40 protein-coding genes and 2 tRNA genes are annotated in these 45,684 nt (G+C 37.4%); 23 read left to right on the top strand and 19 right to left on the bottom strand.

All coding sequences use genetic code 11. The features are described from left to right. Window positions 1–421 precede the first annotated feature (421 nt). The 17 genes from V7D82_RS07535 (at window position 422) to V7D82_RS07455 (ending at window position 20,137) form a co-directional block, all read left to right on the top strand. Complete coding sequence (locus V7D82_RS07535; RefSeq protein ID WP_333600369.1) at window positions 422–991, top strand: hypothetical protein; 570 nt, start codon at window positions 422–424, stop codon at window positions 989–991. Window positions 992–1,147: 156 nt separating this feature from the next. Further along, complete coding sequence (locus tag V7D82_RS07530) at window positions 1,148–1,708, top strand: hypothetical protein (RefSeq protein ID WP_333600368.1); 561 nt, start codon at window positions 1,148–1,150, stop codon at window positions 1,706–1,708. A gap of 95 nt (window positions 1,709–1,803) precedes the next feature. After that, on the top strand, window positions 1,804–2,439 hold the full coding sequence (locus V7D82_RS07525; RefSeq protein WP_333600367.1) for a hypothetical protein: 636 nt from the start codon (window positions 1,804–1,806) through the stop codon (window positions 2,437–2,439). Window positions 2,440–2,452: 13 nt separating this feature from the next. Further along, window positions 2,453–2,908 carry a YciI family protein gene (locus tag V7D82_RS07520; RefSeq protein ID WP_333600366.1) on the top strand — a complete coding sequence of 152 codons (456 nt, stop codon included), beginning with the start codon at window positions 2,453–2,455 and terminating at the stop codon, window positions 2,906–2,908. Between the two features lies 1 nt (window position 2,909). Beyond that, on the top strand, window positions 2,910–3,428 hold the full coding sequence (locus tag V7D82_RS07515) for a molybdopterin-binding protein (RefSeq protein ID WP_333600365.1): 519 nt from the start codon (window positions 2,910–2,912) through the stop codon (window positions 3,426–3,428). A gap of 78 nt (window positions 3,429–3,506) precedes the next feature. Further along, window positions 3,507–4,784: a chloride channel protein gene (locus tag V7D82_RS07510; RefSeq protein ID WP_333600364.1), complete on the top strand. Its 1,278-nt coding sequence runs from the start codon at window positions 3,507–3,509 to the stop codon at window positions 4,782–4,784. A 9-nt stretch (window positions 4,785–4,793) separates the two neighbouring features. After that, complete coding sequence (locus tag V7D82_RS07505; RefSeq protein WP_333600363.1) at window positions 4,794–5,402, top strand: HPP family protein; 609 nt, start codon at window positions 4,794–4,796, stop codon at window positions 5,400–5,402. Between the two features lie 78 nt (window positions 5,403–5,480). Then, on the top strand, window positions 5,481–5,876 hold the full coding sequence (locus V7D82_RS07500; protein WP_333600362.1) for a hypothetical protein: 396 nt from the start codon (window positions 5,481–5,483) through the stop codon (window positions 5,874–5,876). Window positions 5,877–5,993: 117 nt separating this feature from the next. Beyond that, window positions 5,994–6,530: an IS1096 element passenger TnpR family protein gene (locus V7D82_RS07495; RefSeq protein WP_333600361.1), complete on the top strand. Its 537-nt coding sequence runs from the start codon at window positions 5,994–5,996 to the stop codon at window positions 6,528–6,530. 32 nt (window positions 6,531–6,562) lie between these two features. Next, window positions 6,563–7,621 (top strand): nucleoid-associated protein, encoded by a 1,059-nt coding sequence (locus tag V7D82_RS07490; protein WP_333600360.1) that lies wholly within the window; start codon window positions 6,563–6,565, stop codon window positions 7,619–7,621. Window positions 7,622–7,769: 148 nt separating this feature from the next. After that, the gene (locus V7D82_RS07485; protein ID WP_333600359.1) at window positions 7,770–9,608 is read left to right on the top strand and encodes a hypothetical protein; all 1,839 of its coding nucleotides are present in this window, start codon (window positions 7,770–7,772) and stop codon (window positions 9,606–9,608) included. Between the two features lie 124 nt (window positions 9,609–9,732). After that, window positions 9,733–9,996: a hypothetical protein gene (locus V7D82_RS07480; RefSeq protein WP_333600358.1), complete on the top strand. Its 264-nt coding sequence runs from the start codon at window positions 9,733–9,735 to the stop codon at window positions 9,994–9,996. A gap of 51 nt (window positions 9,997–10,047) precedes the next feature. Continuing rightward, a complete protein-coding gene (locus V7D82_RS07475) occupies window positions 10,048–10,941 on the top strand; it encodes an ABC transporter ATP-binding protein (RefSeq protein WP_333600357.1) in 894 nt (297 codons plus the stop codon). 14 nt (window positions 10,942–10,955) lie between these two features. Further along, window positions 10,956–11,792, top strand: a complete 837-nt coding sequence (locus tag V7D82_RS07470) for an ABC transporter permease (protein WP_333600356.1) — start codon at window positions 10,956–10,958, stop codon at window positions 11,790–11,792. Window positions 11,793–11,868: 76 nt separating this feature from the next. Then, window positions 11,869–14,109 carry a choice-of-anchor L domain-containing protein gene (locus V7D82_RS07465; protein ID WP_333600355.1) on the top strand — a complete coding sequence of 747 codons (2,241 nt, stop codon included), beginning with the start codon at window positions 11,869–11,871 and terminating at the stop codon, window positions 14,107–14,109. 31 nt (window positions 14,110–14,140) lie between these two features. Next, on the top strand, window positions 14,141–19,219 hold the full coding sequence (locus V7D82_RS07460; protein WP_333600354.1) for a T9SS type B sorting domain-containing protein: 5,079 nt from the start codon (window positions 14,141–14,143) through the stop codon (window positions 19,217–19,219). Window positions 19,220–19,222: 3 nt separating this feature from the next. After that, window positions 19,223–20,137 carry an alpha/beta hydrolase gene (locus tag V7D82_RS07455; protein WP_333600353.1) on the top strand — a complete coding sequence of 305 codons (915 nt, stop codon included), beginning with the start codon at window positions 19,223–19,225 and terminating at the stop codon, window positions 20,135–20,137. Between the two features lie 135 nt (window positions 20,138–20,272). Here the strand turns inward: V7D82_RS07455 and typA are convergent, their stop codons facing one another. Next, window positions 20,273–22,069, bottom strand: coding sequence for a translational GTPase TypA (gene typA / locus V7D82_RS07450; protein ID WP_333600352.1), 1,797 nt, complete (start codon window positions 22,067–22,069; stop codon window positions 20,273–20,275). 162 nt (window positions 22,070–22,231) lie between these two features. Here typA and V7D82_RS07445 point away from each other — a divergent pair, with 162 nt between their 5' ends. Together V7D82_RS07445 and V7D82_RS07440 are read left to right on the top strand one after the other, a co-directional pair. After that, window positions 22,232–23,953, top strand: a complete 1,722-nt coding sequence (locus V7D82_RS07445; protein ID WP_333600351.1) for a PAS domain-containing sensor histidine kinase — start codon at window positions 22,232–22,234, stop codon at window positions 23,951–23,953. A 4-nt stretch (window positions 23,954–23,957) separates the two neighbouring features. Beyond that, window positions 23,958–24,371, top strand: coding sequence for a response regulator (locus tag V7D82_RS07440; protein ID WP_333600350.1), 414 nt, complete (start codon window positions 23,958–23,960; stop codon window positions 24,369–24,371). Window positions 24,372–24,434: 63 nt separating this feature from the next. Here V7D82_RS07440 and rpsT read toward each other — a convergent pair whose 3' ends face one another. The 4 genes from rpsT to proS all read right to left on the bottom strand — a co-directional run bounded on the left by rpsT (window position 24,435) and on the right by proS (window position 26,565). Next, window positions 24,435–24,686: a 30S ribosomal protein S20 gene (rpsT, locus tag V7D82_RS07435; protein ID WP_333600349.1), complete on the bottom strand. Its 252-nt coding sequence runs from the start codon at window positions 24,684–24,686 to the stop codon at window positions 24,435–24,437. Between the two features lie 152 nt (window positions 24,687–24,838). Continuing rightward, window positions 24,839–24,910, bottom strand: a tRNA-Glu gene (locus tag V7D82_RS07430). A gap of 22 nt (window positions 24,911–24,932) precedes the next feature. Then, window positions 24,933–25,004, bottom strand: a tRNA-Glu gene (locus tag V7D82_RS07425). An 82-nt stretch (window positions 25,005–25,086) separates the two neighbouring features. Then, window positions 25,087–26,565: a proline--tRNA ligase gene (gene proS, locus V7D82_RS07420; protein WP_333600348.1), complete on the bottom strand. Its 1,479-nt coding sequence runs from the start codon at window positions 26,563–26,565 to the stop codon at window positions 25,087–25,089. A 100-nt stretch (window positions 26,566–26,665) separates the two neighbouring features. Between proS and V7D82_RS07415 the strand changes: the two genes are divergently transcribed. From V7D82_RS07415 to rimO, 3 genes are all read left to right on the top strand, one after another. Next, window positions 26,666–27,619 (top strand): hypothetical protein, encoded by a 954-nt coding sequence (locus V7D82_RS07415; protein WP_333600347.1) that lies wholly within the window; start codon window positions 26,666–26,668, stop codon window positions 27,617–27,619. 37 nt (window positions 27,620–27,656) lie between these two features. Then, window positions 27,657–29,144, top strand: coding sequence for an OmpP1/FadL family transporter (locus V7D82_RS07410; protein ID WP_333600346.1), 1,488 nt, complete (start codon window positions 27,657–27,659; stop codon window positions 29,142–29,144). Between the two features lie 120 nt (window positions 29,145–29,264). Continuing rightward, a complete protein-coding gene (gene rimO / locus V7D82_RS07405; protein WP_333600345.1) occupies window positions 29,265–30,566 on the top strand; it encodes a 30S ribosomal protein S12 methylthiotransferase RimO in 1,302 nt (433 codons plus the stop codon). A gap of 38 nt (window positions 30,567–30,604) precedes the next feature. Here rimO and V7D82_RS07400 read toward each other — a convergent pair whose 3' ends face one another. Further along, on the bottom strand, window positions 30,605–31,477 hold the full coding sequence (locus V7D82_RS07400; RefSeq protein ID WP_333600344.1) for a hypothetical protein: 873 nt from the start codon (window positions 31,475–31,477) through the stop codon (window positions 30,605–30,607). Then, complete coding sequence (locus tag V7D82_RS07395; protein ID WP_333600343.1) at window positions 31,467–33,575, bottom strand: ATP-binding protein; 2,109 nt, start codon at window positions 33,573–33,575, stop codon at window positions 31,467–31,469. The genes V7D82_RS07400 and V7D82_RS07395 overlap by 11 nt, the downstream gene beginning before the upstream one ends. A 221-nt stretch (window positions 33,576–33,796) precedes the next feature. Between V7D82_RS07395 and V7D82_RS07390 the strand changes: the two genes are divergently transcribed. Then, a complete protein-coding gene (locus tag V7D82_RS07390) occupies window positions 33,797–34,792 on the top strand; it encodes an FAD:protein FMN transferase (RefSeq protein WP_333600342.1) in 996 nt (331 codons plus the stop codon). A 53-nt stretch (window positions 34,793–34,845) separates the two neighbouring features. Here the strand turns inward: V7D82_RS07390 and V7D82_RS07385 are convergent, their stop codons facing one another. The 12 genes from V7D82_RS07385 to aqpZ form a co-directional block, all read right to left on the bottom strand. Continuing rightward, window positions 34,846–35,706, bottom strand: coding sequence for a T9SS type A sorting domain-containing protein (locus V7D82_RS07385; RefSeq protein ID WP_333600341.1), 861 nt, complete (start codon window positions 35,704–35,706; stop codon window positions 34,846–34,848). Window positions 35,707–35,747: 41 nt separating this feature from the next. Beyond that, the gene (locus V7D82_RS07380; RefSeq protein ID WP_333600340.1) at window positions 35,748–36,281 is read right to left on the bottom strand and encodes a YceI family protein; all 534 of its coding nucleotides are present in this window, start codon (window positions 36,279–36,281) and stop codon (window positions 35,748–35,750) included. 11 nt (window positions 36,282–36,292) lie between these two features. Further along, entirely contained in the window at window positions 36,293–36,634 is a 342-nt protein-coding gene (locus V7D82_RS07375) for a hypothetical protein (RefSeq protein WP_333600339.1), read from the bottom strand. Window positions 36,635–36,638: 4 nt separating this feature from the next. After that, window positions 36,639–37,505 (bottom strand): DUF5777 family beta-barrel protein, encoded by an 867-nt coding sequence (locus V7D82_RS07370; protein ID WP_333600338.1) that lies wholly within the window; start codon window positions 37,503–37,505, stop codon window positions 36,639–36,641. Window positions 37,506–37,512: 7 nt separating this feature from the next. Then, window positions 37,513–37,923: an OB-fold protein gene (locus tag V7D82_RS07365; RefSeq protein WP_333600337.1), complete on the bottom strand. Its 411-nt coding sequence runs from the start codon at window positions 37,921–37,923 to the stop codon at window positions 37,513–37,515. A 155-nt stretch (window positions 37,924–38,078) separates the two neighbouring features. Continuing rightward, a complete protein-coding gene (locus V7D82_RS07360) occupies window positions 38,079–40,259 on the bottom strand; it encodes a B12-binding domain-containing radical SAM protein (RefSeq protein ID WP_333600336.1) in 2,181 nt (726 codons plus the stop codon). Between the two features lie 28 nt (window positions 40,260–40,287). Further along, entirely contained in the window at window positions 40,288–41,001 is a 714-nt protein-coding gene (locus V7D82_RS07355; RefSeq protein WP_333600335.1) for a DUF4369 domain-containing protein, read from the bottom strand. Window positions 41,002–41,083: 82 nt separating this feature from the next. After that, entirely contained in the window at window positions 41,084–42,943 is a 1,860-nt protein-coding gene (locus V7D82_RS07350) for a M61 family metallopeptidase (protein WP_333600334.1), read from the bottom strand. Between the two features lie 152 nt (window positions 42,944–43,095). Next, window positions 43,096–43,371 carry a TIGR03643 family protein gene (locus V7D82_RS07345; protein ID WP_333600333.1) on the bottom strand — a complete coding sequence of 92 codons (276 nt, stop codon included), beginning with the start codon at window positions 43,369–43,371 and terminating at the stop codon, window positions 43,096–43,098. Between the two features lie 104 nt (window positions 43,372–43,475). Next, the gene (locus tag V7D82_RS07340) at window positions 43,476–44,300 is read right to left on the bottom strand and encodes a sterol desaturase family protein (protein ID WP_333600332.1); all 825 of its coding nucleotides are present in this window, start codon (window positions 44,298–44,300) and stop codon (window positions 43,476–43,478) included. Window positions 44,301–44,334: 34 nt separating this feature from the next. Then, window positions 44,335–44,937 carry an alpha-ketoglutarate-dependent dioxygenase AlkB family protein gene (locus tag V7D82_RS07335; protein WP_333600331.1) on the bottom strand — a complete coding sequence of 201 codons (603 nt, stop codon included), beginning with the start codon at window positions 44,935–44,937 and terminating at the stop codon, window positions 44,335–44,337. Window positions 44,938–45,009: 72 nt separating this feature from the next. Then, window positions 45,010–45,684: aquaporin Z (gene aqpZ, locus V7D82_RS07330; protein WP_333600330.1), on the bottom strand; the 675-nt coding region annotated here is incomplete at its 5' end.

Below are 45,684 nucleotides of genomic sequence, written 5' to 3'. Positions count from 1 at the left end.
AAACCGCTGTATAATCGCTTGAAAAAACACTACCCTGAATTTATTTTTTCTTACAAAAATGAATTGTTTTTAAAAATTAGAAAAATCAAATTTTTTATAAGATTATACATCAAAAATTACTTCAAATTTGATAGGGGTTTTGTTCGGGTTTCGTTCGGTATTTCTTCGGTACAATTTCGGCAAAATTTTTTCCTGCCGAACAAGACCCAAACAAAGGACGAAACTAGCCCAAAAAAAATTATTTTTTCTTACAAAAATAACCGCTGAAATTAAGTCTAAAAAACAGTATGTTGATAAGTAAACACCAACAGAAAAAGGTTTTGTAAGTAAAGTTTTTTATTTTAGTAATCCAGAACCACAAAAGAGGATATAACTTGTGGGATTTGATAGTTATGGCTAAGCTTTCGACAACACTAATCATTTGAAAAAATTACTTCTCATATTATTTCTTTCCTCTTTCGTTAGTTGTTATAAAACAACTATACTCAAAAATGGACACACCAAAGCGCCTTTAAACCAAAAAGTATTTAATAATAGAATTTACTTTGACCCATCAATTTTGGAACAAATCGACACAACAGCAATTTATGAACAATACGACACAAATTTTTATATAGGTTACGAAAAACAACCAAATATATTGGCGAGAAAAAATTCTCAAAACAACAATCATTGGTATGATGTATATCGATTTTATAAAAATGGTAACTTTAGTTTGTTTCATTTAGATAGACTTGAGCCAGAATTAAGCCAAAACATGTTTAATCCAAATTATACTGGATGGAGAGGCGTACTTTACAAACGAAAAAACAAAGTTTTAGGTGATATGTTTACGCAAGTCGGACAAATGAGTTGGGAACTCGGAATTCGAACAACGGAGTTTAAATTCAGTGGAGACACACTTTTTTTGGAGAAAAAAAATGAGTTTAGATATATATACATAAAGCGAAAAATTGATCCAAAGTTACTGAAACATAACGCGGAATGGTAAAAAAGCCTAGCCATAACAGCAGTTTTGCACAATAACTAGGTTGCTTAGTTCCCTTGACATTTTCTTCACGAAAAAACTTTATCTTTAACAGAGATTAATTCTTCCGGTGGCGGTAATTTTAAAAGAACAAACCATACTAAAACTAAAATTTAGGATATGAAACATATACAAAAAACCATCTATGGGCTACTCTTAACGCTGGTTGTGGTGAGCGGACTAGTATTGGCTAATCGTGAAATTAAAAATGAAACTGAGCCATCCCCAAAGCCATTGTCCATTGCTGACAGGAAAGCCCGCCTGATAGATGGCCGGAAAAAATGGGAGGCTTCTCCCGACGGTATAAAGTACAAAGAATGGACGGTTTCTCCTGAGGGTAAAAAGGTGCATGCCAATCATGATAAAATAAGAAAGTACATAAAGGATTTCACCAATATGGAGGCCGTGGTAACCTCTGTTACTTTTCAGCGTCCCAACGCCAAAACATCAGGACCAAAATGGCTTATAGTCAGGATTAATGGCGAAGCCTACATGATGCAATTTATTCCTAAGGATTTTGAGTCGTTAAAAAACCTGAAAGTAAACGACAAAATAATTATAAGAAGCCGCAGCGCAGGGTATTCGCCTAATCATCCCTATTTGATTCTATCGGGCGACTATATTGCGCAAAATAATAAGATCCTTTTTAAACGTGACTTTAGCCAAAACAAGGGCTGCTGAGGATTAGTAGCCACGCGATTAAAACCGGCTCTGACATCTCAAATTGCTGCGATAGAAATTAGCAAGGAAAATTTAGAACACGATGAATGCCCCAAATGAAAAACAATATTGGAAGTTATTCAATTGAAAAACTTAAAAACGGAGACTTAAAGATTGATTATAAAAGAAGCCCAAAAGATATCTTTTATATCATCGTTTACTTTATGATAGCGATACCCATTCTTTTCTTTGATTATAAGCTAATCTATTACCTGATACATGAAAAAGTAGATACAAATGTAATTATTGGTTGTTTCTTTTCAGCCTGCCTCCTACTTTTTGGATTATATTTTTTAGTTGTTTCTATTGAAACTTTTAGTAAGCCAACCGAAAATGTATTTTATGTAAGTAGTTCCAAAAAGCAGTTAAGAATAAAGCTAAATCTATTCAAAAAAGTACATCTTACTTTTTGCGAAATCAAACAATTTGATTTAGGAGCTAAAGACATCACGGTTACTGACTATCATAGAGGAAGAACATATAAAAGACCATTATTCTTACTTTACATGCATGTTGAATTATGGAATAACAAAACTGTAAAAATTCATCAATTTGAAGGTACGAGCTTGTTTATTTCTAACGCTGAAAAAAAGAAAAACAAAACATTAAAAGAAGTTAGCAGACAAATAACGGAGCTTGTTTCAAAAGAATGTGGTAAAGAATTTTATTGGAAAGGAACTCAAAAAGAATAAAAATATAGTTATCATGACAAAAAACATACTACTCCTGCTACTTCTTATCACAGCAATGGGTTACGCACAACAGCCCAATCCTGACTACGATGAAGCGAAAGCCAAAGCCCTAAATGCCGATGAACACGGCATGAAAACCTATGTGTTTTGCTTACTGAAAACCGGAAGCTTTACTACGTCCACTCAGGAAGAAAGAGTCAAACTTTTTGAAGGCCACATGGCCAATATCAACAAATTATCCAAAGAAGGAAAACTAGTCGTTGCCGGGCCATTTATGAAAAATGACAGAAACTATCGCGGTATCTTTATCTTCAATGTTAGTACGATTGAAGAAGCACAAGCCATAGTAGACAGTGATCCGGCCGTAAAAGCCAAATTATTTGAAGCCGAATTAACATTATGGTACAGCACCGCAGCTTTGCAGGAAATTACTAAATTGCACGACAAAATTGCCAAATCCAAATTCTAATATGAAACTAAGAATCCTACTGCTTGCTACTATCCTACTTACCAGCCTATCAATAACCGCCCAACGCACCGTAACACCAACCGAATTGGTAACTGTGCAAGGAAAAGTAACCAAAGAAAAAACATTCACTTTGACAGCACTGGACACTTTTCCTAAGGTTGCCATAAAAGACCAAACGCTTTACAACCACAAAGGCGAAGAAAAAGGGACCGTCAAAAACATGAAAGGCATACCGCTGAAAAAATTACTGGCCTCTATTGAGTTTACCTATGAAAAACCGAAAGAATTAAACGAATTCTATTTTGTATTTACAGCGTCCGACGGTTACAAAGTTGTTTTTTCGTGGAATGAAATCTACAATACCGAAGCCGGAAACAATTTTTACATCGTGACCGAAATGGATGGCAAACCACTCAAAGACATGGAACAACGTATCTTATTCATCTCTACCTCCGACCTAAAAGCCGGACGCCGCTATATCAAAGGGCTGCAAAGAATTGAAGTGAAACGCGTTGAATAATTTGCGTAAACTTTAACTTTTTTACAACCGCATTTTCTTTTTTCAAAGGTTAACTTTGTAAAAACTTAGTTCTTCCGGATGAATACCACCGCACAGCTTAAAAAAAACTACCACTTTATCAAATATCAAAAACTGATTATTGTGGCGATAGTAATTGGTTTCCTTAGTGCCTTGCTTGCCATTATTTTAAAACGAATGACAGAGCATTATGAAACGATACTTTTAGACAAAGCTAGCAATCATTGGTACTTCTTTATCCTCTTTCCTATTTTTGGCTTATCGGTCATTTCTATTTTGCGTTACTATTTGTTTCAGAAAAAAGAAAACAAAGGCATCCGCGAAATTTTTGAAACCACCGCACAACGGCGCAACAGCCTGCCGCTTTATAAAATCCCGTCGCATTTTATTAATGGTTTTATTACGGTCATCTTTGGCGGCTCTACCGGAATTGAAGTTTCTACTGTGGTGGCTACCGCTACCATCGGCTCGATTGCACAGGAAAAAGAAAACCTGTTCAACCGCCACAAAACCGAACTCATCTGTGCCGGTGTAGCAGCTGGCATAACGGCCTTATTTTTCAGTCCGTTGGCCGGAATACTGTTTGCCTGGGAAGTCATTTCCAAGAAAATCAATGCTGTTTTTCTACTCACTTGCAGCATTGCCTCAGCAGTTGCTTATTTGATGATACAACTCTTAAATGAAAAACCATTGTTTCCCGTGCAGCTTCAAGGTTGGCATTGGCACGCCTTGCCTTATTTTGTTTTGTTGGGTTTACTGGCCGGTATGAATTCGGTGTATTTGACCAAGAGTGTGCTGTTCTTTAAAAAACACTTTTCCAAAATTAAGCAACACAGCAACAGAATTATAATGGGTGCAGCCATTCTAAGTGCTTCATTACTGTTACTCCCGCAGCTTTATGGCGAAGGCTATCACGCTATCAAAGAAAACATACTGCTGGCCAATCATACCCTATTGACGCTTTCAGTAGCCCTAACTTTTCTGGGAATCATTCTTCTAAAACCAATTGTAACTTCAGTAACATTAGCATCAGGTGGTGATGGTGGTGTATTTGCGCCAAGCATTTTCATTGGTGGTTTCATTGGATTGTTGCTGGCTATTTGTTTGAATACTTTTTTCAATGCCAATGTGATTCCGCTCAACTTTATGATTCTCGGCATGGGTGCTATGCTAAGTGCCAGTATTAATGCGCCGCTTACCGCTATCTTTTTGACTTGTGGAATTATCAATGATTATACTTTGTTTTTCCCGATAGTGTTAACTTGTTGGGTTGCCAAATATACTGCGCAAGCCATTTACCCGTTCACGGTGTATACTTATAACGCTGTCGCTAAATAAATCACAGCAATGCCTACCGAAAAAATAAAACGCAACTACCGCAAAGCCCGCTATGTACTCTACAAAGAAACTTTAGTAGATTTCAAAGAACATTTTTGGGCCTTTCTGGGTTCCTTTGTCGGAATGGGTATTATTGCTTACTTGCAATATGACAAATTTGCACAGCAGGATTATATCTTTTTGATTGGTTCATTTGGAGCGTCTTGTGTTTTGGTCTATGGTGTTATCCAAAGTCCGTTGGCACAACCTCGAAATTTAGTGGGTGGTCATTTAATTTCGGCTTTAGTTGGCGTTACCGCTTATAAATTAATTCCCGATGTTTTGTGGATTGCAGCACCTTTAGCCGTTTCATTTTCCATTGTGATGATGCAAATCACCAAAACCTTACATCCTCCGGGTGGTGCCACAGCATTAATTGCCGTGACCGGTTCTCCGGCTATTATAAAATTGGGGTATTGGTATGTCATCACTCCAGTGTTAGTGGGATCGCTCACTCTCTTGGCAGTAGCTTTGATTTTCAACAACATGACTTCCAACCGACAATACCCAACGGGTAAAAAGTTCACAAAACTTAAAAACAAAATCAATCTGGCAACTCGTTTTGGCGTCAAACAATAGTTAAAATATTTTATTTCATTAACACAAATAATGGATAAAAATAGTTAGACTTGCATAACCAAAAAACCCAAACAAACCATGAAAATCATTAAATCGCTCTTTGCTTTTGCTGCTTTCTTTGCATTGAATTCAGTATCAGCACAAACCATCTCCGAGAGGTGGCCACAGATTAAGGCTTACCACGAAATCATGTCGAAGACCTTTCATCCGGCCGAAGAAGGAAACCTCGAACCCATAAAATCCCAATCCGAATTATTGGTAAAAAGTGCCGAAGCTTTATCGGTAGAAAGCATGCCGGAGGAATTTAGAAATCCGAAAACCATCGAAACTTTAATATCGCTAAAAAAACAAACCAAATTGGTAGATGAATTGGTACAGCAAAAAGCAGCCAATGATGAAATAATCAAAGCCATGACAGCATTGCACGATACTTTCCACAAGATTGTAGGCATGTGCCAACCGGAAAAAAAATAAACTTTAACCTAGCCAACCGCTAGGTTTTTTTATGCAAATTCTTATCAACAAATCACCAATCCAACTTCTATTTCTAAAATTAAATTTTACCTTTGCACGCTTACTAAAACATAGAGTATGATTTATAAATTCAGAGCAATTCTCGACGCTGAAGATGATGTTTTCAGAGATATTGCCATTCAGGAGGAAGACACTTTAGAAGATTTGCACAATGCCATTGTCAATGCTTTTGGTTTTGACGGTATGGAAGTCGCTTCGTTTTACACTTGTGACGACCAATGGAATCAGGAAGAGGAAATTCCGATGTTTGATACCGGTGATGTAGCCGGCGAACAAAAAATCATGAGTGATTATACCTTGAATCAATTGCTCAGCGAAGACCAAACCAAGATTATCTATGTGTATGATTTTATCAACATGTGGACGTTCTTAGTCGAATTGGCTGCCGTAGAAGAAGCAGAAACCGGTCTTACTTACCCTAATTTATTATTCTCCCACGGTGTACTTCCGGCTATAGCGCCAGAAAAAGAATTTGAAGCCGAAAAAGAAGATTTCTATGCTGAGTTTGAAGACGATTTAGACGAAGACGATTTAGATATGTTTGGCGGTGATGACAGCTTTGAAGATTACGGATTTGAAGAGAATTGGAATTAAAAAATAGCTGAGTAACTCAGTAACTAAAAAAAATGATAAACCTATTTAACGCTCATATTGAGAGCTTATCAATACACCGGGTTGGAAACAAAAGTCGTAACGAAGCGATATTTCTTTCGGATCAATCTTATGCCCTGAATGACGAAATTGTTCCTTTGTTAAAGGAGTATTTCTTCAAACCGTTCCGGGATAAAGAAGAAAACTATTTCCAGTTTGCCCACGATGTGGATTTGGAATACAACGATATGTTCAATTTGGCGACTGAGATTTTTACCAATCCAAATGACACTCACGAGGTTTCTAAAAAAATTACCAAACACCTTTTTGAGCAATCAAATCATCCGCACATCAAGAATGGTGAAGTATATGTGGCGCACATTACCAATCTGAATATTGATAACAATGTGGTCGATGCCATTGGCGTTTTCAAAAGCGAAATCAAAACCGATTTCATGCAGTTTGAAGAAAAAGGCGCTACGCTTGAAATGATTTTGCAACAAGGAATCAACCTCAACAAACTGGACAAAGGCTGCCTGATTTTTAACCATAAAAAAGAAGAAGGTTACAAGATATTAACCATTGACAGCAACCGTTATGACGCGCGTTACTGGTTGGAGCATTTCCTTTCGGTGGATGCGTTTCAGGATGAAAATTTCTTTACCAAAAAATATTTAAAATTCTGTCAGGGCTTTGCCAAAGATGTAGTATTGCCAGCCGAAGACAAGAAAGAGGAAGTGATGTTCATGAACCGTTCGGTAAACTTTTTTGCCAAAAACGACGAATTCGAAGAAAGCAAATTCCTAAACGAAGTGTTAGATAATCCTGATTTAATTCCGGAATTCAAGAACTATAAAGTTGACAAAGGCGAAAAATACAGCATTGAAGACATTACCAATTTCCCGATTGCCAACGCCGCGGTAACGGATGCCCGTAAGTCGATTAAAAATGTGATTAATTTGGATACCAATATTCAAATCAAATTGGATTTCATCAACCCGGAAAGTGCCGAAAAATATGTAGAAAAAGGCTGGGACGAAGAAAAACAAATGTATTACTACTTAGTATATTTCAACAAAGAACAGAAAAGCTAGTCTTCGCAGAAGTTGCAACATTATTCATAAAACAATCCTCAGTTATTCAATAATTGGGGATTTTTGCTTTTGAAAAACAACACGCAATGTTAAAATCAACAAAACAGGCTCTAAATTTCTATATATTTGTGAAAATGGCTTAACCTGCATGATCAAGAAAATACTTTTCGGATTTCTGATACTTCTCTTTGCTTTGCAAACTACACGGGCACAAGAGAAAAACAGCGGCAACGATTCGGTCAAAGTATATAAGAAAATCGAAACCTATTCTAAAAAAGGAAAAGTAAACCGGTTTATATACAAGTTGCTATTTCGGTCCAATCGAAAATCAGCTGTCTCATCAAACACGAAAAGAAAGCGTTATTTCATCAAAAAATCATTTGACCGCAGCGAAGGCAAAATCATCCGAAACATTACCATAGAAACACTGGATCCGTTTGGCTATGCTGTCGATAATTATAAGGATGCACCCGAAAAAGGGGTAGAAAAATTCGGGAATAAACTCCATGTAAAATCCAAAAACTGGACCATCCGCAACTTGCTTTTATTTAAAAAGAATGAACCGTTGGATTCCTTAGTGGCTAAAGAATCGGAGCGTTTGATTAGAAAACAACGCTATGTTCGCAGTGTCATTATCAAACCCATGGAAATTCCGAACAGTAAAGATTCCGTAGATATTTCAGTGCGTGTTTTAGATTCCTGGAGTTTGATTCCTACGGGCGCCATTTCCAACTCCAATGCCAATTTTGAACTTACCGAGCGCAATTTTTTTGGTTTGGGACACGAATTTGAAAACGATATAAACAAGCGATTTGAAACCGGACAAACGGCCTACAAAGCCCGGTATTCGATAAGTAATATTAAAAACACGTTTATCAATACGACATTCATTTATGAAAATTCGTTGGATAATTATACTACCAAAAGTGCGCGGGTTGAACGAACCTTTTTCTCTCCTTTCACCCGATTGGCCGGTGGTGTGTATTTTGAAAACCGATTTTACATTGACTCCTTGCCCGACAACAATGCTGTTTTTGCCAAGCAACGATTCAAATTGGAAACACAGGAATATTGGGCAGGACATTCTTTCAGAGTCTTTAGCGGAAAAAGTGAAGATTACAGAACCACCAATCTGATTACCACCGTGGGGTATAAAAATGTTACTTATTTAGAAAATCCAACGCTACAGTATGACTCCACTAAGTTTTTTTCTTCCGAAAAATTATATTTAGCCACTATCGGTTTGAATACCCGAAAGTTTGCCGAGGACAAATACTTATTCAACTTTGGCATCATAGAAGACGTTCCGTATGGGCAGGTTTATGCGATAACAGCAGGAGTACAGGATAAAAATAATTTGAGGCGCGGGTACTTCAGTGGGCGGTTTGCTTATGGAAGGTATTTCGATTTTGGCTATTTGGGAACCAATATCGAATGGGGCAGTTTTTACAACAATGGCTGTACCGAAGAGACAACTTTCAGAATTGAAACCAATTATTTTACCAACCTGCTTTCTCTCGGTAACTGGAAAATTCGACAATTTATTAAACCCACTGTAGTCATTGGAAATCACAGAGCTCCTATTATCAAGGATCGCGTGACACTTTCTGATCAAAACATCATCAGTGGTTTCAGCAACCCGTTGATTAATGGCAATAAAAAATTAACCGTTGCCTTTCAAACGCAAACCTATGTTCCCGGCAATTGGCATGGCTTTCACTTTAGCCCGTTTTACAACATGACTTTCGGGTTATTGGGCAACGAAACGGACAAAGTTTTTGATGACCGTCTCTACTCAAAATTCAGCTTAGGGGTTTTAATCAATAACGATTACTTGGTCTTTAACAGTTTCCAAATCTCCTTTTCTTTTTATCCTTCGATTCCTTTTGAAGGCACTAATGTTTTCAAAACCAACTCGTTCAAAAACGATGATTTGGCGTTACCTGATTTTCAGATTGGACAACCGGTTATTGTTCCTTTCAAATAACAGTATTTATTTTTGTAAGTATTTTTTATTATAAATGCTTAAAAATGTGTATTTTAACGATTATTTTTTGCCGTTTGTCGTTATATAAGTATGTTTACCTACCCGAAACCAACACCTCATTTGTATGAAAACAAACTACTTAGCCGAAGGAATGGTGAAAAAAAATTATCTCTGTTCCTTACTTGGACATCGCTATGTGGAGACTAAAAAAGTAAACGAGCACTTTAGCGAATTTGAATGCGCCAACTGCAAAATGCAGGCCACCGTTGACAGTAGAGGTCAAAAAATTACGTTGACTTCCAAGCTGAAAGACATCAATGAAACCCTTTTCTATCTGAACCTGAAAAAACAATTCCTCGCAAAATTTTACTTTCAAAAAAAAGAATAGTAACAAAATAAGGCTTAAATCGTCATACCTTTAAACCTTAAAAACTAACCCTTGGAATCAACTATTCTTTCTATACATAAGCTGAACAAGCGTTACGGCAAAATTCATGCTGTAAAAGACGTTTCTCTCGAAATCCATAAAGGCAATGTCTACGGAATTCTGGGCCCTAACGGAAGCGGAAAATCAACTACTCTTGGTATCGTATTAAATGTAGTCAACAAAACTTCGGGTGAATACAGTTGGTTTGGCGGCACCATGAAAACGCATGATGCACTAAAAAAAGTGGGCGCCATTATTGAAAGACCCAATTTCTATCCTTATATGTCGGCCAAAGAAAACCTGGAATTGGTTTGCAAAATCAAAGGCATCGACTATTCTAAAGTAACTGAAAAACTTGAGATTGTTGGACTAATGGATCGCAAAGACAGCAAGTTCAAAACTTTTTCCCTGGGAATGAAACAACGGTTAGCCATTGCTTCTGCCCTGCTGAACGATCCTGAAATTTTAATTCTCGATGAACCTACCAACGGACTGGATCCGCAAGGGATTCATCAAATTCGTGACATTATCCGATTGATTGCCTCACAAGGCACGACGATTCTTTTGGCTTCGCATTTATTGGATGAAGTGGAGAAAGTGTGCAGCCATGTTTTGGTATTGCGTTTCGGCGAAATTCTATACAGCGGTACGGTAGATGGCATGACCAATCAGGGTGCTTTTTTTGAACTGCAGGCTGAAAGCAATTCCAATCTTATCACCCTTCTGAAAAACCATCCGGATGTGGATAAAATTTCGGAAACGGAAGGAAAAGTAATCGTCCATTTCAACAAGGATATGGATGCCGGACAATTGAACAAATATATTTTTGACAAAGGCATTTGCCTGAATCATTTGGTTCAGAAAAAAGTGAGTTTAGAACAACAATTTTTAGCCTTAACCAAATAAACAAAAGCCTCATCATGAAAAGATTACTCGCCATAGAATTGCAAAAAATCTGGAAAAACCGCGCCAGTAGAATTCTGACTATTAGTTATTTTGTCATTCTTTCTTTTATTGCTTTGATAGCTTCTGTCAAACTTGAGATTGGCTACTTTAAACTCCATTTTGCCGAAATGGGAATTTTTAATTTCCCTTTCATTTGGCACTTTAACACCTACATTGCTGCGCTGCTTAAATTCTTTTTAGCCATAGTCATCGTTTCTATGATGGCCAATGAATACAGCTACGGAACTTTAAAACAAAATCTGATTGACGGAATGAGCAAACAGGAATTTGTGCTGTCTAAATTCTTAACCGTAATTCTCTTTGCTTTTACATCTACGCTGTTTGTTTTTGCCATGTCATTGGTCTTGGGCTATAGCTTTTCTTCTTATACTGAATTGGGAATTGTTTTCTCAGATTTAGAATATTTGTTGGCTTACTTTGTGAAATTAGTCGGTTTCTTCTCGTTCTGTTTGTTCTTAGGCGTATTGATTAAACGCTCTGCCTTTGCCATTGGTTTTTTATTTGTTTGGTTTCTGATTGAAAAAATATCCTTTGGGTATTTAAAATATGAAGTGTTTAACAAAAGCCCAAAAGTTGATGATTTCTATGCCTACATGCCGTTGGAATCGATTAGCAATCTTATAGTGGAGCCTTTTACGCGACTGAATGTTATCAAAAATATTCAAACCGCTGTGGGTGAAAGTAATGTAAAAGATTACAGCATTCATTTCTCCTCAATTCTAATTGTTTTAGCATGGACAGCCATCTTCATTTTCCTATCGTATAAAATAATCAAAAAACGAGATTTATAGTATCTTTGCTGATGCTATGAAGGTATTGAGCTTTTTATTTTTTATTGGCTGTTGCTGTTTTTCCTCCGAAACTATTTTGGCACAAAACATTATAGTTACTGATACCTATACCGCACAGCAGTTAGTCCAAAATGTTTTAATCAATAGTCCCTGCGCCAATGTAACTAATTTCACTGTCAGCGGTGGAAACTTTCTATCGGGCAGCAAAAGTTATGGTTATTTTTCAGCCGGAACCAGTAGCTTCCCTTTTTCAGATGGCGTTGTTCTTAGTACCAGTGCCGCTATTTCTACGCAAGGTCCAAATGATTCTTTACTAAGCGATGATGCTCCGGGTTGGGTAGGCGATTCCGATTTGGAACAAGCTTTATCCATTTCAAATACTTCCAACGCTACTGTTTTAGAATTTGATTTCACGCCTTTAACGAGCTTCATTAGTTTTGATTATATTTTTGCTTCCGAAGAATACCATGACACAGCGCCTTGCCATTATTCTGATGGCTTTGCGTTTTTATTGAAACAAGCCGGGAGTTCGAATCCTTATCAAAATTTAGCCTTGGTTCCCAATACTACTACACCCGTAAAAGTAACTACGGTTCACCCGGTGATTCCCGGTGGTTGTGCCGCACAAAATGATACTTACTTTGGAAGTTACAATTCCAGTACTGCTCCTATCAATTTCAATGGTCAAACGGTCGTGATGACGGCCAAAGCAACCGTAATCCCGGGGACAACCTACCATATTAAATTAGTTATAGCCGATGAAACCAATCCTCAATACGATTCTGCTATTTTCTTAGGTGGTGGAAGTTTTAGCGTAGGAACGGATTTAGGTCCGGATAGATTAGTGACTAATGGCAACCCGATTTGTTATGGTGATACTTATGTGTTAGATGCAACAGAACCTGGTACCAATACATACCAATGGTTCAAAAACGGCAATCCTATTTTAGGCGAAACCAATGCCACTTATACAGTCGCAAATCCGGGAATTTACAAAGTAGAAATCACATTAAACAGTACCAGTTGTGTGGCAGTTGGAGAAGTTACGGTTGAATACACCAATCCTATTGCAGCCAATCCGGTAACTTTAGTGCAATGTGATGACAATAACGATGGCATCGCCACTTTTGATTTGACGAAGCTAAACCCGATAATCACACAAGGGAACACCCAAATTGCCGCTATATCCTATTATCTGAATCAATCGGATGCCACAAACGGAACTAATGCAATCCCCAACCCAACAGCATTTCAAAATAATACCACTAACCAACTGGTCGCTAAGGTTATCAATAGTTTTGGCTGTATCGGATACGTTCCGGTAACACTTCAAATGGCTCATAATTCTTTACCCACAGTTAATCCAATTATCATTTGTGATGAAGATGGGACACTGGATGGTTTTACGGCTATTGATTTAAATCAATTGGCAACACCTGCTGTACTCAATGGTATGCCGAGTGGTTTGGTTGTTGAATATTATTCGGATAGCACTGATGCTTCACAACAACATAATCCTTTACCTAATAATTTTACCAATACGGTGGCACCAAATCAAATCATTTATGCCCGAATTGTTAATGGCCCGGATTGTTATGGCATTATTCCGGTTCCATTGCAAATTATTGCGTTCCATCCTACCCATTTTGAGCACGAGGAAGTGGTTTTGTGTAATGGCGGAACTACTACCCTTTCGGTCGCTACCGGTTTTAGCAGTTATTTATGGAATACTTCAGCCACTACAGCATCCATTTCGGTGACGGCAACAGGAGATTATTCTGTAACCGTTACCAATGCATTCGGATGCAAAGCGGTTAAAACATTTACCGTGAATGCCTCAAGTTCTCCAACAATTACTTCCATTGACATTAATGATTTTTCAGAAAATGGGAATTCGGTTCAAATCAATGTTACCGGAAGCGGCGATTATGAATATGCCTTAGATGGGGAACATTTTCAGGACAGCTCTCTTTTTACAGATGTAAATCCCAATGAATATACCGTAATAGTTCGAGATAAAAATGGCTGTACTCCCAATGCTGTTCAACACATTTATGTATTGGATTACCCTCATTATTTTACACCAAACGGGGATGGCTATCATGACATTTGGCAAATAAAAAATTTATCTTTTTATCCCAATGCTGTAGTTACTATTTTTGACCGTTTTGGAAAACTTATCTATAGCTTTAAATCCAATCAAGTGGGTTGGAATGGAAAATTAAACCAAAAAGAACTTTTTGCCGATGATTATTGGTTTGTTGTTTCTTTGGGCAATGGGAGAACCATTAGAGGACATTTTGCGTTAAAACGATAAAAATATTTTTTTTTATTACTAATTTTAACGCATGAAAAAGAGTATTGCCCTTATAATTCTTCTACTATCCTTTTCCGGTTTTGCCCAATTTAGTAAGACACATTATATCCCGCCACTATCGGGTTCTACAAGTCTTACCTCTGAAGATCAATATTTATACATATCCACACCCAATGTCAATCCGATAAATTTCAAAATAATTGAATTAGGTGGTAATACAATACTTGGAACGGTTTCAAGAGATGCACCCTACATTCATTATATTGGTTTTGGCAATGATACACAACTTCATGTGGCCGGAGTTAGCATCAATACAATTCTTGCCAACAAAGGATACATAGTGGAAGCCGATGATATGATTTATGTGTCTGCCAGAGTTACTGCCGGCAATGGAAATCAAGCAGGAGAGTTAGTATCTAAAGGCTTGGCTTCGCTTGGGACACACTTTAGAATTGGAGCCTTTACCAATGAAAGTGCTCCGTCTTATGGCTCCATCCATCATACTTTTATTTCTGTATTGGCTACCGAAAACAACACCAATATTACATTTAGCGACTTTAAACCCGGAGTTCTACTCTATAATACCAATACCGGAAGCGCTCCGGTAAGTATTACTCTGAATAGTGGCGAAAGCTATGTTATAGGGGTTGAAGGACCTAACAATGCTAATCGAGGCGGATTGATTGGTTCCTTAGTTACTTCAGACAGACCCATTGCTGTGAATTGTGGTTCTTTTGGCGGCACTAACGGCGAAATGGCAAATTTGGATTTAGGGTTTGACCAAATTGTTTCTTCGGAAAGAACCGGTAAAGAATATGTATTCATCAAAAGTACCGGTATGGATAATGTAGAGCGCATACTTCTAGTCGCTGATGTAGATAACACCGAAGTGTATTTGGATGGTGCTACAACACCAAGTTATTTATTAAATGCCGGAGATTATGTGGCACTTAATGGTTCACAATACAATGCCGCCGGAAATTTATACGTTAGAACCAGTGAAAACATTTTTGCTTATCAAAGTGTTGGCGATAACGGTTTGCCCAGTCAGGCCAATCAGGAAATGTTTTTTGTGCCACCTCTCAGTTGTCAGACTCCTCACGTTATAGATAACATTCCCTTCATAGAGTATGTTGGCGATAGGCCGTTTAACGGAAGAGTAACGATGGTTACGCAAACAGGAGCCACATTGAATTTTATCATTAACGGTATCAATTATACATTAGCAAGTTTGCCGGGAGCTTCTGTTGATGGGCCTAATAACGTAATGGGAAATCCTAATTACCAAACGTATGTTATCACAGGATTAACGGGTAATGTCTCTGTATATTCCACTGGAGAACTGTATTTAGCAGCTTATGGCTCGAGTGATGCCGCTACTTTTGGTGGATTCTTTTCTGGGTTTACTTTTAAACCCGAAATATCATTTACAAAATTAGATCCTTCGGAATCCAGTTGTATTCCAAACTCTGTGCTATCTGTTAATACGTTAAGCCCTTTTGATACTTTCCAATGGTTCTTTAATAATGTTTTGATGCCAGGAGCTACCAGCAGTAGCTTTACACCTACCGTTCCTGGCAATTATTATGTATCAGCTACCATTTCGAGCTGCGGCACCACCATAGATTCCGACAATATTCCCGTAAGCGATTGTCCTCCGGATACAGACAACGACGGTGTCAACAACAACATCGATTTGGATAATGATAATGATGGAATTACCAATTGTACTGAATCATACGGAAATCAAAATTTTAATTTTACCAATACAAATGCCGGAACTATTGCCGTTGGCAACTACAGCAATTCTTATACAGGAGCTGCGGTCTTTTCGGGTACCGGGGCTCCAGCAACCACTCCAATTGTTGGTGATGCGCTAGGTAATTTTGTAACAGAAACGACCTCTGGAATCAACAATAAAGAAAGTTATACCGTTTCCAACTTCACAAAACCGATAAGCTTATCCTTGGAGTATGCAACTGTGGCGGCTGCAACCGATTTATTTATTTCGGCCACCGAAATTAGAGTTAACTGTCCGGTGAATCAAACCTTAACTATTTTAAATCCAACCAATCAATTATTGATTGACACCAACTATGATGGCATTTATGAAAGTGGCGTAACTCAATTTTCTTCGTTTGAAATTCGATTTCGTTTGAACGGTGTTATGCCTTTAGTTCCCGGTACCGGGACATTTTCAATCAAAGGAAATCTGATTACTTCGCTAACGATAACCAATATAAACCTTACGGATTTAATTAATAGCAAAGTAGCGCTTCGCTTAATCGCTTCCTGTGTTCCATTGGATTCAGACAACGATGGGATTGCGGATCAAAACGATTACGATAGTGACAATGACTCCATACCGGATTTTATAGAAAGCCAAGGTCAAAATGTGGTGGCATTATCCAACGTAGATGTCAATGGTGATGGAATTGATGATGTGTTTAACAGTGGTTTAACTCCGGCCAACAACGATGGGGATACTATTCCGAATTATTTGGATTATGATTCTGATAATGATGGGATTTTTGACATCATCGAATCGGGAAGTCCCGGCAACGGAAGTAATACCAGCGGCATCATGATTGGCGCTTTGGGAACCAATGGTTTTGCCAACAGTCTTGAAACAACTCCCGATAGCGGCATAGCCAATTATACCGTTAGGGATACCGATGGTGATGGGGTTTTCAATTATATAGAATCTGATAGTGACAATGACGGTTGTACCGATGTGATTGAAGCCGGTTTTGTGGATATGAATGGTGATGGCGTTGTGGGTGATGATTCTCCTACTATACTGAATAGTAACGGAACCGTTCTTAGCGCAAGCGGCTACGGTGTTCCGAGTCAAAATTATGTAATAGCTGCTCCTATTTCCATTACCACACAACCTCAAAATGTAACTATCTGCGAATTGCAATCGGCTACGTTTTCGGTAGTTTCAAGTGCGGTAAACTCTTATCAATGGCAAGTTTCCACCAATAACGGAAGTACCTGGACTACCCTAACGAACAATGCCACTTATTCCGGTGCCACAACCACTTCATTGACCGTTGCCAATGTTTCGCCAACGATGATGGGGTATCAATACCGCGTATTTTTGAACAAAACCGGCAACACCTGCGGCTTATATTCGGTTCCGGCCATTTTGACAACCTATCCTTTGCCGGTAGTGACAACTCCAATTTCGCTAAAGCAATGCGACGATGACACTGATGGGATTTCTATCTTTAATTTGACGCAAAAAAATAATGTCATTTCAACTAATTACGCTAATGAAACCTTCACGTATTACACCACTTCAGCCGCCGCGAACACGCAAAACAATACTTTTTTAATTGCCAACCCTATTGCTTATACTACAGGAAACACCAGCGTGTATGCCCGAGTGGAAAACAGCAATGGTTGTTTCAGAGTGGCGCGAATTGACTTGATTGTTTCGGTAACGCAAATTCCGGCCAATTTTGTAATTCCGAATAAATACCAATGTGATGACTATCTTGATGCGGTTAATGATGATAGAGATGGGGTTTCGAGTTTCAATTTTACTTCAATAACCAATAGTCTTTTGGCCATACTACCTAATAATGTTTCTATAAAATATTATAAAACAGAAGCCGATTTCTTAGCCGAAACCGATGCTTTTGGAAATTCATTGGCAATTACTGACCCAACAAACTATAGAAACATTGGCTATCCAAACACGCAAACCATCTGGGTTCGGGTGGATAGTACTTTAGACAATTCTTGCTTTGGATACAAAACATTTGATGTGGTGGTAGAAGCTTTGCCTTTCGCCAATCCGATAAATGCTAACAATCTTATTCGTCATTGCGATGACAATCAAGACGGACAATACGGCTTTGACACTAGCGGAATTCAGGCTTTGGTTTTAAACGGTCAAACCAATGTTACTGTAAAATACTTCAGAGCCAATGGCACACAACTTTCAACGCCATTACCTAATCCGTTTGTGGTAAATGGTTCTGAAACTATAACTATAAAAGTATTCAATAACACCACACAAACCGGCGGAACGCCTTGTTCTGATGACGAAACTTTGCAATTTCTTGTAGACGATTTGCCACAGGCATTCCCTATTCCAGTCAGTTTAACTACCGTTTGTGATGATGAGCTAATTGCTATTGATCAGGACGGGCTACACAATTTTGACACCTCAACTTTTGATGCTCATATATTGAATGGGCAAACCGGTATGACGCTTTATTATTTTGATGCCAATAATACTCCGTTGTCAAGTCCGTTGCCCAATCCTTTTACATCGGGCACACAAAACATAAAAGTAGTGATTGAGAATCCTATCAATACTACTTGTCCGGTTTCGGCTGTCATTCCTTTGGTGGTTAATCCTGTACCAAAAATAGATCAGGAAGAAGCCATTGTTATTTGCTTGCCAAGAACCCAAACCATTCTGGATGCCGGAATTTTAGATGGAACCCCAACTTCGAATTATTCATTCCAATGGTATTTGAACGGACAATTGTTGCCGGGACGCACCAATTATACACTGACAGTGAATAGTCCCGGAACCTATAGTGTCAGCGTAACGAATTCTTTTGGTTGTCCTAAAACCCGAACCATAACCGTAACCGGTTCCGAAATAGCGAGCATTCAGGACATAGCGGTAACCGATTTTACCGAGATCAATTCTATCTTAGTAACAGTAACCGGTTCCGGTGATTATGAATATGCCTTAGATGATATTGATGGCCCTTACCGCGATAGCAATTTCTTCAACAATGTGCCTATGGGATTGCATCAACTGTATGTTCAGGACAAAAATGGTTGCGGTATAGTGGGGCCAATTGCAGTACCAGTCATGGGAATTCCGCATTATTTTACGCCCAATGGTGATGGTTTCCACGAGTATTGGAATATACAAGGTATCAGTCCACTTTCGGCTAATGCGCATTCGATCATTTATATTTTTGACCGCTACGGTAAACTAATGAAACAAATTCAACCTGTAAGTGCCGGCTGGGACGGAACCTATAATGGTCACGACATGCCATCAGATGATTATTGGTACACCATTCAATTGGCTGATGGACGCAATATTAAAGGACATTTCACCCTAAAACGATAAACCATGAAATCTTTTTCAACTCTGATATTTATAGCAATTAGTATGATTTCTACAGCACAAATCAAAGTGACTTCGGGCAGTATAAAACGTTTTGAAAACTTCAGTTCCGAATTTGTGGATGCCCGAAATGTGGATGTTTGGTTGCCTGATGGCTATTCTGAAAAAGAAAAATATGCTGTTTTGTATATGCACGATGGGCAAATGCTTTTTGACGAAGACTTATCCTGGAACAAACATGTTTGGGAAGTAGATGAAACTGCCGGAAAATTAATAGCTGCTGCCAAAACCAAAAAATTCATAGTAGTGGGCATTTGGAACAATGGTTTGAAACGGCACGGCGAATATTTTCCGCAAAAGGCTTATGAGAAACTAACTGCTGAGCAGCAACAATTTGTTTCCAATAATTTGATTGAAAGAGGTATTATTGGAACAAACTTCAACGTTACTTCCGATAATTATTTGAAATTTTTGGTAACGGAACTAAAACCTTTTATTGATAAAACCTTTTCGACCAAAACCGACAGTGCTAATACTTTTATAGCCGGTTCGAGTATGGGAGGTTTGATTTCGCTGTATGCGATTTGTGAATACCCGAAAGTATTTGGTGGTGCGGCGTGCTTGTCAACTCATTGGACGGGTATTTATCAACTGGAGAACAATCCTATTCCGGAGACGTTTTATGCTTATCTAAAAACACATTTACCCGACCCCAAAAATCATAAAATTTACTTTGACTATGGCGACCAAACATTAGATGCTTTGTATCGCAACTTGCAGCGAAAAGTAGATGGTATTATGGAAGCCAAAGGCTATAGAGCCACCAACTGGGTGACCAAGTTCTTCCCGGGAAAAGACCACTCAGAAGCGGCTTGGCGTGAAAGACTTGACATTCCGTTGCAGTTTTTGTTGGGAAAATAAAGCCATAGCCCAGATGGGAACGGCATCCTTTTGTGCTGGTTTTCCGGCGCAAAAGATATAGTGGACAGCTGGAAACAGCTCCTAACAAAAAACCCTCTCATTGCTGAAAGGGTTTCTTTTTATGGTAAATACAATTTATATTTTATTGCGTTTTCTATCATTTTCGTTTAGATAGATTTTTCTCAAACGAATAGATTTTGGCGTAACCTCTACATATTCGTCTTTTTGAATGTACTCCAACGCTTCTTCTAATGAGAAAATAATCGGAGGGATTATCCTTGCTTTTTCATCATTACCTGACGAACGAACGTTAGACTGTTTTTTCTCTTTAGTTACGTTTACACTCATATCATCACCACGTGAGTTTTCTCCAATTACCTGACCTTCGTAAATTTCGGCATTTGGTTCAACAAAAAACTTACCACGATCTTGTAATTTATCGATAGAATAAGGGATAGCTTTTCCTTTTTCCATAGAAATTAATGAACCTTTGTTACGTCCAGCAATTTCACCTTTGTAAGGCTCATATCCAATGAAACGGTGCGCCATAATAGCCTCACCAGCTGTAGCAGTAAGCAATTGGTTACGCAATCCAATAATTCCACGAGATGGAATATTAAATTTGATAATCATACGTTCCCCTTTAGTTTCCATAGAAAGCATTTCTCCTTTTCTAACAGTAACAAACTCTACTGCTCTACCTGAAAGTGTTTCTGGCAAATCGATAGTCAATTCTTCAATTGGCTCACACTTTTGACCATCAATTTCCTTGATGATAACCTGTGGTTGCCCAATTTGCAATTCGTAACCTTCTCTTCTCATGGTTTCAATCAAAACCGATAAGTGAAGAACTCCACGACCAAAAACCATGAATTTATCCGCTGAATCAGTTTCACCTAATTTCATCGCTAAGTTTTTCTCTAATTCTTTGGTCAGACGATCTCTGATGTGACGTGATGTTACAAATTTACCTTCTTTACCAAAGAAAGGAGAGTCATTAATGGTAAACAACATACTCATTGTTGGCTCATCAATAGCAATAGATGCTAAACCTTCTGGGTTTTCATGATCGGCGATTGTATCACCAATTTCAAAACCTTCTACGCCAACAATTGCACAAATATCTCCGGCAATTACTTCTGTTACTTTTTTACGGCCAAGACCTTCAAAAGTATGTAGTTCTTTAATTCTGGATTTTGTTACAGTACCATCTCTTTTTACCAAAGAAATAGGCATTCCTTCTTTCAAAACACCTCTTTCCAAACGACCAATAGCAATACGTCCTGTAAATGCTGAGAAATCTAACGATGTAATCAACATTTGAGGTGTTCCTACAGATACTTTTGGCGCTGGTACATGTTCAACAACCATATCCAATAATGGCTCGATATTTTCTGTTTGATTTCTGAAATCATCAGACATCCAGTTGTTTTTAGCCGAACCGTAAACGGTTGGGAAATCCAACTGCCATTCTTCAGCACCTAATTCAAACATTAAGTCGAATACTTTTTCGTGTACTTCTTCCGGAGTACAGTTTTCCTTATCTACTTTATTGATAACCACGCAAGGTTTTAAACCTAAATCGATGGCTTTTTGCAACACGAAACGCGTTTGTGGCATTGGTCCTTCAAAGGCATCAACCAACAAACAAACTCCATCAGCCATGTTCAATACTCTTTCTACTTCACCACCAAAATCGGCGTGACCCGGAGTATCGATAATATTGATTTTGGTTCCTTTGTAAACAACTGAAACGTTTTTAGAAGTAATCGTAATTCCTCTTTCACGCTCTAAGTCATTGTTATCCAGAATTAAATCACCGGTATTCTCGTTTTCACGAAATAACTGACAGTGATACATAATTTTGTCAACCAATGTTGTTTTACCGTGGTCAACGTGGGCAATAATTGCAATGTTTCTAATAGATTCCATGTGTGCTTTTTTGTGGGTGCAAAGGTACACTTTATTTTCAGATAAAAAACCAATAACAAATTAGTTTACACTTTATTAAAATCAGCCCGAAAGTTTATAAAATCTTTAATAAGTTTTTGCTTAAATTTTAAAACTTATTTGAAAATATATATATTTGGAGTAATGAAAAATAATTCCAATAAAATAACATTAACATACGTCCTTATATTAATGTTTGTGGCTGTCGTAGGTCACAAAGTGGTACTAAATTATTCTTCAAATTCTTCTTCTGAAACCCTACACAAGTACTATTATATTGAGGATTTGGTACTTATTCTTTTTTCCGGAATTGTTTTCAAGTTCATTTTGTTTCGAAATGATTTAAAAAACAAATCGGTTTTTCAGAAACTGCAAGTAATCAACAACGAGATTATCGAATCGAACGAACGATACGACATTGTGGCCAAAGCTACCAGTGATACGATTTGGGATTGGAAAATTGAAAGCGACAGTTTTGTATGGAACAAAGGAATACAAGGTGTTTTTGGTTACAAGAAAGAAGATGTGGGCAAAACCTCCAAATGGTGGTTTGATCGAATCCATCCGGAAGACAGTTTAAAAATGTCGGTGAAGTTATATTCCTTTTTGGAACAAAAAACAGAAAAATGGCAGGATGAATACCGTTTCAAATGTGCTGACGGTACTTATAAATATGTTTTTGACAGGGGATTTTTAGTAAAAGATAAAGACGGAAAGCCTATCCGAATGATTGGAGCTATTCAGGATGTTACCAAACAAAAAGAGGAAGAACAACGACTTCGATTACTGGAAACGGTAATTACACAAACCAAAGACGCTGTAATGATTACCGATATTGACACTACCGAAAATGTCATTCCGAATATTATCTTCGTCAACTCTGCCTTTACAGACATGACCGGTTATCCGGCTGAGGAGGTTATTGGTAAATCACCGGTATTGTTTTTTGGACAGAAATCGGATATTTTAGAATTTGACAAATTAAAAACCGCCATTCAGGAATACAAAGAGTGTTTTATCGAAATGATTAGCTACAAAAAAAGTGGCGAAGAGTTTTGGGTAAATTTCTCTATGATTCCGGTAACCAACAAAGATGGCGAGCATTCCCACTGGATTTCGATTCAAAGAGATGTCACTGAAGAAAAAGAAAAGCAAAAGGAAAGAGAACAACTTATTCGGGAATTAACCCAAAACAATAAGGATTTAAAACAGTTCTCCTACATCACTTCTCACAACTTAAGAGCGCCATTATCCAATTTGACCGGGCTATTGAATCTTTTGGATGACATGACCATAGAAGACCAGGAGTTAAAAGAAATCATCAATGGCTTTACCAAATCAACGCATTTGCTGAATGAAACTATTAATGACTTGGTAAAAGTGGTTATTATTAAAGATAATCCGTCCATTCAGAAAGAGAAAGTACTCATTAAAGAAGTTTTTGAAAATGTTTTCAACCAGCTGAGCTTCCTAATCAGCCTGCACAAACCTATTTTAAAAATAGATTTAGAAGAAGTGACAATTTTAAATATCAATAAGTCTTATTTAGAAAGTATTTTTCTAAATTTACTCACGAACTCAATCAAATACAGAGCCACCACCAGACAATTGAGAGTCAACATTTCATCTCAAGTAGTAGATGATAATTTGATTTTAACATTCAAAGACAATGGAATCGGTATCGATTTAGAAAGAAACAGAGATAAAATTTTTGGTTTGTACCAACGTTTTCACAATCATCCGGACAGTAAAGGTTTAGGATTATATCTTGTAAAATCTCAGGTAGAAGCCATGGAAGGAACCATAACCGTAGTAAGTGAAGTGGGAAAAGGAACCACCTTTACTATTATTTTTAAAAACAGTTAAATAAATGCTAGATAAAATTTTTTGTGTAGATGATGATTCCATAACGCTAATGCTTTGTAAAAAAGTAATTGAGCGGGCTGAATTTGCAAAAGAAATAGTCACCGCACAAAATGGCGAAGAAGCCATCCAATACTTTCATGATTTGGCGGAGAAACAAAAAGCAGGCGCTAGTATATCCTATCCTAAATTAACGCTGCTCGATTTAAACATGCCTATAATGAATGGTTGGGAATTTCTGGACACCTACCTTCAATGTGGCTATCAAGACCTTTTTAAAGAAGCCAAATTCATTGTACTTTCTTCAACCATTGATCCGCATGATGTAAATCAAACCAAGAACTACCCTATCGTTATAGACTTTATGTCAAAACCCATAACAAAAGAAATGATGGAAAGTTTGAAATCCAAACACCAATAAAAGCAAAACAAAAAAAAGCACCCGAAATCGAGTGCTTTTTTTAATATCTTAAAACAAGTTGAATTATAACTTCGAAACGTGTTTTGTTAATTTAGATTTTAAGTTAGCTGCTTTGTTATCATGAATGATATTTTTCTTCGCTAATTTGTCAATCATAGAGATAACTGTAGATAATTTTGCAGAAGCATCTGATTTATCTGTAGCCAATCTCAATGCTTTGATAGCATTACGGGTTGTTTTGTGTTGGTATCTATTCAACACTCTTTTCTTTTCGTTGCTTCTGATTCTTTTTAAAGCTGACTTATGATTTGCCATTTTCTTGTAATTTAATTGTAATTAATAATAAACTATTTAGTTAAAAAAGAAAAACCTCCCACAATTAAAATAATCACTTTGGTTTTAACTAATAAAACAAAAATTCGAGACACTGAACGCTTGTTTTATAAAACTAATTTACAACTAATTTGTAGCCCGTAGGGGAATCGAACCCCTCTTACCAGGATGAAAACCTGGCGTCCTAACCGATAGACGAACGGGCCGTTTTTAAGCTTTAATATTTTGTAGCCCGTAGGGGAATCGAACCCCTCTTACCAGGATGAAAACCTGGCGTCCTAACCGATAGACGAACGGGCCATCTTTGCTTAAAAATGCGGTTGCAAAAATACAACTATTTTTCAATCCCGCAAGGGTGCAACTATTTTTTTCTGAATTTTTCTTAATAGGCTTTTGCAAACAGCACTCTGCCAGTAGATTTGCTTCCTGAAAAAACACATTTTCCTTCCTCCTCTACGCGGTCTAATGGTATGCAACGAATGGTTGCTTTGGTCAAATCCTTGATTTTTTCTTCGGTTTCCGGAGTCCCATCCCAATGGGCTGAGATAAATCCGGTTTTATTTTCCAAAACATCCTTAAATTCCTCAAACGAATTAACTTCTGTTATATGCGTATTTCTATATTCCAAGGCACGATTGAATAAATCTTTCTGAATTTGTTCCAATAAATCGGCAATGTAATTTACCGCTCCATCACTTGAAACCACTTCTTTGGTCAGCGTATCGCGTCGAGCTACTTCGAAAGTACCGTTTTCTAAATCTTTAGGGCCAATCGCAATTCGAACCGGAACCCCTTTCAATTCCCATTCGGCAAATTTGAATCCAGGTTTCTGAGTTGTTCGGTTATCAAACTTAACTGGAATACCCAGTTTTTTAAACTGAACCACTAATTCATTAGCGACAACCGATATCTGATTGAATTCTTCATCTGTTTTGAAAATCGGCACAATTACAACCTGAATAGGCGCTAAATTAGGTGGCAAAACCAATCCGTTATCATCGGAATGGGTCATTACCAAAGCTCCCATCAAACGAGTTGATACACCCCATGAAGTTCCCCAAACAAATTCTTGCTTCCCTTCCTGATTGGCAAATTTCACATCAAAAGCTTCGGCAAAATTCTGTCCCAAGAAATGCGAAGTTCCGGCTTGAAGTGCTTTCCCATCCTGCATTAAAGCTTCAATGCAATAGGTTTCTTCGGCGCCGGCAAAACGCTCAGATTCTGTTTTCAACCCTTTGATTACCGGAATAGCCATAAAGTTTTCAGCAAACTCTGCATAAACATGCATCATTTTTTCAGACTCTTCGATAGCTTCTGCCTTAGTGGCATGAGCGGTATGTCCTTCCTGCCATAAAAATTCGGCAGTTCTTAAAAACAATCTTGTTCTCATTTCCCAACGAACCACATTGGCCCATTGATTAATAAGCAAAGGCAAATCTCTATACGATTGTACCCAATTTTTATATGTTGACCAGATAATAGCTTCCGACGTAGGGCGAACAATCAATTCTTCTTCCAGTTTAGCATTAGGGTCCACCATCAGCTTTCCTGGTCGGGATTCGTCATTTTTCAAACGGTAATGAGTAACCACGGCGCATTCTTTGGCGAAGCCTTCGGCATTCTTTTCTTCGGCTTCAAACATGCTTTTGGGTACAAAAAGAGGAAAATAGGCATTGCTGTGTCCGGTTTCTTTGAACATTCTGTCTAATTCTGCTTGCATTTTTTCCCAAATTGCATAGCCATACGGTTTGATAACCATACAGCCTCTAACCCCTGAATTCTCGGCTAAATCAGCCTTGACAACCAGTTCGTTATACCATTTGGAATAGTCTTCTGCTCTCTTTGTTAAGTTCTTACTCATAATGAATAGTTTGGCATAAAAATTGTTTAACTTTTTTTAACTAAATAGTTCAGCAAAACTAACTATTTTTGTATAGTCCAACAATAAAAATGCTATAGATATGAAAACTTATTATTTACGCAGCAAAAGAGTATCCATTTATTCACTATTTGGATTTCTTGCCTTTGCCATTACCTCATGTGGGTCTTATCAAAACAGTTCTTACTACGACGGAGATGGCGTTTATGGAAATTCCGGAGACAATAAAAGACAAACTACTTCGAATGACAATAGTCAAAGCAACAAATATCAGGAATACTTCAGTGATTTAAATAAAAACCCTGAAATAGTTACAGATGTTGACAACTATAGCACTGTAAACAACGACACTATCAACAAAACCCAAAATTATAATGCGAATAACAATAATTCAGGTTGGGGAAGTAATCCTCAAACGGTAACCGTAAATGTTTATGACAGCAACTGGGGATATGGTTACTGGAATAATTATTGGTATGGTGGTTATTGGGGCAATAGTTGGTATGGTCCATCATGGGGCTGGGGTTGGAACAGTTGGTACGGCCCTTCATGGAGTATAGGTTGGAATAGCTGGTATGGCCCAAGTTGGTACGGAGGATACTATGGGTATGGTTATAACAACTGGTGTGGTAATTATTACAACAATTACTATCATGCCGGTGGTAGAAGAGGCGGTTCAAGCTATGGCTATGCTGCCAATGGTTCAAGAAATGGAAGTTATAGAAACTCGTACAATAATGGTGTAAGAGGTAATTCTTTTACTTCAAATACACCAAGAAATCACACTTTCAGTAATACGCGATCTAACTCAACAAATTCCGTTAGAAGTAATACTTATAATACTCCGAGACCGAATACCTATCAAAATCAAAATGCTCCGCAACAACCAAGAAGCAATGTGCGAAGTGAATCAGCCCCTGTTCGTTCCTATACCCCAAGTAATTATGGAGGTGGACGCTCTTATGGCGGAGGAAGCAGTGGCGGAGGCGGAGGCTATAGTGGTGGTGGAAGATCATCAGGAGGTGGAAGAAGATAATCTGTATTTTACATACTTATAGCATAAAAGAATTACTATGAAAAAAAACTTTCTATTATTAATGGCCGGACTTTCTTTTTCGGCAATTCAAGCACAAGAAGCGACACCTGAAGATGCTCTGAGGTTAGCTGTTGACAACATCACCGGAACTGCCCGATACCGAGCCATGGGAGGAGCATTCGGAGCCATTGGTGGTGATTTATCTGCTTTAAATCAAAACCCAGCCGGTTCGCTTTTCTTCAATAATAACTATGCCACAGCCACAGGAACAATATACAACACTAAGAATAGTTCCAGTTATTTTGGCACCAGAACCAATGAGAACGATAATACATTAGACTTAAATCAGGCTGGTGTTGTTTTTGTATTTACAGATAACAACAATAAAAACGGCTGGAAAAAACTAGCAGTAGCCTTTAATTATGAAAATACCAATAATTTCAGCAACAGTATTTTCTCAGCCGGAACGAATCCATCAAACTCAATTAATAATTACTTTTTAAATTTTGCCCAAGGGTTTAACGAAACGGATTTGAGCGGTTTAGATTATACCGATTTTGGTTTTGACGGTCAACAAGCATACTTAGGTTATCAAGCTTATTTATTTGATGCTAATTCGGCTAATACTTATGTTAGCAATGTCCCTTCCGGCGCCCATTATTACCAAGATAATTATTTAACATCTACCGGCTATAACGGTAAATTGATTGGGAATTTTGCCACTCAATACAAAGACATTCTTTATTTGGGTTTCAATATCAATGCGCATTTTACCGATTATACCCGAACTACTTCATTATATGAAAGCAACGATAGTCCGGCGACTACCAAAGTGTATTCTATTCAGTTTGATAATGAGCTGCACACTTATGGTTCCGGAATCTCTTTTAATCTTGGTGCTATAGTAAAAGTTATGCCGGAATTAAGATTGGGGCTGGCTTATGAGTCTCCCACCTGGTATCACTTAAATGACGAATTAACACAACGTGTTATCGGAAAAAGCATCAATGGAGCCAATAGCTATACTGATGTTGTAGATCCACAAATAACCAACGTTTATGATGCTTATAAAATCCAAACTCCGGCAAAATGGACAGGAAGTTTGGCTTACATTTATGGTAAAAAAGGTTTATTGAGTGTTGATGTTTCCACAAAAGATTACAGCACTACCCGATTCAAACCAAAAAATGAAAGCCCATTCAGAGAATTGAATTCCTATATGAGCAATGCCTTAGATAATGCTATCGAAGTGCGAATTGGCGGGGAATACAAAATAAAACAAGTATCACTACGTGGCGGATATCATTTTGATCAAAGTCCTTATAAAGTAGATGCCCCTTTTGGCGACTTGACTGGGTATTCGGGCGGAATTGGCTACAACTTTGGCGAAAGCCGATTAGACTTAGCGTATTCTTATGATCACAGAAATATGAATCAGGCATTAATTTCCTCAGGAATGACCGATGCCGCCAGAATAAGCCGTTACAACAATAATATATCCATCAGTTACTCGATAAATTTTTAATATCAATCGGTTTCAAACATAAACCATCTCGCTATCCGGGATGGTTTTTTTATTTTTAACAGTCACGCCATCAATTTAATTTGAAATAAAAGCGTAGTTTTGCACTCCAATTTTAAATCTATGAGAACTAAGTCTTTAAAGAAAAACAGAATCAACGTCATCACCCTGGGCTGCTCCAAAAACACTTACGACAGTGAAGTGTTGATGGGCCAATTGAAAGCCAGTGGCAAGGATGTGGTACATGAACAGGAAGGCAATATTGTTGTGATTAACACTTGTGGTTTTATTGATAATGCCAAAGCAGAATCAGTAAATACCATTTTAGAATATGCCGATAAAAAAGAGAAAGGTTTAGTAGACAAAGTATTCGTAACCGGATGTTTATCCGAAAGATACCGTCCTGATTTGGAAAAAGAAATTCCGAATGTGGATCAATATTTTGGAACTACCGAATTGCCATTATTGCTAAAAGCATTGGGCGCCGATTACAAACACGAATTGCTTGGCGAACGTTTAACTACAACGCCAAAAAACTACGCTTATCTAAAAATCGCCGAAGGATGTGACCGTCCGTGCAGTTTTTGCGCTATTCCGATTATGCGTGGCAAACACGTTTCCCAATCGATTGAAAAATTGGTAAAAGAAGCGGAAGGATTAGCCAAAAACGGTGTAAAAGAATTGATTCTTATCGCACAGGATTTAACATACTACGGTTTAGATTTATACAAAAAAAGAAACCTGGCCGAGTTGCTGGAAAACTTAGTAAAAGTAGAAGGCATTGAATGGATTCGTTTGCATTACGCTTTCCCTACCGGTTTTCCGATGGACGTGTTGGAACTGATGAAACGCGAACCTAAGATTTGCAATTACATCGATATTCCGTTGCAGCATATTTCAGACAATATTCTAAAATCCATGCGAAGAGGAACTACTAAAGCCAAAACCACAAAACTATTGCAGGATTTCCGTGCTGCCGTTCCGGGCATGACTATCAGGACTACTCTGATTGTTGGGTATCCGGGCGAAACTCAGGAAGATTTTGAAACCATGAGAGACTGGGTTCAGGAAATGAAATTTGAGCGATTAGGCTGTTTTACCTACTCTCACGAAGAAAACACTCATGCTTATTTATTGGAAGACGATGTTCCGGAAGAAGTAAAACAAGCGCGTGCTGCCGAAATCATGGACTTGCAATCGCAGATTTCCTGGGATTTGAATCAGGAGAAAATCGGGCAGACATTCAAGTGTATTATTGACAGAAAAGAAGGCCAACATTTCATTGGTAGAACCGAATTTGACAGCCCTGATGTAGACAATGAAGTGCTGATAGATGCTTCCAAATTCTATGTGAAAACCGGCGATTTTGTCAATGTGAAAATTATAGATGCCACCGAATTTGACCTTTATGGCGAACCGGTTTAAAATAAAAAAGCTCCAAACTAAAATTTGGAGCTTTTTTATTAATAGCAAAAACTGATTCCGGCTACGAGGAAATTTTTCCCGAAAGTTTCTGTATTGTGCTTGGCGCCATTATGGATATAATTCAACGAAATCGGCATTGTAATTCCTTTCCCTAAATCAATTTCTTTTGTTGCTTTGATTCCCATATTGACAAACGAAGCTTCATCATAATCGGCATACGAATAGTATTGGGCTTTGTTGTTTAAAACAGCCCCAAGAACGGGCGAAAGTTCCATGCCCTGAATGGCTTTATGCGAAGATTTTTCAAATAAGGTAAAAGTGTAACCAAGCTCCAAATAAGTGGTGAAATTCTGTTTCGGATTTTCGCCATCACTATTGTAACGGTAATCATTTCCGGCAACCAAAGTACTTATTGTGGCGTTAAAAGGGTACTTATATCCTTCCGAAAAATCAAAATACAACATAGCGTCTACCGTTTTCACGCCGTCTTTTCCGTAATTAAAAAAGCCATTATCAACGCCTTCCACTTTACTTACGGACGGCCAATAATAATCCCAAAGCTGTACCTGCAAAAAATCATTTACCTGATAGGTCGCATAAAAGTCAATTTCCTGATAGCCTTTATAAGCCGTTTCTCCATCCGGGTAAAAATAATCTCCTTTGAAATTGGTAGTGGCCCAGAAACCTAAGGAAATTTTAGGCGTAACTGCATATTCAATGGTAGGCTGAACTGCTACATAATCGCCTCCCCAGCATTGGCCACGCCAAAGATAACGACTGACAATATCTACAGTCAACTCTAGTTTTTTTTCTTTAGATACCGTATCCGTTTTTATCTCATTTTCTTGTGAAAACACGGAAACCGAAATAAGCAATAGAATTACAATAAATACATTCCCGTTACACTTCATCGTTATTTTCTTTATTCAAATATTTATCAATCAATTCAAACAAGCGCTCTCTATTCAATGGTTTTGTGATGTAATCCGTAAAGCCGGCTTCTTCAATTTTAATCTTATCATCCGAGGAAGAATAAGCAGTTTGGGCAATGATTGGCAAATTAGGACGAACCGGTCTTATCTGTTCCAAAGCTTCGAAACCATTCATTAGCGGCATTTTGATATCCATTAACACCAAATCAATATTAGGATTATTGAGGCAGATATCCACAGCTTCCTGACCATTAATGGCTCTTATAATGTGGAAGTTTTTCTTTTGCATCATTTTTTGGAACAGCAGGAAATTAATATTGTCATCTTCCGCAATAAGAATAGCGACTTCGCCGGATTTTGTAATTTCGACATCATTGATTGGCCTTACTACGATGTGCTCCACTTTGGCATATTTCAATGGAATAGAAAAGTAAAAAGTTGACCCTTGTCCCACTTTAGACTCTAATGTGATGCTACCACCCAGTAATTCCACATAGGCTTTTGAAATGGCTAAGCCCAAACCTAAACCACCAACTTTAATAGAAATATCACTATCGACACGCTTAAAACGGTCAAAAATGTTTTTATGATTGTCTTCGTCTATGCCTAAACCGGTATCTCTGACAGTAAAGTGTATTAATTCATTGGCCTCATCAATTTCATAGCCGAAAGTCACAAAACCTTCATCAGTAAATTTGATTGCATTGGTCAATAAATTAATAATGACCTGCTTTAATTTAATGTCATCCGTTATAATATTGAACTCAACCGGCACAGAACTTTTCACCAAACTGAAATCGATTGCTTTGTTTTTGATGGTGATTTTTACGGTTTCATAAAGTTCATTCACGCAGGATTCTAAATTGACCACTGTGAAATTAGGTGTAATTTGATTGGAATCAATTTTTGACATTTCAATTAAATCGTCTATAATGGAAACCAAATTTTTACCACTTTTTTCAATGACATTCAGGTATTCCAGCTTTTCGGTCTCATTGATATCGGTGTTGATAATCAAATCGGTAAAACCGTTAATGGCATTCATCGGAGTCCTTATTTCGTGTGACAAATTAGCCAAAAAGGAAGATTTTAATCGATCACTTTCTTCTGCTTTGATTTTGGCCTTGATTAGCTCAATCTTTTGATTGCTGTTTTCTTCGAATAAATTTCCGATATAACTGAACTCACCGGTTGTTTTCTTTAGTTCTCTGATGGCTTTTTTATTACCGGTTTCCAGCACTCTCCGAATCAAATCCAGTGGATAGTAAACCAATTTTCTGGTATAGATTAAATTCACCAACAGATTCACAAAAAAGGCCACGATGATGACATACAACAGGTTGGTTGTATTCTCAAAATACACATCAAAATTTCTTTTGAACAACAGTTCACCAATCAGTTGACTATTGGAATCTTTCAAAGCATATTTTGAGCTGATTTTGTATTTCTCGGTAACCAAAGGCATATCGGCATCAATAAATTCGATATCGGCATCTGTCAGTTTCTCCAGGTTTTTAATGAATTTTCCATCCATTAATCGAACCACAAAGAAAAAACCGGAAGTAGCAGTTTTATTCTTTAAAGGATCATTTGAAGGATGGATGGCTGCCCCGGTAACCTCAATGATTCCCTCGGGGATTTTCATGTAGAATTTGTTGATTCCAACTTTTTTCAGCAAGTCCATTTCCGGTTTCGGAATAAAATCTATTGACTTTATTTTTGGTGTTGGTGTATGGACAACAAAATTTTCATTGGCATCATAAACGCCTAAGTAATCTGCCTCGTAAATGTTTAACTCGTTGCCAATAGATTCGTCATACCATTTTTTGTTTCTTTCTTTGATAAAATTTACAAATTCATCCCAATTGGTATCATTGTTTATCGCCACTAAAATAGGTTTTGAATTAACTTCAAGTAGTTTCTTAACCTCGTTATCAAATTGCTCAATAGAGTTGTTATATACTGATTTCTCTGCTTTTTTAGTATAATAAAACAAAGCAAAGTAGAGGATGATAAAGAATATACTCGAGGAAATTATTAACCAAAGTATTTTGGGAAATGTCTTTTTTAGCTTCATTCAATCAATATTCTAATTTTAATTATAATTCTCTAAAAATAATCTAAATAAACACTTTTTCCCCATCATTAAACAAAAGAAATCAACAAGTTATCAAGGTATATCGGTAGTTATTTTCATTCATTTATAAGCCCACAACAGAGTGCTTTTAATCGTTTCTTAAGGGCATTTTGAAAATAAAAAAGGTAAATTTGTTACTCATCATTTTTCACAAAGTATCCATGAAAAAAACACTCCTTTTCAGCTTTCTTTTATTTTCTGTTTTTAGCCATTCGCAAGAGCCTGTCAAAATAGAAGGAAATGCACAAGGCACAACCTATCACATCACTTATTTTGATCCAAAAAACAGGAATTTACAACCTGAGATTGATACTTTGCTTCGACAATTTGATTTATCCGTTTCTACTTATATTCCCAATTCTATTATTTCAAAAATCAATTCCAATCAAAAAAATGTAACCGTTGACAAATACTTTATTGCCTGTTTTAAAAAAGCCAAAGAAGTCTGGAAAAATACGAATGGTGCTTTTGACCCGACAGTTTATCCTTTAGTCAATGCCTGGGGGTTCGGACCCGGAAAAAAACAAAAAATAGAACAAGCAAAAATCGACAGTATACTGCAATTTGTAGGCTTTGATTTAATTGAACTCAAAGGAAATAAAATCCTTAAAAAAGACCCTCGGGTTGCGCTGGATTTTAATGCTTTTGCACAAGGCTATTCGGTTGATGTTGTGGCTGAGTTTTTAAATTCAAAAAAAATTCACAATTATATCGTTGAAATTGGCGGCGAAGTTTATGCTCATGGCAAAAAACCAAATGGAGAACACTGGAAAGTGGGCATTGAACAACCGTATGACAATAAGGAAACGGAAAACCCATATAACGTGATTGCAAATCTTGAAAATTTAGCGATTGCTACTTCTGGCAATTACCGCCGGTTTTTTGTTGAAAACGGAGTCAAATACGCCCATCATATCGATCCGAAAACGGGCTATCCAACTAAGAACAATTTACTTAGCGCTTCTATTTTTTCCAAACAATGCATCGCTTCAGACGCCAATGCTACCGGAGTTTTGGTCATGGGGCTTGAAAAAGCCAAACAATTTTTGAAATTACACTCCGAACTTCAAGCTTACTTGATTTACTCTGATGAAAATGGTAATTTCCAGATATACACCACCGAGGGTTTGAATGCTATTCTGGAAAAAACGAAATAAAAAAAAGCACCTACCATTTGAATGTAGGTGCTCGATAATATAGCTCGTTTGGATTATTTATTAACGATGACTTCGTAGTTTGAAACACCATTATCGTTTTGCAAACTAATAATATAATTACCATCGCTTACTTCAGACAGATTTATGCTGACAGTTGTGTTTGCTACAGCTTGTTTAATATCTTGACTGTAAACCGTTTTACCTGACAAATCGTAAACTTTTATACTCTTGACATCATTTTTCAAGTCTAAATTAAAAACCCCCGTTGAAGGAACCGGATAAATGACCACTACCGGATTTTGAGTTAAATTTTGATTTACCGATAAAGCATCCGGCAACCAGTGCAAGGTAACAGTGTTAATATAGGTGTCACCGGTTGGAGTAAGTGTTTGTTCATTTGGGCCTTTGGTAAAAGTAAAACCAATTAATTCATTATGGATATTATTGGCACCATCATTCCAGGAACTTTCCACCCATATTTTATAGGTTCCGTCAACTACCGTGGTTCCATTTGTGGTTCCTACAACATTTTTTCCGTCCCAAGTAACTGATTTTGTTCCGAAAGCTGTAGGGCTAGTAGAGGTTGTTCTGGTAGCGCCGGTAGAAGCATCTGTTGTATTACAAGCAGTTCCTGTTGCTATAGTTGTATTGGTACATCCCGATTTACTGGCCCAAGTTGGCAAATGATCATCTGTTGAAGTAGACGTGTACCTGCATTTCGTTTTTATAAAAGTTCCCGTTCCGTTTTCAATCCAAACAGCATAGACATTTTTAACACCTTGATTCAAGGAGGGACTTGTTGGTTGCGGCTGATTATAGGTAAATGTTAGCGTGCCGGGAGTTTGAGCATTGATAAGTGCAGACATAAAAAGAGCTACAAACAAACCTATCAAGCTTTGTGTGGTATTTTTCATTGTGATAAGTAATTATTTTGTTTAGGTATTAATGCGGAAGATTATTTGGTTTCCAATGGTAATTTTAGAGTGATTTTGGCCGTTTCTGACAACGTTTTTTTAGCTAAAGCCGGGACTTCTAATTTGTAGTCTGCTAACTTTACATTGAAAGCTCCTGAAATTATCAATTTACCACCATCATTAGCAATGGTCACTCTGGTTTTCACTTTGTTAGTCACGCCGTGAATGGTTAAATCGCCTTCCACATCATAGCTTCCTGTTTTTGAATCGTAATTAACTACTTTCCCTTTGAAACTGGCTTTTGGAAGTTTATCGCTTTCCATATAATTCTCATTGAAATGCTCTTCCATCAAAGGAGTTTTGAATTTGAATGATTTAACCATGGCTTGTACAACCAATTCTCCGGTTGTTTTATCAAAAATGCTGGATACCGTTTTATTGGTTCCAATGACCTCATCCGTAGCACCCGGAATAGTAGCGTCAAATTTTATTTCGCCCGAACGGGTAATCATTTTTTGTGAGAAAGCAAAACTTCCAATAAGTAGTGCTATAATTAAAATGGTTATCTTTTTCATAATTATTCTTTTTATTGTTGAACTAATCCTTGGGCTACCCAGGCATTAAACATATCTATTTGTACTTGAGGCAATTTGCCGGTTTGAGGCATCACGCCACAAGAAACACCATCCAATCGACAGGATATAGATTCCGCATAATCTACCACTTCCTGATAGGTTTCAAGCGGAGATCCAGATTCGGTACCATTAGTGCTATGGCATGAAACACATTGTGCATTCATTAATGGTTTTATATTTGCTTCATAGGTAGGGTTTTCAACATACCCGAATATATCAGCATAAGTATTAGATTCACACGAAGCAAAAAGTGAACCAATGGCGATTAACAAACTAAATTTTATTGTTCTCATAGTATTAAAAAACTCTATATAAATTAAATCCAAAATAAATACTTCCACCGTTCCATTTGCCTGTAGCATTGGTAAAATACGCTATATCATTCATCGGTTGTGCACTCGAGAAAACCAACTGAAATACGTGGCCTCCGGTGTCAATATCAAAACCGGCAGTTAAAGGATTGTGGTAATAATCGTGCTCGGCCGGATTTAAGCGGGCTGCATATTCCAGATTAAAACTGATGCGTTTAGACACTTTACATCTTCCGCCCATCCCTAATACAAATTGGTCTTTTTTATCAGTACCCGGTTGCAGGTCATACAAATTTTTATGAATGTAAACCGGTGTCAATTCAAATGAAATGGCATCTGAAAATTTTCTTGAGATAAGCAATTGAGTAGAATAAGCCAATCGATTGGTTTGTTTAAATTCCGGGTACAAATCTTTGTCAAATTTTGAACCATTTACATCCATCGTATTGTAGCCAACGATAGTAAACGGAAAACCTGCTTCTTTTTGACTAATCAATCGGTATTTAATGGCAGCTTCAAAAGTTTTATTATAGGTATGACGTGATAAGCTGATATTGAACCAATCGGTTACGCCGTATATTCCGCCTATTTTGGTCAAGGCATTATCAAACCCAAAGAAATTATTAATTCCTTCTTTCAAATCGCCAAAACGGTGGGATACTAAAAAATACCATTCGTTTTTAGCGGCCATTTTGGTGGATTGCATGTTACAAACTTGTAATCCTTTAAAAGCTGCTGAAACCGCTTGTTTTTCTTTTGGCACTGAATCGAGCTCGCTCATTAAATCCTGAGCACTTGCGATATGAAATGCAAAAAGCAACAGAACAGAAGAGATAATTTTGATGAATTTCATTTTGACTTTATTTATTGGTTGATAGGTTACATTGATCCAGCTTTACTTCTCCTAAAAGATCATCATAGCCCACTACTCGGCCTTTAATGGTTACTTTTTGGCCATTTTTGAGAGTAGCATCGGCTACCAGGAAATTACAGTTTACGGTATTGTCCAGAATGACTTCTTTATCCTTTACCGAAGTTACTGTTCCGGAAACGGCTACCGGTTTTTCTAAATATTTTTTATTGGAAGCTTCTGTATTCGAAGTGAATTCGGCAACAATATCAGTTGAAGTTAAAGTAAAAGCTGTGGTTTCCGATTTTATATCTCTTTTCCCAATATTGTTAACCATATAATTTTTAATAGCCGGAAAAGCAACAATACCTATAACAACTATACTAATCAGGGCTAAAAAAATCTTACTTCGTGTTTTCATCTTTATTTTTTTCTATTGGTTACTAGCTCATCTGAAACAAACCAATGCGATTTCGAATTATATATTGGCTAAACAAATAACGTTAAAAAAACCCTACTAATATCCTATTAAGATTTTCTTAAGCAAATACTAAATCTAAAAATACAATTGTGAATTTACAAAACCAAGAGTCCGAAAGTCCTCAAAGTCATCATTGATTTAGAAAACCAAAACAACTCAAAATCATCAAATTGCATTTCAAAGTCGGTTTTGAGTTGGGCAAAAGTGATTGTTTTTTCATTTTGAACCGTTACCAAATCCAATATTTTTAATAACCATTCGCCTTTTTCTTTTTCAAGGGAAATTTCTAAACTTTCTTTTTTATCGTGAAAAAGCAATTGCATCATTTCCCATGAATTGCCTTTCTTGTATTTACTAAATATATCGGTTTTTGGTTTTCCGCCAAGCCAAATAATTTTAGACGAAGGCTTTGCCACTAATAAATCTTCTTTTTCTAAAGAAGTTACAATAAAGTCTGAATGAATAGTGGTTTTCGGAATTTTGAAGTCAAACCATTCCTGCAAATCATACTCAAAACAGATGCCGTGCATATAATTGAACAGGGATTTCTTTAATCCAAAACTGAACTTATCATGGTTAATGCCGGTTTTGTCTTTGAATTGAATATCATTATTAGCAAAAGAAATGTCATTCTTCTCCGGAATCACACCAAATTCTTCGGGAAACATCCCAACAGGACTGTGAGCCGTCATCGCAAATTGATGCCAAAACCCCGACTGAATTATACCCAGTTCAAACAATTGCCTAACCATTTCCAGACTATCCACCGTTTCCTGGATGGTTTGCGTAGGATAACCATACATTAAATAGGCATGCACCATGATACCACTTTCGGTAAAATTGCGGGTGACTTGTGCTACTTGCTCCACGGTAACTCCTTTTTTAATCAATTCCAATAAGCGGTCAGAAGCCACCTCCAATCCTCCGGAAACAGCGATACAGCCTGATTCTTTTAACAAAACACACAAATCAGCTGTAAAACTTTTTTCAAAACGAATGTTAGTCCACCAGGTAACCGTCAATTTTCGGCGAAGAATTTCCAATGCCAACTCACGCATCAAAGCCGGTGGCGCCGCTTCATCAACAAAATGAAAACCGTTTTCTCCGGTTTGTGCTATCAGCTCTTCCATCCTATCGACTAACAATTTGGCCGCTATAGGTTCGTATAATTTGATATAATCCAAAGAAATGTCACAGAAAGTACACTTGCCCCAATAGCAACCATGCGCCATGGTAAGCTTGTTCCAACGTCCATCACTCCACAAGCTGTGCATTGGATTGGCTATTTCAATTACTGAAATGTATTTATCTAAAAACAAATCTGAGTAATCAGGAGTGCCCACTTGGGTTTGTTTATAATCAGATAGAATCGTGTTGTTTTTATAAACAACTTTGCCATTCTCCAGTAAGAACGTGCGTTTAAATTCGTTGGAATTCGGATTTTGAACCTTAGTATTTAAAAGTTCTACCGGCAGTTCGCCGTCATCAAGCGTTATGAAATCAAAGAATTCGAAGACTCTTTTATCTTTTAAATCGCGGAGTTCTGTGTTGGGGAAACCGCCACCCATGGAGACTTTACAATTCGGAAAGTGGTTTTTTACAAACTGGGCACAGCGAAAAGCACTGTATAAATTCCCGGGAAACGGCACCGAAATACAAACCAATTTAGGTTCAACTTCTTTGATTCTTTTCTCTAAAATCTGCAGCGTGATGTTATCAATATAAGTCGTTTTGTTTTGCAGGCAATCATACATTTCATCAAACGAATTAGCACTTCTTCCCAAGCGCTCTGCATACCGACTGAATCCAAAATTCTCATCCACCCCTTGCACAATGAAATCGGATAAATCCTCTAGGTATAAAGTCGCCAAATGTTTGGCTTTGTCCTGCATTCCCATCGAGCCAAAGGCCCATTCCATATCGTCTAATTGTTCAAAACGAGCCGCTTCCGGCAGGAAGTTACCGGAACAAATTTGACGGGCCAGTGTTTGATTTTTGCCTTGTAAAAATTCTACAACAGCGTCAATGGTTTTGATGTAGTCTTTCTGTAACGAATAAATGCGTTGTAAATTGTCAGTGGCAAGCGGTAAGTTTTGCGAGGAAAATATTGTCTGGAGTCCTTGCTTTGAAAACAGTTCCAGAATCACTTCTATACCCAAATCCATTTGAAAAGCGGAAATGTTTTTGGTATTCAGAAAACCCTTCAGATAAGCCGTTGCCGGATACGGTGTATTGAGTTGAGTGAACGGTGGAGTTATGAGAAGAATGTCTTTCATTTGTTTCAGATAACAGACAAAAGTAGTTCTATTTCTCTACCTTTTTTCTGGCGGCAATAAAATCATTTAGTTTTTTTCCATACAAAGACTTGGCAACTCTTGGTGTCATCCGTTTTTGAATAGTGTCTAAATATTTCATATTAATATCTGAAATCTCAGCTAAAGCTACATAAGGAGCCACTTCATAATCTCCGTGATTAACTGCAAAATTGGTCGTGTAAAGGTATTTTCTTTTTAAGATGTTGTTTTGTTGCTCTTGAATTTTAGCCATCTCAGCTGCTTTTTTGTCTTTATAGGCTTTGAATTTTTTCTCCACTAAATCTAAATCCTGATCCACATATCTCGAGACAACTTTTCGATATTCATCATACAACTCTTGGTTTTTAGAACCCGTGATAGTCGCATCAGCCGTGAAAAAATCTAATGATGTTTCTATATTCATTTTCCCTTTTTCGGCAAAAAACGAAATGTTATTATCTACCGAATTGGTAACACCCCGATCTAAAAACAAGTATAACATCTCTGGGGATTTTAAATCAAATTCACTAGTAAAATGCGAATCCCCGTTAATTTTTATAGTATCAATGGCCACTAATGTGGTGTCTTTTATTCTTTGAATGTATAAGGTTCCGTTTTTTAATCCTTTGATGTTGCCGGTTAAGACAAAGTTTTTAGTTGATTTTTTTTCGGAACAAGAAGCTAAAAAGAGTATTGAAACTAAAGCAATAAGTGATTTGCGCATGATTATAAATTTTGGCAATAATACTAAAAAAAACCTCAATCTGATGCCCAAATTGAGGTTTTAAAATTGATTTTTTAGCAGCTTATCCTTTTAACCAGGCAGCGTTTAATTTCTCTTTTGAAGGATCTATTACTTTATAGCCTTCTTCTTCTGTATAGGATAATTTTACTTTTCCATTGATGGTTTGCTCTTGCCCGTCTCTTTTGATTTTAACGCTAATAGCATCATCTTGCTTCCATTCCTGGCTTCCCATGATTAAGTCGTAAATATTATCCAGATTATAATCTTTATCATTAATTGCCAAAATAATATCGCCGCCTTTCAAACCTAACGTTTTCATAAAATCATTCAAATCAGTACTCGGAATAACAACAATTTCTTTTGTTTTTGGGTTTACGGTTATAAACGGTGTGGATTCGTCTTTCAGGAAAGGATTAAGCGGTACTTGAATTTTTCCTTTGCCAACACCCATCTTAGCAAAATAAACATCATAAGGAATCGGAGTTTTTCCGGCTACATAGGTATTTAAGAACTCGCCCACCTCAGGATACGTTAAGGCTGTTATTTTGGCAAAAAGCTCATCGTCATTAAAAGGTTTGCTAGGGCCATATTCTTTGGATAATTTTTTCATTAAATCCAAAATACCTCTTTGACCATTACTCTTTTCACGAATGATAATATCAACACACATTCCGATTAGCGCTCCTTTTTCATACACATTTAAGTATTGATCTTTATAAGGCGGTACCAAAACATTAGCACTCATTTCGGTAAACGGCATAGTGTCGTTCATCGTAGATGCATTTTTGATTTTGCCCACCATTCTCAAATAAAATTCATCCGCATCAATTAGTCCTTGGTTGACTTGGAATAAATTAGCGAAATACTCTGTCACTCCTTCATACATCCATAAATGCTTTGACATTTTCGGATTGTTATAATCAAAATACTGGATCTCTTTAGAATGAATGCTCAATGGCGTTACCGTGTGGAAAAACTCGTGGGAAACCACATCTTTTATTTGTTCTCCAAGGGCATCAGCCTGCATGACATCCGGGAAAACCACTGTAGTAGAAGTATGGTGTTCCAAAGCGCCAAATCCTTTAGCATCCTTTTTCTTCACATCGGTAAGATAAAGCAATACCGTATATCGTTTATTGGTATTGATAGCACCCAAAAAAGCTTTTTGAGCCCGCATGGTTTTTTCCAAATAAGGCAATAACTCTTTGGCGGAATGGTTGCCGCTTGGCGAATATACACTGAATAGAATTTCCATACCATCAACAGAAAATTTCTCGAAATCGGGCTTGGAATACATGATTGGATTATCGCCTAAATCAAAATAACGTGAAGTAACAAAATTGTCCACCGTGTCACTTTTATCAAGATCTACCATAGAAGTAGCCCCTAAAAGTGATGCCGGGTGCTGAATGGTAACACTGTACTTAATCTCTTTTTTATTGTCGAAATAACCAATAAAACAATGGGTATTTAAAACAAAGTTTTTGCCTTCTAAAATATTACTCCCAGCCGGCGAAAAGATTTCTTTGCCATACCCACCGTTACTTTCAACATCAAAAGTATCATTAACCCAATAGGTAACTTTGGCCAATGTTTTAGCGTTACTTATTTTCCAGGAATTATCATCTGTTTTTGAAGCAGCTAATTCTTTTCCGCTTTTGTCAAATGCCTTAAAATCATCAACAAGTTTTCCGTAATTGTCCGCCGAATAAGTTCCTGGAACTGTTTTGGGAATATGAAAAACAATGTCATTCGAAGTAAAGGCTGGCGGCGTTATGGTAACCATCACTTTATCATCTTTCACCTGATTTAAATCAATGGCGACTTTCACTTCTTCCTTTACCGCAGGTTTTTTTTGTGCTGTTGCATTAAAATTGAAAAGAGCTATCGCGAACAGGGCACTTAAAATTAATTTTTTCATTGCTAAAATTTATCTTTTAAATAAGTCAGCAAAAGTAACCATTAGTTACAACCGTGATTATAATTTTAGATTTGATTAACTAAAATAGTGTCAATAAAAAGAGGTCTGGTGATATAAAATAAAAAAACTCTTGCTGAACAAGAGTTAAAGTTTTAGTCAAATTTATTTTTGATGTAGTATTTGCTGTCTAAATCATCGTCAAAATCATCAACCATAGGTTTTGGCTTTGGTTTACTGCCGGCTGCTTTCTTTTTCCAAAGTTCAAAATTTGGTTTCGATAATCGTTTGCGCATTAGTTCGGTTACTTCATTTTCCGTAAGTCCAAATTCTTCTTTAATTACTTCAAAAGGTTTTCTTTCCTCTTGCGCCATGCTGACAACTCTTTCAATTTGCTCGTTGTCAAGCTCTGCTAGTTTACTTTTTTTCATTTCTGTAAAAGCATTTTTTTTTAGATTCTAACTGATTAATTCGTATTTCAATATTAATAAAAAAAATAATTAGTTTGCAAACATCACGCTATTTTTTTCAAATCTTAAGAATTTGGAGAACGATACTTTTGAAAAGGAATAGACAACAAATTCCACAATTTATTATTCTCTTCGGGTTTCATGTGGGTGTCAACGCCATATACTAATTTATCTCTGTCCAACGTTTTAAAGGTACCGAACAAGCGGTCCCAAACCGAAAAAATATTCCCATAATTACTATCCGTATAAGGCAAAACATAGTGATGGTGCACTTTGTGCATATCCGGAGAAACGATAAAATAACTCAAAAGAGTATCCAGTTTTTTGGGCAAAACGATGTTCGCATGATTGAATTGGGTGGCTACAACGGATAAGGTTTGGTATAAAAAAACCATCCACATTGGACTTCCTACCATCAAAACGCCGAGTGTTGTAAAAATAAACCGCAACACACTTTCTCCCGGATGATGCCGGTTGGCAGAAGTCGTATCAATATAAGTATCGGTGTGATGAATCAAATGAAAGCGCCACAAGAATCTGACTTTATGCTCCACAACATGAACGGTGTAAGCGCCGATTAAATCCAAAAGCAGTAATCCAACAATAGCATACAACCATGGATTAAAATCGGGCAGCCAGTTCAAAATACCAAAATGATGTTCGGTACTCCAATTAGCCGTTTTTAACAAAATCAGAGCCAAACAAAAGTTGACTATCATCGTTGTCACGGTAAAAAAGATATTGAGGCCGGCATGTTGCCATTTGTTATAGCCGAATTTAAAGAAAGGAACGGCGGTTTCAATCAACCAAAAAAAGGCAATGCCTCCCGCTAAAATTAAGGCTCTATGCGAAGAAGGAATGGATGAAAAATAGTGGATTATCTCATTCATAAATTAGTTTTTCTTTCAAATATAAGAAAACTAACTATTTGATAATTCGGAAAGTGAGATTTATTCGGGAGCCGATTATTTTGGCTGTTTTCGGAATTTGATGTTTCCAAAAATGTTGTGTGCTGCCTTTCATAATGAGCAGGCTTCCGTGTTCTAAAGTTATTTTTAACTTATGTTCTTTGATCGTATTGTGTTGCAAATGAAAAGAGCGCTCGGCACCAAAACTGACCGAAGCAATAACAGGATTTCGTCCGAGTTCTTTTTCATTATCGGCATGCCAACCATTGCTGTCTTTGCCATCCCGATAATAATTGAGCAAAACGGTCGTGAAGTTTTCCTGGCAAACCTCTTCAATTTCATTCTTAATATACATCAGTAACGGATTCCAAGCATTGGGTCGCATCACGATATTGGAATATCCGTATGGTTTGCCTTCGTTACCAAAAAGCGCCGTCAATCGCGGTTGGGGATGGGTTTTGCCAAAAACCGTTATGGAATCCTGCTGCCACGGAATTTCATTCTTCAACTTATCAAATAATTCAGCCGCTCGAATACTATCGAAGAAATTGGGATAATACTCCATCTCAGCGTCGGGCAGCGAAAAGACAATTTTTTCTTTTGGGAAAAGCGAATTCATTCCACAAAAATAAAGAGAAAAAAGCGAATGGTTTCACTCTTTCCTCTTTACTAAAATAAGTTTGTTATTTGACTACAAAGTATCTTTTTTGTCCAATAGCAATTTATAAATAAAACCTCCCACCAGAGCTCCGGCAATAGGTGCTACCCAGAACAACCACAATTGTGATAACGGTTCGCCTTGTGTAAACAAAGCCTGTGAAGTGGAACGCGCCGGATTGACAGAAGTATTCGTTATTGGAATACTAACCAAGTGAATCAACGTTAATCCCAAACCAATGGCCACGCCGGCAAATTTTCCGTTTGCTAATTTATCGGTAGCGCCGAGAATAATAAGTAAGAAGAACATCGTCAATACAAACTCAGCCGCAAAAGCTGCTTGCATAGAATATCCATCCGGGGAAAAGGCTCCATAGCCATTAGTAGCAAAAGCCCCTGCTTTGGTATTATCAATAGCAAAACCTTCTTTTCCGGAAAGAATAAACAGTAACGTTCCGGCAGCAGCTATTCCACCCAAACATTGCGCAATGATATAAGGCACTAAATCTTTTGCCGAAAATCTTCCGCTGGCCCAAAGCCCAAAAGAAACGGCCGGATTAAAATGTCCACCCGATATATGTCCCACAGCATACGCCATAGTTAAAACCGTTAAACCAAAAGCTAAAGCCACACCGGCAAATCCGATTCCCAAGTAAGGAATTCCTGCGGCAAATAAGGCGCTACCACAACCGCCGAAGACCAGCCAGTA

It is taken from the genome of Flavobacterium sp. (assembly GCF_036741995.1).
Taxonomy (GTDB): domain Bacteria; phylum Bacteroidota; class Bacteroidia; order Flavobacteriales; family Flavobacteriaceae; genus Flavobacterium.
Note: the sequence above shows the minus strand (reverse complement) of the source record. Positions and strands in the feature narration are given on the sequence as shown.

Excerpts from the sequence above, each read along its gene's own strand:
- V7D82_RS07530 (WP_333600368.1), top strand. The coding sequence starts at position 1,148 with ATGAAACATATACAAAAAACCATCTATGGGCTACTCTTAACGCTGGTT.
- V7D82_RS07525 (WP_333600367.1), top strand. The coding sequence starts at position 1,804 with ATGAAAAACAATATTGGAAGTTATTCAATTGAAAAACTTAAAAACGGA.
- V7D82_RS07520 (WP_333600366.1), top strand. The coding sequence starts at position 2,453 with ATGACAAAAAACATACTACTCCTGCTACTTCTTATCACAGCAATGGGT.
- V7D82_RS07515 (WP_333600365.1), top strand. The coding sequence starts at position 2,910 with ATGAAACTAAGAATCCTACTGCTTGCTACTATCCTACTTACCAGCCTA.
- V7D82_RS07510 (WP_333600364.1), top strand. The coding sequence starts at position 3,507 with ATGAATACCACCGCACAGCTTAAAAAAAACTACCACTTTATCAAATAT.
- V7D82_RS07505 (WP_333600363.1), top strand. The coding sequence starts at position 4,794 with ATGCCTACCGAAAAAATAAAACGCAACTACCGCAAAGCCCGCTATGTA.
- V7D82_RS07500 (WP_333600362.1), top strand. The coding sequence starts at position 5,481 with ATGAAAATCATTAAATCGCTCTTTGCTTTTGCTGCTTTCTTTGCATTG.
- V7D82_RS07495 (WP_333600361.1), top strand. The coding sequence starts at position 5,994 with ATGATTTATAAATTCAGAGCAATTCTCGACGCTGAAGATGATGTTTTC.
- V7D82_RS07490 (WP_333600360.1), top strand. The coding sequence starts at position 6,563 with ATGATAAACCTATTTAACGCTCATATTGAGAGCTTATCAATACACCGG.
- V7D82_RS07485 (WP_333600359.1), top strand. The coding sequence starts at position 7,770 with ATGATCAAGAAAATACTTTTCGGATTTCTGATACTTCTCTTTGCTTTG.
- V7D82_RS07480 (WP_333600358.1), top strand. The coding sequence starts at position 9,733 with ATGAAAACAAACTACTTAGCCGAAGGAATGGTGAAAAAAAATTATCTC.
- V7D82_RS07470 (WP_333600356.1), top strand. The coding sequence starts at position 10,956 with ATGAAAAGATTACTCGCCATAGAATTGCAAAAAATCTGGAAAAACCGC.
- V7D82_RS07460 (WP_333600354.1), top strand. The coding sequence starts at position 14,141 with ATGAAAAAGAGTATTGCCCTTATAATTCTTCTACTATCCTTTTCCGGT.
- V7D82_RS07455 (WP_333600353.1), top strand. The coding sequence starts at position 19,223 with ATGAAATCTTTTTCAACTCTGATATTTATAGCAATTAGTATGATTTCT.
- typA (WP_333600352.1), bottom strand. The coding sequence starts at position 22,069 with ATGGAATCTATTAGAAACATTGCAATTATTGCCCACGTTGACCACGGT.
- V7D82_RS07445 (WP_333600351.1), top strand. The coding sequence starts at position 22,232 with ATGAAAAATAATTCCAATAAAATAACATTAACATACGTCCTTATATTA.
- V7D82_RS07440 (WP_333600350.1), top strand. The coding sequence starts at position 23,958 with ATGCTAGATAAAATTTTTTGTGTAGATGATGATTCCATAACGCTAATG.
- rpsT (WP_333600349.1), bottom strand. The coding sequence starts at position 24,686 with ATGGCAAATCATAAGTCAGCTTTAAAAAGAATCAGAAGCAACGAAAAG.
- proS (WP_333600348.1), bottom strand. The coding sequence starts at position 26,565 with ATGAGTAAGAACTTAACAAAGAGAGCAGAAGACTATTCCAAATGGTAT.
- V7D82_RS07415 (WP_333600347.1), top strand. The coding sequence starts at position 26,666 with ATGAAAACTTATTATTTACGCAGCAAAAGAGTATCCATTTATTCACTA.
- V7D82_RS07410 (WP_333600346.1), top strand. The coding sequence starts at position 27,657 with ATGAAAAAAAACTTTCTATTATTAATGGCCGGACTTTCTTTTTCGGCA.
- rimO (WP_333600345.1), top strand. The coding sequence starts at position 29,265 with ATGAGAACTAAGTCTTTAAAGAAAAACAGAATCAACGTCATCACCCTG.
- V7D82_RS07400 (WP_333600344.1), bottom strand. The coding sequence starts at position 31,477 with ATGAAGTGTAACGGGAATGTATTTATTGTAATTCTATTGCTTATTTCG.
- V7D82_RS07395 (WP_333600343.1), bottom strand. The coding sequence starts at position 33,575 with ATGAAGCTAAAAAAGACATTTCCCAAAATACTTTGGTTAATAATTTCC.
- V7D82_RS07390 (WP_333600342.1), top strand. The coding sequence starts at position 33,797 with ATGAAAAAAACACTCCTTTTCAGCTTTCTTTTATTTTCTGTTTTTAGC.
- V7D82_RS07385 (WP_333600341.1), bottom strand. The coding sequence starts at position 35,706 with ATGAAAAATACCACACAAAGCTTGATAGGTTTGTTTGTAGCTCTTTTT.
- V7D82_RS07380 (WP_333600340.1), bottom strand. The coding sequence starts at position 36,281 with ATGAAAAAGATAACCATTTTAATTATAGCACTACTTATTGGAAGTTTT.
- V7D82_RS07375 (WP_333600339.1), bottom strand. The coding sequence starts at position 36,634 with ATGAGAACAATAAAATTTAGTTTGTTAATCGCCATTGGTTCACTTTTT.
- V7D82_RS07370 (WP_333600338.1), bottom strand. The coding sequence starts at position 37,505 with ATGAAATTCATCAAAATTATCTCTTCTGTTCTGTTGCTTTTTGCATTT.
- V7D82_RS07365 (WP_333600337.1), bottom strand. The coding sequence starts at position 37,923 with ATGAAAACACGAAGTAAGATTTTTTTAGCCCTGATTAGTATAGTTGTT.
- V7D82_RS07360 (WP_333600336.1), bottom strand. The coding sequence starts at position 40,259 with ATGAAAGACATTCTTCTCATAACTCCACCGTTCACTCAACTCAATACA.
- V7D82_RS07355 (WP_333600335.1), bottom strand. The coding sequence starts at position 41,001 with ATGCGCAAATCACTTATTGCTTTAGTTTCAATACTCTTTTTAGCTTCT.
- V7D82_RS07350 (WP_333600334.1), bottom strand. The coding sequence starts at position 42,943 with ATGAAAAAATTAATTTTAAGTGCCCTGTTCGCGATAGCTCTTTTCAAT.
- V7D82_RS07345 (WP_333600333.1), bottom strand. The coding sequence starts at position 43,371 with ATGAAAAAAAGTAAACTAGCAGAGCTTGACAACGAGCAAATTGAAAGA.
- V7D82_RS07340 (WP_333600332.1), bottom strand. The coding sequence starts at position 44,300 with ATGAATGAGATAATCCACTATTTTTCATCCATTCCTTCTTCGCATAGA.
- V7D82_RS07335 (WP_333600331.1), bottom strand. The coding sequence starts at position 44,937 with ATGAATTCGCTTTTCCCAAAAGAAAAAATTGTCTTTTCGCTGCCCGAC.